Source organism: Sphingobacterium sp. UBA7038, from assembly GCF_002494055.1.
GTDB lineage: Bacteria > Bacteroidota > Bacteroidia > Sphingobacteriales > Sphingobacteriaceae > Sphingobacterium > Sphingobacterium multivorum.
The window spans coordinates 173,229-230,899 of sequence record NZ_DLAV01000013.1 but is presented as its reverse complement, the minus strand read 5'-3'; the positions used below and the strand labels follow the sequence as shown (position 1 = coordinate 230,899).

The window sequence follows — 57,671 nt, the reverse complement described above, 5'->3', positions numbered from 1 at the left end:
CCGTAAATTTTATCTCGGTAGACATTTTGAATTAAGAAGGAAAAAATTTTAAAGATTAAAGAATCTCTCCCCCTATGGCCTTATTAAACTCCATTTTTACTTGGTTCATGAAAAAAAGAATTCACCAGATTGAACTTTTCATGAAATACCCACACGATGTACAAGAAGAATGGTTTCAGAGTTTAATTGCCACTGCTGAAGCTACGGAATGGGGAAAAAAATACGATTATACAAGTATATTAACGCCCGAAATCTTCAAAGAACGTGTCCCTATACAGGACTATGATGATATTAAGGGCTACGTTGATCGCATGATAAAAGGCGAACAGAATATCTTGTGGCCTTCTGATATCAAATGGTTTGCCAAGTCCTCAGGCACCACATCTGACCGTAGCAAATTTATTCCCGTTAGTGAGGAAGCACTCGAAGAATGTCACTTCCAGGGCGGTAAAGATATGCTTACAATCTATTGTCATAATAGACCCGAAAACCGCGTATTTACGGGAAAATCTGTTGTTATTGGTGGTTCTTCACAAATCAACAATTTCAGTCCGGATTCCTACTACGGCGATCTTTCATCAATCCTCATCCGTAACCTTCCTTTTTGGGCAGAATTTAAGCGAACGCCCAATATGGAGGTTACTTTAAATCCAAACTTTGAAGAGAAAATTGAACAGATTGCCCAAATTACACTCAAAGAAAACGTAACGAGTCTAGCTGGCGTACCGACATGGAATATTGTTATGGCCAAACGTATTCTTGAAATTACAGGCAAAGACAACCTCTTGGAGGTATGGCCAAATCTAGAGTTTTATGGGCATGGCGGAGTGAGCTTCAAACCTTACCGCGAGCAATTCCAAAAATTGATCCCTTCTGACAATATGTATTATCTAGAGAATTATAATGCCTCAGAAGGATATTTTGGCCTACAAGATCAATCGGATTCGGAAGATCTTCTGCTTATGCTAGATTATGGTATTTATTACGAATTCTTACCTACTGAGCGAATGCACGAAGATAATCCGTCAACCTTACGTTTGGACCAGGTGGAGCTTGGCAAAAACTATGCATTGATCATTTCAACGAATGCTGGTTTGTGGCGTTATAAAATCGGAGATACCATCAAGTTTACATCATTATCCCCTTATCGTTTTCAGATCTCCGGACGTACCAAACAATACATTAACACCTTTGGCGAAGAGGTTATTGTTGACAACGCCGAACAGGCCCTGGCCGAAGCGAGCAAATTGACACAGGCACGTATAAAAGATTATACCGCTGGACCTGTCTATTTTAAAGATGCCGAAGCCGGAGCACATGAATGGGTGATAGAATTTGAACAACAACCCAATGATTTTAGGCGTTTTTGTGAAATATTGGATGCTAAACTCCGTGAAATCAATTCGGATTATGACGCCAAACGTTTTAAGAATATGGCCCTACGACCACCTATTGTACACAATGCGCCCGAAGATACGTTCTATAAATGGATGAAATCAAGAGGTAAGCTAGGTGGACAAAATAAGGTTCCAAGATTGAGCAATAGTCGCGAATATCTCGACCCGCTGTTGAAAATACTAGCCGAATAATACGGCGTACAAACTGAAATATTCCGCACATTAACCAAATAATAGGGGGTCTCCGGCTGGAGATTAGCCAAAATTTTTGGATTCCCTTATTTAGGCTAATCTCGTATTGCTGAATTTTGTTGTTTTAAAGAACCGCTGTGCGTTCGTCTAATTGGTAAGCTCAAGAAAGCTTAGACTATAATGGAGGTTTGTTAAGGTTTAATTGCCGTTTTATATAAAAAAACAAAAAAACCAAGGATAAAATTCATAGAAATACCTTTCTTCTGAACTTCAACTTCACCCTGTAACACTGAGCGATTGTCGCCTGATGTTACTTCACTACTTTTGTTAAGACTGTGCGTCAATTCCATATTAAGTTTATTTTTATGATAAGTGATTTTATAGCGTTACTGCGGACCAAAAAGCCCATCTATAGGACCGCATTCTTTATGGCCAAACTTTATGCCATAATATGAAATCACGACGTTAATTAATAAATACTTAACACATTTAATTATTAATACAGTCTAGCCGAGAAATATGAAGTAAAATTCTTCCATTTCAAAAAAAGTGTAGTAAAATAGGGAACAACTGTCCGAAATAAAAGGCATATCGAAGCGGGTAAATTATCCGGGTACAGGTGCAACTTATATTTCATTTTTTTCCTAACTTAGCCTAAGTAATTAAAAAATAAGATGAACGCGACAGAGAACTATTCAATTCGCGTAGAGCCAACTCAAAATTCAAGACTCTCGCAAGTAGATTTCGACAATCTAAAATTCGGAAAGATTTTATCCGACCACATGCTGGTCGCAAACTATGATGACGGTGAATGGAAAGATGTCAGCATCGTCCCTTATGGAGATATCAGTATTAGTCCTTCGATGTCCGCTTTACATTATGGTCAAGCGATCTTTGAAGGAATCAAGGCTTATAAATTTGCAGATGGAACAGTGAGTATCTTCCGTCCGGACAGAAACTGGGAAAGATTCAACAAATCTGCCGCACGTCTTCAAATGCCGGAGGTACCTGAGGAGATTTTTATGGATGGCCTAAGCAAACTATTGGACATCGACCGTAACTGGATCCCGGCAAAAGAAGGTTCATCATTGTACATCCGTCCTTTTATGTTCGCAACAGAAGCAGCATTAGGTGTACACCCTTCAAAGTCATACAAATTTATCATTATCACTGGCCCTGTAGGCGCATATTACAGCAAAGCAATCAGCTTAAAAGTTGAGACCTATTATACGCGTGCAGCAGAAGGTGGTGTTGGCTTTTCTAAAAATGCAGGTAACTATGCATTATCGCTTTACCCTACACAATTGGCCAATGATGAAGGTTATGACCAAATTATGTGGACAGATGCTTCTGAACATAAATATATTGAAGAAGCAGGTACGGCAAACCTTATTTTCCGCATTGGAGATACGATTATTACACCACATGGTGATACAATCTTACACGGTGTAACACGACGTACAATTATGGAATTGGCGGAGAAATGGGGTTATAAAGCCGAGCAGAGAAAGGTATCTATTCAAGAACTAATTGACGGTATTAAAGCCGGTACAGTAACTGAAGCTTTCGCAGCTGGTACTGCAGCCACAATTACGGATATCAGCCGTATCGGTTTTGAAGGAGAAGATTACCACTTGCCACCAGTAGAGGGCCGCGAGTTTTCAAATCGTGTTTTGAATTACCTCAACGACTTGCGCTATGGCAAAGTAGAAGATCCATTCGGATGGAACTATTTAGTAAAGTAGTTTCCAAAATGAAATAGAAAAGCCTTTGTTATTAATAACAAAGGCTTTTTTTATGGTCTATATACGTTATGCACGTTATGCACACCTTGAAAAGCGGTCTATAAACCTCGTTTGAACCTTTGCGGATAACGTCTAGTGTCTACTGCTAGATCCTTAGGAATGCTCTCCTGTCAGCTCCTTTTGAATAAAATCAATTATAGCGGCTGTCTCCTGGGACTGAAACCAATGCGTATTACCATATTTTTTAAACCATGTAATCTGTCGCTTGGCATAACGTCTCGAATTTTGTTTGATTTTCTCGGTCGCTTCCGTCAAAGACTGCTTGCAATCGAGATAATCAAACAACTCAGCGTAACCAACGGTGAGCAATGCAGGCTTCGTTCTGAAAGGAAGTAAAGCTTTCACTTCGTCCAGTAAGCCATTTTTCATCATCAAATCTACACGTAAATTGATCCTTTCATACAAGTTCGCCCGATCCATATTCAAGCCAATGGTAAGGATATCAAAAGGTCTTTTCTCGACATCTTTCTTATGGTAAAATGACATCGGTTTACCAGTCGCCTCAAAAACTTCAAGCGCCCGTACGACACGTTGCGGATTATCGATGTCTGCCGTTTCAAAATATGCAGGGTCGATACTTTTCAATCGATCTTTTAAGGCCTCCAATCCCAATACTGCAAGTTCATGATTAAGCCGCTCGCGCACTTCATCCCCCGCCTTGGGCAGATCATCCAATCCTTCGCACAGGGCCCGAACAAACAGGCCCGATCCACCTACCATAATGACGACATCATGCAATTGAAATAGTTCTTCTAGTTTCAGTAAGGCCTCACGTTCAAAATCGCCTGCAGAATAATCCTGCGTGATGGAGTGTGAATCAATGAAATAATGAGGAGCAGCAGCAAGTTCCGCTGGATCTGGTTTAGCCGTACCAATAGACATTTCCCGATAGAACTGACGAGAGTCAGCAGAAATTATCGCTGTTTTAAAATATTGCGCCAATGAAATAGCCATTGTAGTCTTACCAACAGCAGTTGGCCCCACAATGGCTATCAATGTTTTTTTATTTGCCATAATATAGCACTTCACAGGCTGAAAAGAACCTGTAAAGTCTTCTTAATTAATATTCGTCTTCGTAGCCGTTGGATTCTTCACGCTCTTCACCTTCTTCGCCCTCTTCCTCATCGTCACCATCGCTGTCGAAGCCATCCAATTCGTCTTCATCATCGACGCCATATTGCGTATCGTCTTCCTCCACATAATCGTCCTCTTCAACCGCATCTGACACGGGGAAATTAGCCGCAGTCATAGTTTTGGGAACCTGACCCATAGACTTAAACAGCGCCGGATAGTCTTTTCCATCCTCTTCCTTCAAGATCTTGATCAATTCAACCTGGAAATCATAAGGACGATCAAAATTGTAAACGTAGTAAAATTTCTGATGTGGATCATCAATAAACTTACTTAAACGGATATTCTCCATCAACAATACCTCAGCATCTTTTTTACGTTGTGTAGGCTTGAATGCAATCTCCGTTCCCTTTTTCCACTGATCATTGCTCACATAGAACGAGGAAGATGCATCCGCAGCATAACCTGTTGATTTATGGATTTCCTCATGCAGGTCTATAAATGTACTTTTAGAAGGCATGTCGATCTCACGATATACATCTTCATAATCCTCAAAAGTAACTCTAAATCTATAAATTGCCATCTCTGCTATTTTCTTCTTTTAACCCTCTAAAATTAATACTATATTTTAAGAATTGGAAATTTCCAATGGGATTTCTTGTTTGATCGTCAGGTTCATTTCCCCTGCTTTTTTCACCAAGAATTGATAAGCTTCTACTCTGGAATTTGGAATATCGCCCTCTAGAATAGCCTCACGAATCAAATTTTTCAGCTGGCCTACAGTACGCCCTGGCGCTAAGCCAAATAGGACCATGATATCCTCTCCACTGATCGGCGGCTGCCAGTTTCGAACCTTGTCCCGCTCTTCGACATCCTTCAATTTTTGTTTGACAAGTTCAAAATTCTGACGATATTTTTTCTTTTTAAACTCATTTTTTGTGGTCACATCCGCATGGCATAGCATCATAAGGGCTTCAATATCATCCCCCGCCTCAAACAAGAGACGACGTACAGCAGAATCCGTTACGATATCCTGCGCCAAGACAATAGGCCGAAGATGCAATTGTACCAGCTTCTGAACAAATTTCATTTTCTCATGGAGCGGCAGCTTCAATTCAGCAAAAAGCTTTGGTACCATACGTGCACCACGATCTTCGTGGCCATGAAACGTCCAGCCGAGCTTTTTATCGAAACGTTTTGTTGCCGGTTTGGCAATATCATGCATAATCGCTGCCCAACGTAACCAGAGATCTTCAGACAATTCGCATACATTATCCAACACTTCCAACGTATGGTAGAAATTATCTTTATGGCCTTTGCCATCAATGACATCAACTCCGTGTAAATTATACATGGCCGGAAAGATCAATTCCAGGAGACCGGTATCAAAAAGATATTTAAAACCGACTGACGGCTTAGGTGAGAGAATAATCTTATTGATTTCATCGATAATACGTTCTTTCGAGATAATCTTTATTCGCTCTTTGGTATCGCTAATCGCTTTGATCGCATCAATCGTGATTTTAAAATTTAGCTGTGTCGCAAAACGGATAGCCCGCATCATACGCAGTGGATCATCGGAAAACGTTTCTATCGGATCCAGAGGTGTTCGAATAACGCGCTGTTCAAGATCCTGCACGCCGTCAAATGGATCCACTAAAGTACCATAATCCGCTTTATTCAAAGAAAACGCCATCGCGTTGATCGTAAAATCACGTCGATTTTGATCATCGGATAAGGTACCGTCTTCCACAATAGGCTTACGTGAATTGGCACGATAAGATTCCCTTCGGGCACCGACAAACTCCACATTGAGTCCTTCATAAACCAACATTGCTGTACCAAAATTCTTATAGACAGCCACTTTAGTATGTAGCCTATCACCCAATAAAGTCGCAAATTCAATGCCGCTGCCGACGACAACAATATCCACATCATTCTTAAAAGGCCGCTTCATAATATAGTCGCGAACATACCCCCCAATGACATAACATTCTGTATTTGTTGTCTCGGCGAGTTCCTTAATGATTGAAAAGATTGGATGTTGTAAATTATCGTACATAGTCAAAACAGCAGGTAAAAAACCAAACAGTTTGCAAAAGTAACAATTTTTTTCCCTAATCCCTATCTTTGGACAACTTACGGAAAGCAAGTGGATTTTTAAGTAATTCGGCTTGTTCACGACGGCGTTTTACAATATGTAAAGCCGAGAAAATTGCCTCTACAAAAGAGCTTTCAGAAGCTAAGTTTTTTCCAGCAATATCATAGCCTGTACCATGATCTGGCGAAGTACGTACGATAGGTAAACCGGCTGTAAAGTTTACACCGGCACCTTTGGCAATATGCTTAAAAGGGATTAACCCCTGGTCATGGTACATCGCGAGTACCGCATCGAATTTCTCATAAGCACCTTTTGCGAAGAATCCATCGGCAGGATATGGACCAAAGCAGAAGATCCCCTGTTCGTTTGCTTTTTCTACGGTAGGTCTAATGATCTGATCATCTTCGGTGCCAATAATCCCATGATCGCCAGCATGTGGATTTAGTCCCAAAACTGCGATCTTAGGCTTTTCAATCCAAAAATCTTTCTTCAACGAGTCATTCATCAGGGCTAGCTTTTTAAGAATAGCTTCTTCGGTAATATTAGCCGCAACCTCATGCAGTGGAATATGACCTGTTACCACACCAATACGCAATTCATCACAAACCATAAACATCAATACATCATCAGCCTCTACTTTGGCCTGCAGGTATTCGGTATGGCCCGGAAATTGAAATCCCTCCTGTTGAATATTATGCTTATTAATTGGGGCAGTCACTAAAGCATCAATTTTGCCGGCTTTCAGGTCCTCAACAGCTTTCTCCAACGAAAGGAAGGCATATTTACCGCCAATTTCGTTTTCTTCACCCAACGAAATCTTGACGTCTTCCTGCCAGCAATTGATCATATTTGCTCTTTTAGAATGCGCCTGCTCAGCATCATTGATCACGTTAAAACTAAAATCATTTACACCGATCGCTTTACGGTGAAAAGAAGCAACCTTTGTATTTCCGTAAACCACTGGCGTAAAGAAATCGCACATACGCTGATCTACCAAAGATTTAATGATGACTTCAAGTCCAATGCCGTTAATATCGCCTACGGTAATTCCGATTTTTAATTTATCGCTCATTCTATTTAAATGCTTTGATTCAAAAATAGGGATTTTTTTCTTAGAATGACTTTTCACTTATTTATTTTTTACTTTTGCAACATGAGCACAGTAAGAGCAAAAAAACATTTAGGACAGCATTTCTTGAACGATAAAAATGCTGCACAAAAGATTGTGGAAGCATTGGATCCTAAATTGGGTTTTAGCCAAGTGCTTGAAGTAGGTCCAGGAATGGGTGTACTTTCTGATTTTCTCTTGCAAAAAGAGGAATATGAAACCTATTTGATCGATGTGGATGACGAATCCATTGCTTATTTGGACGATAAATATCCCCAATTGGGTAAGCGATTGATCCACGGTGATTTCCTAAACCTTGACTTTTCACAGTATTTTGGTGAGAAAATGGCTGTCATTGGCAATTTCCCTTACAACATCTCCTCCCAGATTCTCTTTAAAATTTTGGATGAACGCCAATGTGTCGTTCAAATGACGGGTATGTTCCAGAAAGAAGTAGCCGAACGTTGTACAGCTAAGGCTGGCAGCAAGGAATATGGTATCTTGAGTGTCTTTTTACAGGCCTATTATAAAGTAGAATACCTTTTTACTGTAAAAGCAGGAGCTTTTAATCCACCGCCAAAAGTATTGTCGGGCGTTATCCGCATGACGCGCAATGACCGTGAACAATTGAATTGTGATGAAAAACTATTTTGGCGTGTTGTTAAAGCGGGCTTCAATCAACGTCGTAAAACCCTCCGTAACTCACTTTCGGGCGTTGTTCCCAAAGATAAAATGTCTGACAATCCACTGTACGAGCTACGCGCAGAACGATTGACGGTAGATGATTTTGTCGGTTTAACAAACGAAATAGCAAACAGTCTTTAATATGCATTCGACGGACAGCACATTTATTATCGTAGGCGGAGGTATCGCTGGATTATGTGCTGCAATAGGGCTTGCAAAAGTAGGTATTGAAGCACATGTCTATGAAAGCGCCATTGAACTCAAAGGCATAGGTGCTGGATTCGGGCTCGCAGCCAACGCCATGCAAGCTTTGGAACATCTCGGATTGAAGGATGAAATCGTTCCGATTGGGCATTACCTTGCATCTTATAATGTCTTGGATCAAAAGGGAAATATTCTTGTTGAACCAGACACCAAGTCAATCAGTCAAAAATATCAACAGGACAATTTCGCTATCCATCGGGCAGATCTGCATCAGTTTCTCTTATCCAAAATCCCCAATGGACAAGTTCATCTCGGCAAACGTGCCGTTTCCTTTGAACGGGAGGGAGAAGATATTCAAGTTTATTTCGCAGACGGAAGCCATGTACGCGGCCAAGCCCTTTTGATTGCCGATGGTGTACACTCAGCACTACGACAACAACTCATACCGGGTTCGGCACCTCGCTATTCAGGCTATACCTGTTGGCGGGCCACCATCGATAATAGCAGTATACAGCTCAGTAAGGGGACAGAAACCTGGGGCAGCAAAGGCCGCTTTGGGATGACCCCACTTGTCAATAACCGCATCTATTGGTACGCATGCATCAATACTGAGGCACAAAATCCGGTCTTAAAAAACTGGAAAACAAAGGAGCTCCTCGAAAATTTTAAAGATTATCATGCCCCTATTCCAACGATTCTTTCGGAAACAAAGGATAGCGAGCTAATTGCAAATGACATCATTGACATCGAACCACTTCAGCAACTCGCTTTTGACAATATCCTATTATTGGGTGACGCTGGACATGCAACGACTCCCAACTTGGGCCAGGGAGCCTGTCAGGCTATTGAAGATGTTGCTGTTCTCGTGGATGAACTCCAGACCGCAGCTTCCGTTAGTTTGGCTTTTCAAGGATTCGAAAAAAGAAGATTGGATCGGGTAAATTACATCTGTAATACTTCCTGGAGGATAGGAAAAATCGCACAATGGGAGAATCCATTCCTGATAAGAATGCGAAATTTTGGCATGAAAATAATGCCTAACCGCATGAAACAACAACAATTAAACAAATTATTATCTGTAGATTTTATGCAGATCAACCATAATCATGACGCTGGGATCTAAATCATCGTACTACACCACAACAGTATTCACTGATCAGTCCCACATAAAAAAATAACTGAATGAAAACTACCATTTTGATCGTTGACGACATTCATGAAATCATGCTTGAGAAATTTGAACAGGCAGGAATCGCGTTCCATTATCAACCGGATATCAGTCGGGAAGCGGCTGAAAAAATTATCAGCAATTACTCGGGGATGGTTATCCGTTCCAAATTTCAGGTAGATAAGGCTTTTTTTGACCTGGCACCAAACCTCCGCTTTATCGCCCGTGCTGGTGCAGGTATGGACAATATAGACGATACAGTTGCTGCGCAAAGAGATGTGCTGTTAATTCCGGCCAATGAAGGCAATCGGGATGCTGTAGGTGAACATATGATCGGTATGTTGCTCAGTCTAATGAACAATCTGAATCGGGGTGACCAACAAATACGATCTGGCCAGTGGTTGCGTGAAGCCAATCGTGGATACGAACTTAAGGGACGTACTGTAGGCTTGATCGGCTATGGGCACAATGGTATGGCTATGGCAAAAAAACTATCCGGTTTTGATGTACAGGTGCTTGCCTATGATAAATATCGAATCGACTACGCCGATCAATATGCATCAGCAGCAGACATGGAAAAGATCTGCAAAGAAGCCGATGTGATCAGTTTCCATATCCCCTTAACGGATGAAACAAAGGGGATGATTGATGTGGATTATCTGGCTAAATTTGAAAAACCTATTTTCTTTTTACTGGGGGCACGAGGCGGTATTGTACAAGTACCCGCAGTGCTTAGCGGCCTTGATTCAGGTTCCATTATCGGAGCAGCATTCGATGTGTTGCCCGTAGAAAAATTCCCAAAACTCGCTGAACAGAACTGGTATGCAGATCTTATCCGTAGAGACAATGTGATCTTATCTCCACATGTTGCCGGATGGACATTCGAAAGTTATTATAAATTATCGGAAGTGGCTGCCGATAAGATCATCGCCTTTCTGACATCTTAATTTTTACAAAGAGCTATTTGCCAAAATCTCCAATCAATCTAGCAATATCCTCCTATCCATACACGCTTAGGAGGTTAAAGTAACCTATTGCTCTTGAAACGTATAAAAAATCAGGTTCCGGCACTAAAGATACCGATAACAACAACAATCAGAAACTGAACCACCAAGCTACCGTCAAGTAGATAAGCATAGTGATAATGATCTTTTGTTTTGAAAACGGCCAATTTTAGCAATGCAAATATGAGCACGTTGGTCAGAATCAATCCAATTTTAATAGGTATCGTATAAGGTACCGTCAAGATCAAAACACAATGGAGGCCCAACAGCCCATAAGTTAGATTTTTAGCTTTTTGTTCGCCCAGCATATTGGGCAAAGTCCGCAGGTGATAATAGGAATCCTGTTGGATATCCCGAATATCAAAAGGCAGGGTACAGATAACCAAAAATATGAACTTCAATCCGCAGAGCGCAATAAAAACCCACTGATCTATTTTGACACCGACGTTGGCCAGTTCCACATAGGGAAGCACCACACTGCTGCAGACCCAGACCAGGGCAATATGAAAAATCTTGGCCCCGGGTATCTGTCGAAGGCCCACTTTGCGGTCACGGAAGGTAAACAGGGGCATTCCGTATAATAGACTCAGGATTCCAATAAAACCCAAAAACAAAAAAGAGTACACATGAATATACCACAAGCAATAACCGAGCACAAGCAAAGCGATACCATTGTTTAACCACATGACCCATTCATGATTAAAGATCCAGCGTGTCCGCGGGAATTTTGATTCTTTTGGGTTCTTCGGTTTGGACCACCACAGGCTAAAATTATAAAGCAACAAAGTCGCTGTTCCTTCCACTAAAACAATATACCAATTGATAGGTCGTTCAAATATGATATAAGTCAGCGCGCATTGTGCCATGGCCGCCATGGCGATCAGCAGATTTGTATAGATTGTAATATAGAATAGCTTTCTTAGAAAAGACATCTTGGTAAATCTTGATGCAAGATAACAATCTTATAGATAAAAGTAGTTTAACATTATATTAAACATCAATTTTTTGATAAAATGGGCAAAAACCGCTAAATTGTACACCGAAATCGAAATATCAAAAACGATTTCGCAACGATAACAATATAAATTAAAATAATTCATAATAATCCTAATAACGATGAGCCTACAAATAAAATCATTTGAAGAATATCAAAGTGAATATAAGCGAAGTGTAGAACAACCTGAGGAGTTTTGGGCGAGCATTGCAGATCATTTTTTCTGGAAGAGAAAATGGAATAAAGTGCTGAGCTGGAACTTTGAGGAACCCAATGTCAAATGGTTTGAGGGTGCAAAATTAAATATTACAGAAAACTGTCTTGATCGCCATATTTATGCGAATGGTGATAAACCAGCCATCATCTGGGAACCTAACGATCCAAATGAAGCGCACCGCATTCTTTCCTATAAACAATTACTACAAAAGGTAGAGCAATTTGCCAACGTACTTAAAAATAATAACATCAAAAAAGGAGACCGGGTATGTATTTACTTACCGATGGTTCCTGAATTGGTTATCGCAGTATTGGCCTGTGCACGTATCGGTGCCATCCACTCGGTGGTATTTGGAGGCTTTTCAGCGCGTTCTATCGCGGATCGTATCGTCGATGCGGAATGCAAACTGATCGTTACTTCAGATGGTAGTTACCGCGGCAACAAAACCATTGGTTTAAAAAATATTGTGGACGATGCTTTAATGCAATGTGACACTGTTGAAAAAGTAATTGTCTTAACACGTACACGTACACCGGTATCGATGATCAAAGGACGTGACGTATGGTGGGAAGATGAGATCAAAAAAGTAGAAACACAAGGAAATCCAGCATGTCCAGCAGAAGAGATGGACGCGGAAGACAACTTATTCATCCTTTATACATCGGGATCCACAGGTAAGCCTAAAGGTGTAGTACACACCTGTGGTGGCTATATGGTGTATACAGGCTATACCTTTATGAATACGTTCCAGTATAAGCCAAACGATGTATTTTTCTGTACAGCAGATATTGGCTGGATTACAGGACACAGTTACATCGTCTATGGGCCGTTATCACAAGGAGCTACTTCTTTAATGTTTGAGGGTATTCCAACCTTCCCGGACGCGAGCCGTTATTGGGATATTGTAGATAAATTCAACGTCAATATTATCTATACTTCTCCCACAGCTATACGCTCATTAATGGCTTTTGGCGACGAATTTGTCGACAAAAACGATCTTTCCTCTTTGCGTGTTTTGGGGTCCGTAGGAGAACCAATCAACGAAGAAGCCTGGAACTGGTTTAACGAAAAAGTTAGTAAAAAGAACTGCCCTATTGTGGATACCTATTGGCAAACAGAGAATGGCGGTCACTTAATCACATCGCTTGCCGGCGTAACACCTGAAAAAGCAAGTTATGCGATGTTCCCGATGCCGGGCATTCAACCCGCTTTGATGGATGAGAATGGGAAAGAAATTGAAGGCAATGATGTCACAGGAAACCTATGTATCAAGTTCCCTTGGCCCGGTATGCTACGCACGACATGGGGGGATCATGACAGATGTCGTCAAACCTATTTCTCGACGTATAAGGATATGTATTTTACAGGCGACGGGTGTTTCCGTAGTCCGGAGGGTTATTATAAAATCACAGGCCGTGTAGATGATGTATTGAACGTTTCAGGTCACCGCATTGGTACAGCAGAAGTGGAAAATGCCATCAATATGCACGCTGACGTTGTTGAATCGGCCATTGTCGGATATCCGCACCCAGTAAAAGGCCAGGGTATCTATGCTTATGTCATTGCGAATCACCATACCGATGCAGAAGCCACCAGAAAGGATATCATGGAAACTGTTTCACGCATTATCGGTCCGATTGCGAAACCAGACATTATCCAGTTTGTGGATGACCTACCAAAGACACGCTCAGGAAAAATCATGCGCCGTATCTTACGCAAGATTGCCGAAGACGATATCGCCAATGTAGGTGATACTTCGACACTTCAAGATCCTGCTGTTGTGGAGGGTATCGTTAAAGGCGCTGCAGCTTTGAAAAAATAGTATATAAAGTATCTTTAAAAAAACAGCCTTCCAAATGGAAGACTGTTTTTATATTCCCCTCAAATTTAACCTTATCGGCAACGTATAGCCAACCCTTACAGGTTCACCACGGAGCATACCAGGTTTCCATTTTCTAAGTTTTTTGACGACTTGTATACCAGCAGCCCCTGTACCGAAACCCAAATCGTTCTTTATTTTCAAATCTTCTAATCGCCCTTGTTGATTTATAATGAACGCTATTTCTACAGTACCGCTTATACCATTCATCATGGCTTGTTTTGGATATTCGTAATTTCTTGCCACAAAATACATCATTTCTTTGGTACCTCCAGGGTATTCTGGCTGTGTTCTATAGGTAGTAGAGTCATATGAAATGACAGTGCCGTTTTCTTTTGTTTTAGTACCTGACAGCAATTTATCCTCCTTATAATGCTCGACAAAAGAATCAGGTCCCCTCTTTCCTCGCCACTCCCCCTCGCGCAAATTATTGACCAGCTGACCTTCTTCAGTTTCGTCCTGTTCATCTATACTAAAACGAATAAAACCATTTCCATTTTCTAACTTTTTATTGTTCAAAGAGTCATAATACACCACATAGATTGGCTTCTTTATCAGTAGTTTCTTTTTCTTCACTTCACTCGGATAGAATACAATCATCTTCAACTTACTATTCGGATAGAGATAAAAAGCAGAATCTATCAATTTACTCTCATCACTGAACTTCTCAAGACTCTTCAACGTACCATTTTCATAAAATTCATATTTTTTACCCAAAAATCTGAATGGCGGGTGTCCACTCTCGCTGATCGCATTAAGCTTTAGCGAGTCATTCCGCAGATAATACTCCTCGATTTGATAAACTTTATCCTTTCCCAACGCATCAATATGAATTTCTCTTAAAAAATAAGCCGAGTCTTGCTTCTTAGTCTCCTCCCCATCTTTCCTATGGTAAGTGGTAAAAGTAACTTGAGCAGAAAGGCTCAATCCGCACAGGTTCAATAGAAAAAAACAAATAAGTTTCGTCGAAAAGTCTAAATAATACTTCATAATAATTGTTAATACAGGGGTAATAATAACAAATATCTAGGATAGTTAAAAAATTAATCGGTTAAATAATGTTTATTTCTGTTATGGCCGGCACGGCTGCATACCATTAAGTTTTCCACAGGGTATTAATAACACTGTTGATAACTTAGAAAACCTACTCACCTTCATCCTCTCGAAGTCTGACAATTTCTTCCAATGCCTGAACATCGATCTGATCCTTTGGTCTATTGATTGCCTTTTTATTAGCGATGAGCTGGTTTATATATAACCTTTCATATCCGTCAGAATGTCCAAGCGAAGCCCATTATTCAAGTGAAAATCTGTCCATCCAACTACGAAAGGAATAGTTTCCAGCTGTGGAATATCACCAAGGTCAGATAGCCTGAATGCTTCCCTTAACCGTTTTCTATTATCCAATGAGTCTTTTATCCAAATATCTAAATCACCAGTAAACCTTTGAAAACCGTGCAAATTAGTTGCATACCCCCCAATCATAATGTACGCTACATTTGATTGCTCTAAATTCTGCCAAAACTCTAAAATTTCCTGATCAAAAATATCCATACACTATTTCTGATAAAAGGGTTTATGAATAATTTTTGCCTTTTTAAGCGTTTGTTGAATTTTATAGAGACGGGTAGTCATTTCAAATCGCTCCTTATAAGTACGATTAAGTCCGGCCCTCAATAAAGCAATTTCAGATTCGCTAAGAGATTGTGAAGTATGTTCTTTGTGACCATCCATTTCGGTTATACTTAGTTAAACAGATCTACTAACAAAGATACAACAAAAAAAGCCACATCATCCCGACGTGGCTAAAATAAACATATGAATTTAATTAAACAGTTTCTATTTATACGAGTTTACGGAGCTTGCAACCTTCCAGGTTCCCGATTCATTGATCAATGTCACCAAATCTGTTTTCGTGAAATCCTCAAACTTCATGGTGACACGTGCTACCATATAGTTTTCAGATTCCTCGAGTACTTCGGTACTTGTACTGCAGTTCAATTTTTCACCTTTTTGCTTTTTTAGGAACGAAATGACTTCCGAACGGCTATTGGTGCGTGCAGCTTTTCCCTGAAATTTTTGATTGAATTCGGATGCGAACAATTTTTCTACGCCCTGAGATGCACCTTCTGTCATTACCGACACATAGCTATCGATGGCCAAATCGGCTGTGGAAAGGTTCAATGCTTTGCCAGGGTCAGCTGCTGCCATTGCGAAAGTTGATAGTGTAATCAATGCTGCAGCTGCGAATGTCTTTACTAAAGTTTTCATAATACTTTATTTATATTGTTAGTTTTTTTATCTCTTTTCTTATTGTCGCAAGGAAGTTGATTTTGTTGCATCATTTCCTTTAAGATTCTGATTCAAAAGTAAGACAACGCAGCATCCCATTTTATTACATTTAGATCAACGGAATAAAAAAGTCGGTAAATGGAGGTAAAGGAGCGGTAATTGGATATCCGCTCCGGTAGGAAAAAACAAAGGTATGGGTTAACGTTACCTTTATAACTGGAAAGCAGCTAGAATAGTTGCAGGCGTACAATCAACTTCATTCAGCACATTGCACCGTCGGCCATTTTTATGAAGATATATGATCGTAAATCCAACCAGGATGGGGGTACCAACAAATTCCTTGCATGGAATGCTGATCGTCTTGGCCGAAATTGGATCCTGTCCATAGACGATATCAATTTCCCATTCTTCATCTTTTATCTCAGTGAACTCCCTTTCTTTGAAATTGAAAGAAAAGGCATGGAATTTAAAGGCGATAGCATTACAATCTTTGGGCAGCAGCAATGCTCGGTTAATGTCAAATATTGGAAATGATATTTCGATCTTGCTCTCCTCGGTTAGGTTAACCATTGGATCGATATTCAGCGCATCCTGCATATGGAAATTTTCGTTGAATTGGAAATTCACCAATCTGTCGAGCTTACAGTTGTTTAGGCAAAGTGTTCCCCTATCGTCATTGATATTTGTCTTCATTGCCCTATAAATCTGTCTATTCAAGCGATTGCCCATTTGTCCATCATGCAGTTCCTGATGCACTAAGCCAAAAGCCTGCCTAATTGCGGCGCCCGCGCGACTTGCCTGTCCAAAATCTTTACCAGCATTCTTCGTGTCGACGTTTTGTTTTACACGGTGTGGTTTACTTTGAATGTAGTTCTTTGTTCCTACCTTTCTGCTTACCAGTGGGCCAACCAGTCCACGGATATAGCCATTATCATTTATTCCCATACAATAAATATACCACCAAAACGACCCTATGTCAAGTATCTTGTTCATTTTTAAGGATTTCGGAAGCTGCAGCAAATAGCAATTATAAATTTGAAAATTTAGTGATACCTTTTTGGGGATTAGTTATAACCAATTCCCAACCACCTTCTAATTGCAAGCAAGATGCAAACAGGATGTCTGTACAGTGAAAGCACCCTTAAAAGGTGGACTCAACGTGGACTCACTGTGCACACAAGGTGGTTACAGTACGGAGTTGATCGCAAGTTGGTATGGAGTTGGTGTCAGGAAAATATAATTATTTGCGCCGAGCGGCTGTATTGAACTTTGAGAATAATGTAATCACAATAGAGCTTGATATAGCCCCCACGAACAAGGAATCGGGAATGGACGATTTCTCATCTAGGAAATAGTATACAGCAGCTGCTATTGAAAAGCAGACGATGAAGGACAATATTAAAACAAGTATAAATTTGGTTTTCATTAGTCAAGGGTTAATATAGTACAACTTAATATACAAAAAAATGCTGAACTTTACTGGAGAAGAAGCCTCAACTTGTTAGCTTAGGTAGGCTCAGCCACAAATTTTGATTTTACATACTAAAAGGGGGAAACGTTTTCCACATTGTTATTAACATCATGTGGAAAACTCAAAATCACCCATCATTTTCGTCCAACAACCATTTCGCAAAATCATCAATTTTATCTTTATTGATCACAAGCTGCTGTTCAAGTGGAAAATCTAATTGCAGTCTAAAGTTTTTATCGCCATTTACTTCATATCCTTTTATAACACTTCGGTGTACCAGTTCCCAGCGAGTGATCTGATAATATTCCTTCGTATCTAACCTCTCGACGAGGTATTTTAACGCATGGCTATCCTGAATAGGTGGATTTGCCGGATTACGTTCATAGATCGTATTCATCCCATTATTATTGCAGATTAAAACAATGTCCAAATCCATCAGTCGGATATCTTTGCCATCACGTATGGTTATGACCGGATTATCCTGTAAATTATTCTGTTTGATAGCTGCTATCTTTCCCTGCTTTTCGTCATTTATTAAAATCTCAACTTCCCCAATTCCAGCCATATATTCTCTATACAATGAAGCCAAACTATAGAACAATGTATAAATCAGTGATATACCCATGGAGAATGGCAATTGAAGAATATTTTGGGGAATCCGAAAAAGAGCGCGATCCGTTATTTGAAGATATAATCGGTCCATACATTCGAGATAGAAAATGGTCGGCAGATAGATAAATATGATCTGAATAAAGAAACGTTTTAGAAATTCGTTGCGCCAAGGTTGCTTTTGATCAAAATATGCTGTCGTCTGCATGGTCCACTCCACCATGACAGAAAGAAAAAAGATACTCCAAAGGAAATCGACATAGAAATTTGTGTTGGACAAGCAGTATTTGTAGATCTTCCATCCCGCACCGATACGATATCCGGCAGAAGCATTATAAAAAGAAAAAATAAGGATCCATATCGTTCTGGATCTCCAATGATTGATCGAGAGGTCCCAATCTCCATCTGTGCTTTCGGTACTTTTTACAGATTCCATAATTTATACAGTTTGGCTAATGGTTAACAGCTAATTAACACGATATACTATAATATCAAAAAAATGCTAAAAAATCAACTATTTAGATTTTTATTCAATTTGATTCATCATTTCTTACACGCTAATTATGAATATCAACCAATAAATATGGAAAAAGATCAAGCTTATATTTCTTTTGCTTTCAGACACTGAGATAAACAGCCGATGTCTTGCATAAATTTTCAAGGTAAGGACATCGCTATCAAAAGATGACGATAATAAATAATAACGAAATGGCGAGCGTACTGCTGTTACATCCACTCCATCTTTCCCGACGGGGGCGCTCCAGCGATCTTCAGTACGCTTGTGAAGGGTTTGGCGGGATCGCTGGAGCAATATAAAATAGGGACGCGGGTACAGCGACAAAGTGCAAAGCAAAACAGAGGGCAGGCCGCGCCAAGGTTGTGCCGCTGCGCAATAGGTTATGGATAGGTAAAATAAACGGAGATGAAAAGTCTACAAACAGCGAAAGAAACAATCAAACGACTTGGCCTACGCTTAGGGCCAGTGTTCCAGTCCTTATGGATCAGGCTGTTTGGGCGGTTTGTCGTTCCGTTTAGGTATAGTGCCGTTCCTGTGTTCAGGGAACTTTGCTCTACCCCTATCTGTCTATCCTTAGCCCTAAAGAGAGTTGCGGACAAGATGTGGTATCCGCGTAAGTTTGCACTATTCCCGATTATATTGGTCTCCCGGTTTCAAGGAAGTTGGCTGACCTCAACCTAGGATCCCTCGATCGCATGGCTGTGAGGCAAAACCGAAATGCAACAATAACTCATAAAATTATATAAACTTAAAAAGATGCATATGCGCACTTTAAAAATTAACTGGTTACGTACCGGTCTTGTATTATCTTTCTTTTTATTGATTGGAGCCTTTTGGGTAGTAAAGGCGATGGAGAAGAAAGATGTTAAAACAGCTTCTGAAAAAGAACTGATTGTATTTCATTACGCAAGTGAAGATACCAGCGAGGGAGCATTTGCTAATCCTGACAACTGGGAACCGGGGATTTCTCCATCGGCATGTGGTACAGGTACGACAAAACCTTGTCAAAAAACAGCTGTAGATGAGAATGATCTTGAGTCTATGCTTTCTGGAAAATCCAATCAAAATATATTGGATGATCCAACTTTTAGCAAGAGAGATTAACAAAATCTAATCTCTAATTAGGAATAGTATTGGGGTATATCGCCCCAGTACTATTCTCTTATTAAAGGACCTATCTGGGGTTCTGTTCCATCCCCGTCATTTCCAACACATCTTCAGGCAAAGCAATTGCATAGCGCTTATCATTTGGAAGTAGTACAAAGTCTTGACCACTGATTTTACGAGAAAGTGTTATTCCGGCACCATCTCTATTCAAGCGCTTGATATCCGACCAACGCAGCCCACGAAACACTAACTCTTTTCGCCTTTCATTCAAGATCGTACCAAGAGCTATGTTCGCATCAGTGAATACAAAGGGTTTAAAGGTATTTTTATCCCAGCGCTTTATCATCAACTGATTTAGTGTTTCAGCTGCTTTTTCAGGTTCTCCTAAACGAGCCTGACATTCAGCGACAATCAGCAACAGTTCGCTGGACGTGACCCCTGTAATAAGCCCCTGATGTCCCATATGTGTACCTTTAAAAAATACATCGCCTTTATCATCTAGCCTAAAATAGATATTTTTTCGAAGATCATCCGCTGCGTACAGCAGATAAAGATCTTTTTCTATCCGAGCTATATTTAGGTTAACGATATTGGAGGCATACATCCTTGTAAAAAAGACAACTTCCGCACTTGTCTGATTCGTAGCCGGTATCGGGAAACTTGCAGCGGCGGACAGATCATTAAAATCAATCAAATCACTATGGAGCTTCAGTGCCTGTTGCACATTAGCTAGAGCTTTCTCATACTCCCCCATTATTAAATAAGCCCGAGCCAACAAGCCATATGCGGCAGCCTTTGTCGGAAGCGCAGGAGAAGATTCAGCGATAGGTAACAAAGGTAGCGCCGCCTGTAAATCGGATAAAATTAAATCATAAGTCTGCTGTACAGTTGCTCTTTTTGAAGGTAAATTCATATCAGGATCAAGCCGCAATACCATACCCAAATCCTTATCGGCAGTTTTAGCATCATATGCGGGTGCCCATACCTGTACTCCATCCAAATAACGGGCTGCCCTAAAAACTAGTGCCTGCCCCCGGACTTCATTTGCCTCGCCACTAGACAGACCGTTGTCATCCAAGCCCTTAAGTATCGAATTGGACACATAAATACCTTTATAGCAATAATACCATTCATGGCCTCCACCAGATACTGCACGCGTCACATAATCGGGCTGCCAACTGTACAGACGTTTATCACTATCGTAATACAGCCCGTTATAGTCAGCATCTGTCAGACTAAAATCACAACTGCTAGTCTCTCCCAAAGAGAGATAATTGGAGTTTACTGTCGCCCAATCATTCAAAAGTGCCTTATAATCTGACACGGTCACAGGTATCCCTAAACTCTTATCTGATTTTTCTTCTAAAAATTTATTACAGCCCCCAAGGCAAAAAATAAGCAGGGGGAGAAATAAGACTTTATTCCATATTCTTTTCATAAACTTTTTCTTTAAATGCTTGTTTTTACCCCCACTGAATAGCTCCGCGGTACAATTGTCCGACCGCTTCCCAAGTTAAAATCCGGATCAATACCAGCTTTATTAGCCTTCCATAGTATACCAATATTTTGTATATTAATATAAATATGCAATCTTTTAAATCCTTTGAAAGTGGGGAGATCATACCCAAAATTGATATATTGCAATCGAATGTGATCACCTTTTTCGACTAGAACACTAGCCCCTTCATAAAATCGGTCTCTATTACTATTTGTGGTGTACGGATTAACGGGAATATCTGTAATTAATTCGTCTCCTGGGTTTTGCCATCGATACGCATAATCACTATGACCTCTTCCACTATTAAATAGATTGGTGTAATTAATGGAGGAACGTCGGAACCAATAGCCCAATTTGTAAGTAACGCCAATTTGAAAACTAAAATCTTTATACGAAACCGAATTTTGCAAATTACCAAACAGGGTCGGTATAGCCGATCCATGATAGTTCAGATCTTCCTCCTTAGTACCAGTCCCCGTAATCGCGGTATAATCCTTACTGACCTCACCGTTCAGATACCCTTGTGCTTCGCCAGTATTCGGATCTAGCCCCGCCCATTTATAACTATAGATCGCGTATACCGGTTTCCCCTTTATCCCCGAAATTGGAGGGGTCGCAACATTTACGTATTGCTGTGCCAACGTGCGTGATATCAGGTAATCGTCGATTACATCCTTATATTGGCTCATGTTCAAGGTACTATTCCATTTTAAATGGGTGTGGTCTATATTTTTTGTGGTCAGCTCTAAATCCCATCCCTGTCCATGCATGTTGGCCACATTTCGTTGCATCGAAGTATTTACACCTGTAGTCAAGTCGATCGGAGCTTGGCCAAACAAGTTGCGCCCCCATTTATGATAAAATTCCAATGCACCCACTACGCGATTATTCTTTGTTCTAAAATCAAGTGCGATATTGAGCATTTTACTCGTTTCCCACCTCAACAGGGGATTATAGAAATTCACAAATGCAGCTGAGGGATCACCTGTAAATACAGAAGGAGAAGAGAAAGCAATGGTATTTACAGCCACCATCGCCGGATCTATATTACCGCTGAAACCATAGGAAGTCCTGAGATTAAGATAAGATACTAAACCTGTGTTGAAGAATTTCTCATTGGAGATTTTCCATGCGGCACCTGCTGACCAAAAAGGATTCCATTGATCATTTGTTTTTAGGCCAAATAGATTAGATGCATCGCGGCGTATACTACCAGAAAGCGTATATCTGTTGTCAAAACTATACGCCGCATTGGCAAACTGAGAAACAAACCTTGTAACCGTTTCGCTCAGTGTCTGACTATTCGGAACATAGTCCATAGCACCAGTAATAACAGTCGGATAAGAGGTTTTATAATCTATATTTCCAAATGTTAAATTATCCGGATTGTATCCATAGAACCTGTTGTTGTTCGACTCTTGCCGAGCATCCCGCATTTCAGCACCAGCAATGGCGGTAATCATATGCTTACCAAAACTACGGTCAAAACTGAGCGTCCCACGTAGATTGCTCGCATGCATTAAGGACGCGCTTTTATCAAGTATTCCACCAACAGATATTATATATTCGACTTTATTGTTCTGAAGCTGTGTAAAGCGGTTCACATAATCACGTGCCATATAACTATATTGATCGGCAAAGCTTGTTCCCAAGCCGTGCGCTTGTTCATATTGATAATTTCCGGCTATTTTCAGCCCCTTGATAATTTCATAGTTTAGCTCGATGGTCCCTAATAAATCTGTCGCCGGACTTCTGCGTATCTGATGCTCCGAGTCCACCAATGGGTAATAACTCCAATCCAGTAGCCTACCATCCCCAAATGATTCAATAAAACTCTGCCTATAGTTTCGTGGAACCGTTAGAGCCTGACCATTTTGATCAGCAATACGCGTATATGGAAAAAGATTGGAGATATCATTATATCCATTGCGCCCAGACTTTGTATCTGTCTGTGTATAATACAGATTTGTGGCAACAGAAAATTGCTTACTAATCTCATAAGCTTGTTGAAACCGCAAATTGATACGCTCGTAACGATCACCCAGTGTTCCAATATTTCGATCATAGCCTACCGACGAAAGCCAAGAAAACTTTGCAGCTCCTCCCGACCCCGATAAAAAATACTGTTGTTTATAAGCTGGTTTATACACATAGCGATCCAACTGATCACGTACATCAACACCGCTCAATTCATTGATTTTAGACAGAGCTTCCCCCTCGGATATTTTTCCATTATCTGCCAGATCAAGCATATCGATTACAGGACTTAATAACGGTCTACTGGTCGAGCCGATTTTACTTTTATAAAATCCACGACTGTATAATTCCTGTTCTACATCTATAAAATCTGACGACGACATCTGAGGGATATAATAGAGGTCAGGTTTTGCATCCACGGTACTGTTGGCATTGATTTCAAAAGAGATGGGCCTATCTAACTTTCCCTTTTTCGTTGTGATCACAATCACACCATTTGCTGCCCTAGCTCCCCAAATACTGGATGCAGCAGCATCCTTCAGAATCGTTATATTTTCAACACTATTCGGATTTATATTACTGATATCACCGTCATATGGAAAATTGTCAACTACGATCAAAGGATCTTTAGGACCATTGATGGTGCTCAAGCCGCGGACTATGAGCTGAGGACTAGACTGACTTCGGCCAGCATCCATAACAAGACTATTTGCCACTACAGGTAACCTTGAAAGAATATCCGTACCCACCTGTTTGTTAAACAGTTCCTTTCCAACGGTTGAAAAAGAACCCGTAGCCCTTTCTTTCGGTATGGCCTGATATCCTGTCGATACAATAACCTCCTCGAGTTGTGTTGTCCGTGCTTTTAGTTTTACAATGAGCCTAGTAGTTGATGCGTCGAAGGCTACTGTGTGACTGGCATAACCAAGATGCTTAAGAACTAGCGTACCTTGGTGTGCTCTGGTATGAAATTCAAACTTTCCGTTCTTATCTGTTAAAACGCCACTATTAACGTGGCTCTCCTTAACAGATACGCCACTTATAGCCTGCCCTAGACTATCCAACACTGTTCCCTTTATCAAGACTTGTCCTTGTAGATGCGTTCCTAGAATCAACATACTACAAATTAGCATAATAGTTCTTACCATCTTATTTATCTAAAAATGGTGCTACATAATTCCTGTCCAATAGATTACGATAGGATACCGTCTGCAGTATACCATATTTATTGATCCAATAGTACATCGGATACCCACCCGGTTGAAGCAATTGATCCAAATAGCTACTTTCAATTATGGATGAAAATGATTCCAGTCCCAATCCCTGAATCCACTCATTTTTTAGAAAGCGATGGATACTTGAATAATTATTTTTTGTTTTTATACCATTCACCATAACCACTGTCAGTTCATCCTTATAAAGCTGTTTGTAATAGTTGATTTCTTTTTGATGCAGAAAACATGTATAACAGCCAATCATCCAAAAATCGAGCACCAATAGCTTTCCCTTATATTCTTGGAGATTTCTACGCACAGTATCCCCATTGATATAAAAGAGATGTTCTTTCGTCCAGAACTCTTCCGGGACTTTACGACCAACTTGTAACGGCACAATATCGGATTGTTTGGTTAACTGCCCATCGGCCCCGCTGTCCTTGCGGGGCGTCTGAGCTGATAAACTAAACATAGAAACTACTGCGATGCAACAGAGCATTACCCGACCAATACCTGCCGAATTTCTACATTTCATCGGATTTTCATCGGGGCGGCATCGGGTTTTAATCGGTATGGCCCGATGAAATCCCGATGAAAACTCGGAGCCAATAGCATAAAAGGCAGAAGTTGGGGCGAAGTTGGTCAGGCAAAAGACAGAAGAAAGTGGCCTTAACATTCGCTTGATTTGCACAGGCCTTGTTCTTAAGTAGTGCGTGGCAAGCACTTGAAATATATAGCTGATATAAAGCCTTAAGAAGGTTAATAATTTAAGGGTATTCATAATTTTGTTTGTTAGTGGTTATTTCGATAAACGACAGAAAAAATCAACGATTTTTTTGCTCATTTCCAGCTTCTTGGCTATACGCTCCTTGGCTTTTGCCGAGAGTTCGAGCTTAGAGAGAGCGATATGACGATAATTGGCGACACAGTATGCGATCAATACACGATACAGTTCCGTTGCGAACTCGTACATCTCTTCATCTATGTAAGACCAGTCTTTTTGCATTTCGTCATTCACATATGTACCCAATAGCTCCAAGATATTGTCAGATATTGTATCCAGTGCATATCTATTCCAAAACGTTTCGATCTCCTTTATAGGGTCGTAATCGGCCTTGTGAACATCATAAATCAAACGGTCAAAAGCAAATTGTAGCGCCAAAATCCTGTTCATATTTCAGTCTTGCAAACCGCAACCTAAAGCACATAGAGTCCCTTTCCGACCGAAATCAGTTTTTTACGGGGCCTGACTATGCTCAGGTTACATAAGTAAAAATTAATTCATTCTGGGAAGCCAGAGCGCGTTTGATTGAGGGGTCACAAAGGTATATATATTGGCATTACGCGTTCCATGGCAAGGGAAGACAAATCTTATTTGTCCAGACCATCCGAGCTACTCGGGGGCCGCAATGATGTTTTTTGATTGTTGCTTTTTGTTCATAACTCGTTTTTATGGTTAAACGAGTCTTGCTGGAAGGCAGCTAAATTAAAGAGGGGGCTGCATCCCGTGCTCCAAAAGATTCTCAGGCCTAAAGTTGCGCCGGGTGAACAGCAGCCCCACACTTCAATGAATTAAATGCAAAAATAGCACTTTTCATTGAAAGCGTGAGATATTTCTGCTGCCTTGCCACTTGGCCTGAGAATGGAGCTGCAAGACTTTTAAATATCTATATTTTCAATATTTTAATTAAAACTTATATCATATTCTAATTAACAAACTAATGAGACAAATATAAAAAACAACACAATAGTAAACAAATTTGTTGACCATTTTTTTTTCAATATGTCGATTTTAACTAAATGGATCAAAATCAAAAAGCATTTCGCACCAAATTAGGAAAACGTATTGAACAACTTCGAATTGAGAAAAAAATAGAACAGGGAGAGCTAGCTTCCATATTAAATAAAGATAAACAATTTATAAATCGTTATGAACGTCAGGGAGCAAACCCTACAGCATTTATTCTGGTCCAGATATCAGATGCACTTGGGGTGACCCCAAATGATCTTTTAGATTTCTCTAAGGTGGATAAGCCAAGTGATTAACGGAGAGGAAGACAAACTCCATTGAAATTACAAGTTCGACAATTCTTCAAAGACGTGGTAAAGACGCTATACCTCTACCCCTTTAATACTATATACGAAAGCTTTAGTCTTCCTCCTCCATATTTTCACTTCCCCTCTCAAAAGAATTTTGAGTGGTGGCGATAATCAATGATTCTGCAGTGCTGGGATTCAAATATTTGCTTATATATTTTACTCAGCCATCATAATTAGGTAACTGGTTATGATGGCTAAATAAAAAAAAAGCCACTCCCGAAAGAATGGCTACAAAAATATTTTATAAATAAAAAATTCTATTTCAGCTCCTCTACCTGTTCGATAGTCAGCCCTAAAGCCTTAGCAATATCTTCTACAGCTACACCAATTTTCTTAAATTCTAACGCTGATTTAAGCTTTTCAGCTTCAGCTTCGGCCCGCTCTTCCAATCTACCTTTTTCCATACCCCTTTTCAGCATACGCAATCGTAGCGTTATAAACACGTATTTGTTCTAAGTTTGATATGTATGACATCTTCTCTTTCGGCGTTAAATTTGCCAGTTCTCCTATAGCAAAACTAAGCTAAATATCAATACAAAAGAAATTGAAAGATGTCTCATCCAATTGTCTATGAAAGAACATTGATTGATCAAAGTTAAAAAACAGCTAGATTAGTTTCTGCATCTACATGTCCTAGTCTGCAAAAACTGACTACTTAATCCAGTAAAAATAGCTGTTACACAAATTTTTCAGATTAAATATATCGTTGATAAGCCCTTCTAATTTGTTAAACAAGCTTGACAATGTAGATCTTACATTTCAAACATAATTTTTCCGATCTGCGTAGTTATCAATATGAAATTTTACAATAGACAAATTGCTTCCTAAATACCAGATCGAAACACAATGTTTGTCGTTGGAAGATATGTAGGGAAAAAAGTACTGTTCGACTTGATTTAGACGCTCCAATGCGATCAATCATAATGGAACCTGCATTTAGCAATTAAAATCTGGTTTTCCTCGTATTTGTAGATCAGTCGGTGTTCTTCATCAATGCGGCGTGACCAGAATCCGGAATACTTATGTTTTAAGGGTTCGGGCTTACCCAACCCTTCGAATGGGGTCCTTGCGATATCTTTCAACAGTTCGTTGATCTTTTTCAGTTTCTTCTTATCTGTCTGTTGCCAGTACAGATAATCTTCCCAAGATTCATCCACGAAAACATACTTCATATTACTCCTCCGACAACTGCTTCTCAAACGATTTTCCAGCTTTCAACTTTTCAATCGCTGCATCAAGACGCAGTTCATTTGTTCGGGAAGATAATTCATGGTTTGTTGCCATCAAGGAATTATATTCTTCAAGCGACATAACAACAATACCCGAATCTTTACCTCGATTAATAATTAAGGTTTCAAAGTTTTTGGAAACCTTATCCAGATAGCGTTTTATGTCTTTCCGGAAATCAGATACACTAGCAATCAACATAACAAGTACTTTTATCTGTACAAAGATACGTACAAATTATTGACAAATTAAATTTCGTTACGCCATCTTGGAATTAGAAAGAAAAAAGCTATTCCCGAAAGAATGGCTCTGCAATATTTTGTTATCTCATTTCTCCAAAAACCAATTTCTTTATGGGTTACCTGTCGTCCCTCTACTTTTTGATCAATATCCCTTGTTATCAATTGAAGTCCTCCCTTGTCAAGAGCATAACGGTATTTGGAATTTGATTGTCCACCATCATATTTGAACTGAACATTGATAAAATTACCTTCCAATTCGAAGGTACCTCTTGATTCTTCAAGTGACTGGCCCGGGTCTTGAATATGATATTTTTCACCAATTGAGAAAACACTACCACGTTCAGGAGCTATAAATATCACACTATCTTTATCGAAGAAATGTATTTCCTTAACTAACGTAGGATAGAACCCTCGTTCAGACAGAAATTTATTCACATCTACAGTTTCCTCTACTAAGCCATTAACAGGATCGGTGTATTTCATATAAATACTTTTAATTTTCCAATCGCCCAAAAGTGGATTTAACTCGGCTTTTTCTTTCTTACATCCTAGAAAGAAAACAATCAGGGGAACAATAAACAATAATCTTTTCATTGTTTGTTTGGTTAAATACATTGTTTTCTAATTTACCAATAAATGCTTATGGTAAATACAAATAATTTAATTGGCGGATACAGTTAATTTGAACCAACAAAAGAACATTCAAACTTCACTAATTTCAGTTCCCTTCAAACTAATACGATCTAACAACAATCATCTAATAATAGACATAATTGGGGTCACTTCCTCTTCATAATCTAAGAAAGTGACCTCCAACTAATACGCTTTGAGATTGTCTAAATACAACTCGTCATTTCTATCCAACAGAGTACCCCAATATACTCCAATTAATAAAGACATTTAATTCACAGCTGTTAAGACGCCATTATTCCAATTATTTAAAACTAAGTTTCCCCATTCGGAACCTTGTCCGTAGTAGATTGTTCCTTCAAAATGTGAAAAAGTAGATGTTTCAAGGGCCAGTTCTGTCGGCAGAGGCTGCCCAGGTAAAGGGAACTCTAAATTTTCCTGTATTGGGCCTGATATACTTCCAACTAACTGCCCCGAAACTGAATTGACGGGAAGCATATAATATAATCCTCCCCCATTAGGTATAGAATAGGATATCCATCCTCCTTGAAACAATTGAGTATCTTTATCGAAATACAATTCCCCTGTTTTCCCCTCACTATCAAACGCGATCAAAATATCGTTAATAGAACCTGAACCAGGTGTTGTCTGGCCCTTCACACCGAAAAAGGTTCCTATTGCCAACATTAAAATTAAGATTACTTTTTTCATAAAAAAATTTTATTAAATGGTTAAAAAATGACGTTAAAAACGGTCATCGTCAACTTCTATTCTGATGACCGTTTCTAAAGATTATTATATAAACTAATTTCCTAGTTTACCATATAACATATTCAATGGATTAGAAGCTGATATTATTCCTGCAATAGGATAGACTATAGTCGCATTCTGACTTGAAACCCAGTCAATAAGAAATTCTCTTTCATCGCCCGTGCCAAACAAATTATCAACAGGTGCAACCTGAACCGCTCTAGTATTCCAATTATTTCCACCGTCAATACCAATTCTCTTTAATTTAAGTTTATTTCCATCTTGCGTATATTGATAACTAGCAGAAGCTACAAATGCTGATGCTCCCGAATTATATCCTATATAGAAAATTGCTGTCGTACTATTTGTAAATGCAAAATACATTGAAGTAATATTACGCCCAGAAGCTGTAAATAGCTCTCTTACTTTATTAAAAATATGAACATTCGCAGTAACGCCGGGAATTGCGTCTGAAGTAATTCTTTTATTTGCTTTGTTGTAGCCGAAAGTCGTTAGGATCGGTAGGATAGGGACATCGTTACTCTTAACTTCTGTTTGTTTGCCTTCTACATCAATTAATAATAACTTATTATCTTTTATAACTCCATTGATAAAATTAGAAGTTCCCACCTGCATGGCAATTGGAAAAGTGAATCCATATATGTCAAAACCAAATTTTCCTACAAGTGAATTTACTTCTCCATCACTACCCATAAATTCTGCACTAACTTTCTTAGAATTGTTATCAACGACAAAACTAATCTTGTTTTGAATACCATCGAGTTGGATATATGGAAATTTAATTGCAGAAATCAATGACGTATTATCTGATATTACTGAAGTATATGAGTTGATAAAAGTCTGTTCTTCATCTTCTGACAACCTAGTCAATACAAAATTATTTTTATATCGCTTTCCTTTCAAAAAAACGGAGTCCTGGCTCGAACGCACATACTCAAATTCTACATCACTCTGTAAACCATTGGCAGCAGTTGCTCCGAGCACTTTAGCACCAGGATCACTTAACAGTGAGATATAATTATACGTATCGAAAATCAATGAGGCATCCATCACCCATTTTGTTCTATACGTTGATGCTTTCATTGTTCCTGAGGTTGTACTGTTAATATCAGAAAGCATTTGTATTGTATTATCTTCATTAAACTTTACATAGAAAGAATATCCTCCTCCCAAAGAGGTAGTCAGTACACCTTTCCATCCGTTTACACCTGAGACCAGCTTATCCTGCAATTCAGCCAATCGTTCTCCTGCTCTTGCTTCGGGAGAAGCATCAAACAATTCCTGCACTTCAGTTTTTCTACAGGAAGTCAGTGCCCATACGGCTATAAATAATATTAAAAACCTTTTCATCATCTATTACTTATTAATAACACCAAAAACATAATTATCCGGGGCTCCTTTTACATAAAAACCACCAAAAGTCATAAAATCAGCAGCCTCCACATCGTGATGGATCCAGTCTACCACAAAGGTATTCGAGGTCAGATAATTCTGTAGTACGGTCACCCCCGCGCCTATCACCCCTGCATTCCCATAAACACCATCAGTTCCACGCTGAGCAACTTTAGTAAGCGTCATCTCGTTAGCAGCGTTGATTGCATAGGTATATGAATAATTAGCATAATAAGTGGTATTGGCAGTATTGGTGTATTGTACAACAAGCTCCATCTGATTTCCAGAAGAAAATTTGAATTCGATATTATCTAGTCTTCTATTCGCTCCTCCTACAGCTGCAATACCTGATTTAACGGCTTCATAAATACTGTTAAAGGCTGTAGATGTCTGGTATTTTGAATTGTATATAGCTAGAGGATCTACTTTTATACCTGAGACCAAGGTACCTTTACGCATCCAGTATCCCAACGAGAATGCGTCCTTCTCGTTATACTGATCTATCACCACCCGGGCAAACTCCTGTTGCAACGCTCTAAAATCGATATTGTAAAACTCCTTAAAGTAATCGACGACAAGTGCCTCTTTACGCTTTAATTTTGCGTACGCATCGGCACCGGAAGCTTTTGCATAATCGTCATAATACATTTGCCCTTCCACAATAAGATGCGCAACTACTTCAGCAAAATCCTCCGTATAGGCACTTCTGGCATATCGGGAAATAAAACCAAGCGATCTTGATATCGACTCCGGGTTAGTCGTCGTATTAGTCCAATCGGCCTCATAGTCTGCTTTGGTAACCTGCTCAAAAGACGGTGGTATAGCAATCATCTGGTTGATAATATGCGTAAATTCATGATGAATGGTTCGCATTTTTCTTCTGATATCAGACGAATTGTTAAAATCCAACTCGTTCAATTCATACAGGACAACCTTTCGTCCACCTTCCGCAGTTCCCAAAGTAATACTGCCATTTGTATTGTAAGATGGAGAGCCATAAAGTACAAACTGCTTCGGTGTATACGTTTTAATGAATGTCGGGCCTGCCACCTTTTCGTAAACCTTTATATAGGTATTTAAAATAGCCTCAGCAGTGGGCTTTACTCGGTCAAGTTCAATCGGCGATATATTTCTGGCAGGATCAGTTTCGTTCCTGTCAAAACGATAGACCAGTTCGATATTATAAGGATTGGTCAAACTCGATGTTATCCAATTATCCAACTCAGATTTGACCGGTGAATCAATATTATATTGTGCCAAATCCACATGCAACGTCTCGTCCTTCCGACAAGATTGAAAAGCTGGGATACATAAAATCGCACAAACTGTTTTTATTAAGATACTTTTCTTTTTCATAACTATTATCTAGGATTTAACTCAATACCAGCCAAAGTAGCTTGCTGTGGAATCTGAAACAGACGGTGGTTGTCTTCCGGCTTTAATTCAACATAAGTTTCCGTACCATCTGCCGCAATTAAATTGTGCTTCACAGTAATTTTATGGCGAAGGATATCCATCCAGCGAATACCTTCCAATAAAAACATTTTCTTTTTGATATCAAGTAAAGATGCAAGCATCGCACTTTTATCATCCTCCAGACCTGTGAAGGTTTTTGCTTTATCTAACGTCAATCCATTACTTGTAACATTGAAATTAACAATCCGGGAACGACCGATCACGTTTAAATCATTGATCGCATTAGTATAGTCACCTTTTTGGATATAGGCTTCAGCCCGGTTGGCCAGCGCTTCATCAGTCGTAAACAGTGGCATCATGATATACGGGTACCCAATCCCTGCGGCCACATTAGAGTAATGAAAATATTCTTTGTACTTATTGGGTGTATAGTGTGGGGCTCCCCAACTTCCTAGTCGGTTTCTAAATGCTGGACCGAAAGGTGTATTTCCCGCCCATTCATTTTTCTTTTGTTCTCCGAATCCATATAAACATTTTCCAAATCCACTATCCCGATGATAAGTAGAATAACAATTGGCCAACAATAAATTAAATGGCTTTTCAGCTTTTGTATATTCTTGACTATGTTCAGCATAGGACAAATTGTAAAGATTACCAGCATATTGTCTGATATTATCGTAAAAATTATTGTCCGGAAAAATTGCTGAGACATGTGTAATAACCTTATCCCAATCTCCTTTAAATAAATAGAAACGCGCGGCGAAAGCATGAGCAGCCTGTGGGTTAAAATGATATTTAGGAACTTGCCATACCCCGCCCGCCAACAATGGTAAACCTTCTTCCAAATCCTTTTCTATTTTAGCATATGTGGCAGCTACAGTTTCCCGTTCATATTGCCCCATAACAATCGTTTCAGGTTTCGTGACATAAGGAATTCCGGGGCTTTCATTATTACCATTGATCTCGTAAGCTTTTGAAAACAACGTTACCAGCATAAAATGTGAATATGCTCGAGCAACTAAAGCTTCTCCCTTATATTGATTGATCTTCTCAGGTTTAAAACCACCTTCTTCGATTGATTCCAATGCCTGATTTGCTGCAGCAATCGCCTCATAGCAACCGTTCCAGTATTGTACGGGCGTACTGTTTCCAGAACCATCGGGGTCCTTCCATAAATACAAATCAATCATAGGCTGATTCAAATGTGATCCTTGTCCTGGCCCCTTATCTTCGAAATTGTCCGTTGCAGATTCCGTAAAAAAATAGCTGTAGCCAGGATACGCCGAAACCAACAATTGAGCTACTTTGTCGACTGTATTAATTTCTGTTCGCATATCGGGATTTTCATCCAAAAACTTATTACACGAGCTAAATAATAGACATCCCATTGTCAACAAAAGGGCTCGTTTTATATAATGTTTGTTCTTTTTCATTTTTATCACTATTAAAATCCTAACTTAAGAGATATTGTGTATTGCTTAGGGATGGGCATTGCCACACCACCATTGTTGAAAAACTCCGGATCAGCACCGTTTAATTTTTTATCTGAGTACAGTAATGCGATATTATTACCTACCACAGATATCTGGGCACTTGAAAATTTGTATTTCGTTACAAAAGATTTAGGTAATGTATATGAAAATGACACATTTTTCAGACGAATAAAGTCACCTTTTGCCACATTTTCTGTTGAATAATTGTAGGCATTGTAAGGATAAACCGCATTTACATTCGCTCCGTTCTCATCTTTCACATCATTCGTTACTGTCAACGGATCGATTAGGGACGGAATATTGGTAATCTTTTCATCTCCGGGTATCATCCATCTGTTATACATATTTTTCGACATTGAGTACATGTCTGAGTAAGATGCCGAAAATGCGGGTTGCTTACGAACATAATTACCCGTCGCAAATGTAAATAGTGCTGATAAGCTGAAATTTTTGTATTCGAATCTATTATAAAAACCTCCTGTCAGCGTAGGATCTACTGGACCATGATAAGTCAGATAGTCCACTACTTCATCCTGTAATCTCACATAAGTAGTTTTTTTACCACTTGTTCCGATAAAAGTAGGATAGCCATATTGCGGATCTAAACCGTCGAATGTAATAGAGTACAATCCGCGTTGTGGGCCGCCAACCATCTGGCCTCCCTCTGCTCGAACCATATTCCATATATTCGGATTTACTTCTAAGCGTGTAATTTCGTTTTTGTTGTAGCCAAAATTAAAGGATGACCTCCAATTAAATCCATCTGTACGCTTTAAGATATTACCTGCTACTGTCAATTCGACACCGTGAGCCTTCATATCCGCGTAATTGGCATTCTTACGATACTGACCACCAATACCTGAAGTCAGAATCTGACCAATCAAATCAAATTGATTTCTTTTATACCAATCAAATGTAATATCAAGTTTATTGAATAGGGAAAGATCAGTTCCGATATTAAGTTCATACATTTTCTCCCACGTCAATTCAGAGTTCTTTAATCCAGAAATATAAACACCCGCTTCTTTTTCACTTTCATACGGACGATAGGTGATCTGATTGTAATAAACAGGGGCAGAGTTCGCAACATTACCCATACTTGCTGTTAACCCATAAGTACCGCGTATGGCTGCACCTGAAACAATATGGGATATATTCTCAAAAAACTTTTCCTGATCAATGTGCCATGCGCCTGACACGTTCCAAGTTGGTAACCAACGTGCAACATTCGATTTTCCCATTTTGTTTGATCCGTCATATCGTCCTGTGGCATTTACACTATACTTTCCTTTATATGAATAAGCGGCTCGTAACATAAATGCTGCAAATCGGTCATAATTATAATCCATACCGAAATAGGGATCTCCTCCTTCGATCATTTTCTTGAAATAACGGTAATTCGGATTGACCAGCCCACCGTTTTCATACTGATAACCAATCCCTTCGTAATTTGAATTTTGCCGATCCGTATATCGGACTTCCATAGATCCAAAGATATTTAAACGATGGATATCACTAAATGTATCATCATACTCTAGGTTCTGTCTGAAGTAATAATTTTTGATGTTATTAGTAGTGGTATTAAAAAAACCACCATCGGGAAGAACAACAACCGGTAAGCTATTGGGATCATCCGGATCCTTGTACAAATTAATATTTCCGTTGGCTATTGTCGCATCATAATCGGCTCGGAAAGCTTCCGCCATATTAGATCCTTCCAAAATATAATGCTGCCGTGTCGAATTAGCATACCTATAGGCTCCATCTGCGGAATAAGTCAATTGCGGGATAATTTTATATTTGATACCTCCCTGAACTTTCAAATCCAACATATTCAACTTTAAATAATTTTTCTCCAGTTCGTTGAAAATATTGAACGGCGCATAATTCCTAACAAAATATTCCAATTCTCCGTTTTCATCATAGGCCGTCATCATACGGCTTGTGTTTAAGGAATAGGAATAAGGATTAATATCGAAGTCTCTACTATAAGATCCATATACAGGATCGGATTGACGTGTCAATGTTCCGGGAGAACGTTGATCACGAATCGAACCAGTAACCAAAAATTCAGCGGATAATTTATCCGAGAACTTAAAATTATTACGAAAGTTGGCTGTATAACGACTAACGTTATCACCGAGCGTCATTCCATTATCCTTCATCAACGAAGTTGAAAAATAGGATTGGGCTTTCTCCGTCCCTGAATTTACGCTCACAGAATGTTCCTGCAATAATGAATTCTTGAATAACAAATCAAACCAATCTGTATTGGCATTTGCATATCGAGATAAAAAATTTAATCGATCTTCTTGCGTATTTTTTAATTTATAAGTATCTGTTAAGGGATCATAATCATATAACTGATTGTACATTTTATAAAAAACACCACCATCTTTACCTCTTGAAGAACCACTATGGGTATAATAGCCTTTGTTTTGAAGTTCCAAAATAACTGACATCTGATCTGCTGAATTCATAATGTCAAATTGGGAATAATTTGGTTTCAAATAAGTCGTAAAGTTTCCAGTGTAACTTACACGTGGCTGACCATCTGTATTTCGTCCCTTTTTGGTATTGACGACGATAACACCATTCATTGCTCGCGCCCCATACATAGCAGTCGCCGCAGCGTCCTTGAGTATTGTAAAATCCTGAATATCATCAGGGTTCAAGCCCGCCACCGAAGATCCTATCAATGTATTTGCATCACCTGTGGAAAGTGCCTCATTAGAAATATTGACTACATCTTCTAGAATAATGCCATCTACAACCCACAATGGTTTATTATCTCCTGAAAGAGATGTTGCTCCACGGACCCGCACTTTTGGAGCAGCTCCAAAAGTGCCGGAAACGTTTTGAACGGATACACCAGCCGCCTGTCCTTCTAGCATTCTAGTAATATCTGGCACACCGTTACGTTCGGCATCTTTCGCATTGATCTTTGATGTTGCACCAGTAAACAACTTACGGTCAATATTTTGATATCCCGTCGAAACGACATCAACGACATCTAACTGATTATCCAGAGGCTTTAATATAATAGGGACAATAGCACGTCCCTCTACAGCAATTTCACCTCCGGCATAACCTATATATCGGACAACCAAAGTAGAAGTTAAAGGAGCATTGATCTTAAAACGTCCTTGTTCATCCGTTTGGGTAGAAACAGATGTTCCTTTGACTGTTACTGTAGCCCCGCTCAACCCTTTTCCGTCTTTATCTTTGACCGTTCCATTGATGGACTGCTGTTGGACTTCTTCAGGAAGCGTTAAATTGACGTTCTTTGCATTACTGTTGACCGAAATGGTGTTAGCAATAATTTTGTATTCAATATTATTGCTTTTTAAGACAGCATTCAATGCTTCCTCAACGGATGCATCCTTAACGTTCACAGAAATCCGTGCTTTAGTATTCAGATTTTCACTATATAAAACACGTAGATGGGACTGCTTGGAGATGGCAGACAATGCTTCTTCAATACGTGCATTTTTCATATTCAACGTGACTTTTTGTGCTGCGCTCTTAGCGTGCACACCCGTCACAAATGCGAATAGAAGACATGTACTAATTTTCATAATACGTAATGGTTTGCAAAATCGTGGGTCTTGAGGGATCAAGGACCACCTTTTGCTAAGTGGTAAGTTATTCATACATTTACACTTTGTGGTTAATTGGGATTTAATTGTTCATTTTTAGATTTTAGGACCTGATGATCGCATCTTTTTCTGAACAGGGATGCTGCAACATTCCTGTTCTCTTTTTTAGGTCATTGCTTTTGATGTATTATTTTATCATAGGCGCGCTATTTTCTTTTTATAAATTGTTAGTCCTTAACTTTTGGTAGCAATAATCAATTTATTACCTTCTACTTCAAATTTTAGGTTACTGACATAGGATAACATCTCCAATACTTGAGACAATTTTACATCACGCTCAATACTTCCGGTATACTCTTTGTCCAGCTGCACATCACCTCGGAAGGTAACATCTAGATCATACCAACGTGATAATTGATGTGCTATATTCGTTATCGTTTCCTTTTTGAAATAAAATTCATTGTTGTGCCAAGCAAGATCATGGGCCAGATCTGCTTTTCCCTTAACTAAGTTGTCTTTAAAAGAAGAAGCATATTCACCAGGAAATAATTCCACCCGTTGATCATTTTGACGTACCTCCACTCTCCCCTCTGCTAAAGTTGTTCGAACATGATCCGAATAAGAATTAATATTAAAATGCGTTCCGAGCACTTTAATTTCATTACCTTTCGATTCCACAATGAAAGGTTGATCTGACTTGGGGGTAACTTCGAAATAGGCTTCTCCATCCAAAAAGACTCTACGTTCTTTCGGTGAAAACTGCGCAGGAAATTTCAATTGAGATAGCGCATTCACCCAAACTTTTGTTCCATCAGCCAAAGTCATCTTATAGAAACTTGCTTTTGGAACAATCAATGAGTTGTATTGCAATGGGATCGTTTGATCTATTTCCTTAACGATCAGCTCATTGCTATTTCCGATTAGATTATTGTTTTTAGTCAAGGTTTTAGTGGAATCACTATTCAAAGAGAGCCTGGAGCCATCAGCCAAGACTAATACTGCACCACTTGTTGCCGGAGCAATATCTTGCTTTTTTGAAACTATTACACTTTTATCACCCGAAAAGAATGAGGTAAAATCACCTTTCCATAATAGAAAACCACCTAACAAGAATACAATAGATGCTGCAATGCTTAAGGACCATTTCCGGAAAGATCTCGCGCTGTTGGATTCTTTACTTTTCAACCGCTCCCATGCTTGATTTACATCCAACTGCCGAATAACGGCTAAATCTTCTGCTATATTTTCCGCTTTTCGGAAGGACTCTAAAAGCTGCTTATTTTGTGAACTGGCATTGAGCCATTCATCAAGCTGCACTTGTTCCTCTGCTGTCAATTGACCACAAAGGAATTTCTGTATTAAATCAGTGATATGTCTTGTGTTTTCTTTCATCAATTACCATAAAGAAACTTAAGACGAAGAAAAGGGTGACAAGAATTTAAATATTTTTTAACAAAAATATAATAAGGGGTATAAACTCGGGATTCAAACGTTTGAGCAACATTTTCATGCCGCGTTGCTTTTGTGTTTTTACAGTATTGATACTAATTTGCAGCTCCCGTGTAATTTCAAGATTGGATAAACCTTCAAGATAACCAAGCCGAAAAACTTGTTGACAGGCGAAAGGCATTTCCTCAATAATTTTATATATTTCCTGAATGACCTCACTGTGAATCATATTCAATTCAAGCGCAGTATTATCTTCTTCGGTAAAACCTACAACATTCCAATATTTTTGACGGACCTTTTCATGACGGATATGATTATAACAAGCGAAACGCACAGAGCTATAGAGATAGTTCTTTATTGCAATCTCATTATCACTGACATGATCAGTATTTTTGAAATAAGCAATAAAAGAGTCTTGTACCAGATCTTCTGCTAGAGAAAGGTCACCAACAATCTTCCAAGCAAAATGGCAAAGTCCATTATAGTGTGTCTTAAACAATACTTCTTCTTTCTGCATAGTTAGATCTCTTCCACACTCTGATTCTATTATTTTTATAGATGAGATTATTTAGGGTAAAAAACACATCCAATTGAGGATGTTTAATAATTGTATCGTAAAAATGCTCTTTTTTTTTGTCAATCCCAAATAATAATTCTAAACCCGAATTTATTCATCTCCAAATTGCTAAACTAGTTTTGTTTTTTTTCCGACAAACAAAACAAAATTCCTGCTTTTATCATTTATAGAGAGAGAAAACGGTCAAAAACTAGCATTTTTTCGCTTTTTTTTACTATATTGTAAACTTTCAAAAAACCTTCATCGCCATATAAGCATTGGCAACAATGAAATGTAGAAGGTTAAAAATTAAAACAAAGACTACATGCTATTTACTGTTCTGTCAGGACTAATAACATCGAGCCTTATTGTTCCATTTGGTCGATTCCTAAAAACCAAATGGGGTTTTATTCTCGCATTCTTACCGGTACTTCTATTTCTATACTTTACGCAATATATTGTACCTATTGGTCAAGGCTCCTATTTCGTACAATCAACATCGTGGGTGCCCTCCTTAGGCATCAATCTGGATTTTAAATTAGATGGACTGTCGCTACTTTTCGCCTTATTGATTACTGGGATCGGATCCTGTATATTCTTTTATGCGAATGCCTATCTCAAAGGTCATCGGTATATCGATCGATTCTTTGGCTACCTCTGCCTTTTTATGTCGGCTATGCTGGGGCTTGTCCTGTCGGACAACATGTTATTATTGTTTATCTTCTGGGAACTGACCTCGATCAGCTCATTTTTTCTCATTGGATTTAACAATGACAAAAATGATTCACGCAAAAGCGCACTGACTGCACTATCCATTACTGGGTTGGGTGGTTTTTTTCTACTGGCAGGTTTTATTTTGCTGGGTAATATTGCTGGCACTTACCATATTACAGCACTCATCGGCAAAGTATCAATCATTCAGCAACATCCACTCTTTCCCCTGGTCTTTGGCCTCGTAGCACTTGGAGCGATTACGAAATCAGCACAATTCCCTTTCCATTTTTGGTTACCCGGTGCCATGAAGGCGCCAACACCTGTGTCGGCCTACTTACATTCGGCAACCATGGTAAAGGCAGGAATCTACCTTTTGGCCCGTTTTTCACCGATACTTGGGGGCAACCCGATCTGGATGTATTCCCTCATGGCCATTGGTGGCCTTACGATGCTTTATGCCGCATTCCATTCGATTTTCAGAACAGACCTCAAGGGAGTACTCGCTTATTCAACCATATCCGCCCTCGGTATTTTGGTTTTCTTATGGGGACTCGGTACCAAGGATGCCATTATCGCTGCAAGTGTCTTTATACTCGTACATGCGCTATATAAAGCCGCATTATTCTTGATTACGGGGATTATAGACCATGAAACCGGAACGCGGGATCTTACAATCTTGCGGGGGCTACGCAAGGTATTAATGCCTGTCGCTATCGCAGGTATCCTAGCGGCACTTTCCAGTGCCGGTATTCCACTTACATTTGGATTTATTGGAAAGGATCTGATTTACGAGGCAACACTACATGCCACACCCGATTTATTTCTCTATTTGACCGTCGCTGCAGTAGTAACAAATATACTCTTGGTCTCTGCTGGATTTATGGCCGGCATCAAACCTTTTGTGGGTAAGCTACCCGAGCAATTTAATACAATCCACCTGCCCTATAAAGCCATGTGGATCCCACCTCTACTTTTAGCTATATTAGGAGTTGTCTTTGGGTGCATCCCAGGACTTGTCGGCGAATGGATTGCTGGACCTACCGCAACAAGTATACTCGCAAAACCCGAAACATTTCACCTGAAAATCTGGCATGGCTTTAATTTAATCCTGCTACTAAGCGCTATTACAATTGCCGCTGGTACGTTGCTTTATTTCACAAACAGGCCCAGCGAGAAAAAATTGGCTTGGATTGCAAATTTCAATAAGATTTCTCCTGAATATATCATCCAATTATGTGCGCAGGAAATTGTTTTGTTCTCTACTTTCTTCACCAACAAAATGCACAACGGCTATTTGCGTTCGTATCTGTTGAAAATTATCTTATTTGCCGAATTATTGATCGCCTACCAGTTATACCTGGGCGGGCCACTCCATATCAAATGGGAAACCTTATCTCCAGTGAGTTTCTACGAAGTCACCACAGTCTGCATTTTGATCGGCGCCATTGTACTCACCATCCGCACCTCATCCCGTTTAACAGCCGTAGTAGCCACCAGTGTTGTAGGCTATGCCATATGTCTTATTTTCGTGTTTTACAGTGCCCCAGATCTAGCGATGACGCAATTCACCATTGATACACTCACGGTGGTACTCTTCGTATTGGTACTCTTTAAGCTCCCTTCTTTTCTGAATTTGGCCAACCGACGCACTATCATTCGCGACGCCGTGGTCGCTATCGTTTTTGGAATTTTGCTATCCATGGTCGCACTCCGTGTACTCCATGAACCAACAACAACTAATATCAGTGATTTCTATGGCGATTATGCTTATGTGCTTGCTAAAGGAAAAAATGTCGTCAATGTATTGCTTGTCGATTTCAGAGGTTTTGACACCATGTTTGAAATCGTCGTATTGAGTATTGCTGCATTAGGGGTATATAGCTTATTAAAATTACGTTTAAAATCCTCTGATAAAGAATAATGATAGATAAAGGTTATGCACAAATGAGCTAATAACTCCTTGCTAAATAGTAACAAATGAACAGTACAATATTACAGACCGCTACGCGGTATTTATTACCGATACTCTTACTTTTCTCGGTGTTCCTTCTACTCAGGGGGCATTATTACCCCGGCGGAGGTTTCGTTGGCGGCTTGGTTGCTTCGATTGCCTTTGTGCTGCATAGTTTTGCCTTTGGCCCTCAAAATACCATGAAACTGATTCAGTACAAACCTTTGTCACTTATCCCCATAGGATTGGGGATTTCGGCCATAAGCATGTTCTTACCGGCATTTTTTGGCTACCCCGTCATGACCGGGCTTTGGCTGGAAGAGAAAATCCCCGTTATCGGGATGATAGGAACCGCCTTATTTTTTGACCTTGGTGTATACTTTGTTGTCATAGGTGTCGTCCTGACGATTTTATTTACAATTGCTTTAACTACTGAAGAAGAATAATGGAACTGATACTCGTGTTATTGATCGGCATCCTTTATGCTGCCGGAATATACCTCATCTTGCGTCGAAGCATGGTGAAATTGTTGTTGGGGATTATGTTACTGGGCAATGGTACCAATATATTGATCTTCTTATTGGGAAACATTATTAAAGGTAAACCACCTATCATTGGACCCGATCTGAAGGTATTCACAGATATTTATGCGGACCCGATTCCGCAAGCACTTATTTTAACGGCCATCGTGATCAGCTTTGGCCTAACCTCCTTTGCCATCGTTTTACTCAAGCGTGTATATGCATTGCTGGGTACAGATGATCTGGATGATTTGAACACGCCTGAGGAAGAAGATATATGATAGACAACCACATTATTGCCACGATTATCGTGCATTTATTTATTGCTATTGTCCAACTGATGTTGTGGCGCAAATCCACTGCACAACGTTTTCTGAGCGTTGGCGGAAGCTTGCTCGCACTCATTCTTGCCTTTAAACTGTTCTTCAAAGTTTATGATGGCGGTATTTTGACCATGAATGCAGCCAATTGGAAAGCTCCTTTTGGGATCGTTTTTGTTGCCGATCTATTCAGCAGTACCCTTGTTCTCCTCACTTCTATCGCAGGTCTGGCGGTCTCTATCTTTTCCTGTGTCGGTGTGGGGCGCCAGCGCATACTCTATGGTTATTTCCCGATCTTTCACTTTTTGATGATGGGGCTCAATGGGGCTTTTCTAACCGGTGACATCTTCAATCTGTATGTATGGTTTGAAGTTATTATTATTTCCTCTTTTGTGCTGATGACTTTGGGGGGCAGAAAATCCCAATTGGAAGGTGCCGTAAAATATATGGCCATGAATATCCTGGCTTCCACATTTTTCTTAACAGGAATAGGTATACTTTATGGCATTTCAGGCTCGTTAAACATGGCCGACCTGGCCCTCCGTATTCCTAAAATACAAAATCAGGCTTTAGTAGAAATTACAGCAACATTTTTCCTGATCGGTTTTGGGATTAAATCCGCTGTATTTCCACTCTATTTCTGGTTACCGTCCTCTTACCATACGCCACCTTCGGCCGTAGCAGCGACATTTGGGGGCTTATTGACCAAGGTTGGGATTTACGCCTTGTTCCGGGTATTTTCCTTACTATTTATTCCCAATCATTTTACCAAGGAACTCCTTATCGTACTAGCCATATTGACAATTCTGACGGGCGCTTTTGGTGCATTGATCAAAACCAATATCCGGAGGTTGTTTTCCTATTTGATCGTTTGTCATATTGGTTTTATGATTGGCGGACTGGGCTTATATAGCAAATGGGCTTTATTGGGGGCAGTATTCTATCTGATCCATGATATCATGGTCAAAACGAATTTATTCCTCATAGCCGGTGTTATACGGCAACTCCGCGGCACCATGGATATGACTAAACTGGGCGGACTTTATGCCCAATACCCAAAGATTTCATTACTTTTTGCCATTGTTCTTTTTTCACTGGTGGGCATCCCGCCTCTCTCGGGATTCTGGCCTAAAATCTATCTATTCAAAGATGCCTTCCACTTAGAGAAGTATGCTTTCGCGGGAGCCCTGATTATTGGCAGCTTTATCACCTTGTTTGTCATCGCCAAAATGTGGGCGCAGGTATTCTGGAAAGATGCACCTGATCCGGAAATCATTGAGGACAAATTTGCGGGTATGATCGGCTATAAAAGAACAATGCTCATACTCCCTGTTGTTATTTTGGCATCTGCATCCCTGTATATCGGACTCAACGCCGAAGCGATTATCCATGTCGCGGATCAGATCGCTACACAATTATTGGACACATCACCTTACATAAACGCTGTATTAGGAGGGCAGAAATGATATGATCAAACAGTTTTTAATGAACCTCATGCTATCCTTTATCTGGGTCGCATTGACGGGATCGATGTATTACACCAACTTCCTTTTCGGCTTTATGTTGGGATTCGGTATCCTCTGGCTTATGAACAGGAATGAGGTGGACCAACGCTACTTTTATCGGGTCCCCAAAACATTGAGTTTTATTCTTTTTTTCCTGTGGGAAATGATTGTTGCCAATGTGCAGGTTGCCTACGACGTGATAACCCCCAAGTTTTTTATCAAACCTGCGATTGTCAAGTATCCCATGGATGCAAAAACCGATTTGGAAATTAACCTGCTTTCAACCTTTATCTCGTTGACACCCGGCACACTCATCCTCGACGTAAGTGAAGATAAAAAAACGCTCTTTATTCACGTCATGTACATGAAAAGCAAGGAACAGTTTGTTTCTACCCTTAAAAATAATGTTGAACGAAGACTTTTAGAACTCTTAAGATGACTTTAAATAGCTATTTTGATTATGTGATCCTTCCGATCTTGACTATCTCAGTCATACTGGCTTTTATTCGTCTGTATAAAGGACCCCAGATATTTGATCGTGTTATTGCCCTAGATCTCATTATCACCATCGGAATTGGCATTATTACCGTTTATAGTATACGAACTTCGCAGGAAGTGTTTTTAGACATTGCCATGATCTTGGCGCTTATCGCATTTCTTGGTACGATCGCATTTTCATTTTATTTAGAAAAACAAAGCAAAGATGATTGATATTACTTTAGCCATTCTCAGTACCATCGGGGCCTTGGCCATACTATTTGCGTCTATTGGCATCTTGCGGATGCCCGATTTTTATTTGCGTCTTTCGGTTACGGTAAAGGCGGCAACGCTGGGTGTGGGACTTTTACTTATCTGTGCGGCAATGACATTCCCGGATGTATCCGTAACGACCAAGGCTATAGCTATTGGATTTTTTCTGATCCTAACGGCTCCGGTTGCAGCACACATGATTGGAAGGGCTGCCTATATACAGCGGGTAAAAACATGGAAGGGAACCACCTTAAATGACCTTGAAAAGGAAGGTAAATTAGATTGTAGAAAAGAAGATTTTTAAGAAAAAACGCATACGGTTTTTCCTAAAAATCTTCTTTTCTTATTCGAACTTCTTTTCTGGATTAGAAGATAATGCAAACTGGTGCTGGTACAGCAATTTCTTTTCCAGTATCTGTCAACAAACCCGTTTTAGCATCCCGACTAAACAAAACAATGTTGTTGGTATATTGATTGGCGACCAAAAGATATTTCCCATCCGGAGAAAGGTTGAAATTACGCGGACCTTTACCTTTTACTGAAAGATTCGCTATTTTCTTCAATTCTCCATCCTTTTCTACCGAAAAAGTAGCTATCGTATTGGCATCGCCACGGTTGGTCGCATACAGGAATTTTCCATCAGCAGAGATCTTCATGTCAGCACCGCCGTTACTTCCTTTAAAACCTTCGGGGTTAATATCAAAAGTACTTTGATACATCCATGCATCGCCATCTTTCTTATACGATGCAATTTGACCGGTCATTTCCAATACGACATACAGGAATTTCTCTTTCTTATCAAATACAATATGTCTAGGACCGCCACCAGCAGGCGTAAAGATATCTTCTGATTCATCAGCAAGACTATAGGCATTTCCAGTTTTATTCACCGGATAAATAGAAATCTCATCCAAACCAAGATCTTGGACGTACAACTTATCCCCTTTATTGGAGAAAAAAGTAGAATGTACGTGTGGCTTTTCTTGGCGAACGGGGTCCACTCCCTTACCCTCGTGTTGTATTAATCGTGCTCTTTTGCTCAAAACACCATTACTTTCTAAATCAAACAGCGCTGCAGAGCCGCCTGTATAATTTGCTACAGCGAGCAAGCTACCCTTAGGATGTACTTCAACAAAACAAGGCGACTCCCCTCCGGAAGGAAGTGAGTTTAGAAAAGTTAAATGACCGTCCTTAAAAGAATAGGCAGAAACAGTCCCCTCTTGATTTGGAACCTCATTAACGGCATAAATAAAGTTATTATTTCGCGCTAAAAAGGATGGATCTTTACTTTCTTGCGTGCTCGACAAGGTTGTTTCACCAGTTTTAACATCAAAATTATAAATATAGATGCCCTTGCTCGCGGTTTTGCTCGTATATGTGCCCACAAACATGGGAATCTGTTGCGCAAAACTAGCAAGAGGTAAAATTGTCATCAAATAAATAAATGCTTTTTTCATTGAAATTATTTTATAAATGTAGCTACTCATTTGTTGAATGAGACCGTTACATCAAGTTTGTTTCTAAATTATACGGGCCCCTACTTAAATTCACCCATTCATCCTCCGTGTGAGGATCTAAAAACCCCGCTATTTTATAGGCGTAAATATCGTCAATAGACTTGTTAAATTTGGTTAAAACCGTCCTTTCTAATAGGCAAATGCGTATTTTAGCACATCAATTTTAACAATTCTAAAATCGCCCATTTAAAATATTGGGAATACAAAAATATTGTTAAATAAAAGTACGAATAATTCATATAATCTGATAATTTTGTGCTGTTGTTCAAAAAAGTATATATTGAACACAATTACTACGTATACCGCCGAAGGCAGCGTGAATGCTTGTGACAAAAAAATAAATGATGAACAAATAACCGAGTGAAACGAATTCATTTATACAAATGAAGATCACTCATAAATATCATAAATAATTTATACGGATGAAAAAAAACATTTATATATTGTTTTTATTGCTGTTTGCATCAATTCAGGCCAGTCTTGCGCAACGTCAAGTTATTGATCGCGTTGTAGCAACGGTTGGATCGGGCATTATCTTACAGTCCGACGTGGATATGCAATATTCTCAATGGTTAGCGCAAGGGAATAAACCTAATGAAAATTTTAAATGCGGCGTCCTTGAGCAGTTAATCATTCAGAAGCTGCTTTCCCAACAGGCAGTAATTGACTCTATAGATGTAACGGAAACCGAAGTTGACGATAACCTTAACTCCCGCCTACGTCATATGTCACAACAGGCAGGAGGGCAAGAACGTCTTGAAAAATTCCTCAACCGCTCTTTATTGCAATACAAAGAAGAAATGCGTTCAAGTGTTTTTGAGCAATTGAAAGCTAACAAAATGCAGCAAAACATTGTTCAAAAAGTAGACGTAACACCATTGGAAGTAAAGCGTTATTTTGAAGGCTTGAATAAAGACAGTCTGCCTTACTTCAATACCGAGGTAGAAATCGGTGAGATTGTGATGATGCCCAAATTGACAGATGCAGAAAAAAAAGAGCAGCGAGATAAGATTGAAGGTATCCGCAAGCAGATTGTAGATGGCTCAGACTTTGGTACAATGGCTCGTATATACTCGCAAGATCCCGGATCTGCCCCTTATGGTGGTGATTTAGGTTTCGGCACACGTGACAACTACGTAAAGGAATTCTCCGCGATGGCTTTTAAATTAAAACCGGGAGAAATTTCTCCAATTGTAGAATCCAAATTTGGCTTTCATATTATTCAGGTACTCGAACGACGGGGCGAAGAGGTGCATACACGCCATATCCTGATGAAGATCAATCCTGGTACTGCTGCGTTGGAAAGAACGAAAAATAAATTGGACAGTATCTATAAACTGGTTGTTGACAAAAAAATGGATTTCTATCACGCTGCTACAAATTATTCGGATGCAGAAGAAAGCAAATTCAATGGGGGTATGATCCTAAATCAAGAAGGCTCAAGCCGCACAACCGTAATTCCTATGGATGGCTTGGAAAAATCAGTATTTACAGCAATCGATCCCCTAAAACCAGGAGAATACTCCAAACCAGAGCAATTTACAGACAAAATGGGCGATGTTGGCTACCGTTTCAATTACTTGAAAACACGTATTCCGCCGCACAAAGCAAATTTGGACGAGGATTTCACCAAAATCAAAGAGGCTGCCAGACAAGATAAAATCAATCGCAATCTAAGTAAATGGTTCGATGATAAATCGAAAACAACATTTATCAATATCAGTGACGAGTTTGGTTCATGCGATGAATTGAAAAAATGGAAAAAACAATAAGTGTACAACACTTATCCTATAAAAAAGGGCTTGAATAGTATATATTCAAGCCCTTTTTTTATTTGGCAATCGTCATGCTATTTCTCAAACATCATCTCGATCAGAATATTCCAGTTCGCTTTCTTCACATCATCCTTCGCCAATTCGCTCAGTTGCCAGATACGAATATAATTATACTTCACCACCTTATCCTTTTGTCGTACCGTTGCAGTTCCTTTTGTATAGGCAAAATCGCCACTATACGAACGTTTTACTTCTTCCGGGACTGTTTCTATCGTCATCCGCTGTTTTTTGAGATAATCCATCATTGTGGCCTTTCCTTCCATCGGACTGGTCCAAGGGAACAAAAAGCGGACATCCTCGCTTAAAAACTCCTTATATGCGGTTGGGTTGTCGGCCTTCAGAACTGTTGACATCAATTTGTCTGTTTCCAGGACAATATCTTCACGCTGATTCAATCGCACTTTAGAGCGATGCTTCAGATACCACGAATCGGTAGGTTCGATATATTCAAGATCAAATTCCCCATCCTTTCCGTTGTTTTCAACTTCGGCCCGAATATCGACCAGCCACTTACCCTTTTTGTTGCGTTTCCAGACAGTCAAGTATTCTCCATGACGCAATCTTGCACCTACTTTCTGAAAGTCCATAGACCCCGAAGTCACACCAAATTCCTGACTTTTAGCAATCAACGCAAACGTAGGTTGCCAATTTAAAACATCGGGAATATTTGGTCTATTATTAAGATAGTTATAAGCATTTACTGCCGATGGGACATAAAACGTAGATTCCTTATCAATGATCGAAAGAAACGCTTGATGCGGTGTAGAGGCTTTAGCCAGTGCAGCAGCATCCTTATCGGCCTGCAATAGGCTTCCAACTTTCTCAGGTATCTGCGCATAAAGTGTTGTACCAGCAACACTCATGAATGCGACGACGGATAGCCTATTCCAAAAATTCATATGCAAATTGATCTTTCTTTTAAAGATTACATGGAATATCCATTGGTTTCCACGATAATGTGTTTTCCCAATAGGAATATTCCATTTTATTCCTCTTTTATAAATTCGATTTCTTATCTATCAAATCTTATTCCAAAGTGTTCCTTCTTTGCTATCTTTCAATTGAATTCCAATAGAATTAAGCTCATCACGAATACGGTCAGAGGTGACGAAGTCTTTATTTGCTTTGGCTTCATTACGTAGTTTAATGACCAGATTCATGACGTCATCGATATCATCGGATGCTGAAGTCTGATCGTTTCTAAGCCCTAGGATATCCTCAACAAATTCTTTCATGAATACTTGAAGACCTTCCAATCCCTCAGCTGTTACTTTCGCTTTACCATCATAAATCGAGTTGATGATACGTACTATTTCAAACAATTCGGCAATGAGTACAGGACTATTAAAATCGTCATCCATAGCTGCGTAACACTTGCGGCGGATTTCAGCTAAATTGAATGAATCAGCACCTTTCGACACCTTCAATTTGTCTAAAAGACTGATCGCAGTCATGAGTCTTTTATACCCTTTGTCGGCCGCATCCAAAGCCTCATTGGAGAAATCCAGCGTACTTCTATAATGTGCCTGCAACATAAAGAATCGTACGGCCATCGGCGAATAACCTCTATTCAATAAGGGATGATTTCCAGTAAATAGTTCGCCCGGTAAAAATCCATTTCCGGCAGATTTGGACATACGCGCACCATTTACAGTCAACATATTCGTGTGCATCCAATATTTGGCAGGGCTCGTATGGTTACATGCTTCTGATTGTGCAATTTCATTGGTATGATGTGTAGCTGCCAAATCCATTCCACCGCCATGAATATCAAACTGATCACCTAAGTACTTTCTGCTCATGGCCGAACATTCAATATGCCAACCTGGGAAGCCAACACTCCAAGGTGCAGGCCAACGCATAATCGTTTCAGGTTTTGCTTTGATCCATAAGGCAAAATCCAAACGTCCCTTTTTCTCATCCTGACCGCTCAATTCACGGGTATTATTGAGCATATCCTCCAATTTACGATTGGTCAATATCGTATAATCGTATGTTTCAACGTATTTTTCAACATCAAAATAGACTGTACCGTTGCGCTCATAGGCATAGCCATTCTCCATAATCTGTTCGATCATTTCAATCTGCTCGGAAATATGTCCTGTCGCAGTAGGCTCAATACTGGGCGGCAACGTATTGAAAAGACGCAATACGTCATGAAAACCTATCGTATACTTTTGAACAATTTCCATCGGTTCCAATTGTTCCAATTTTGCTTTTTTTGCAAATTTATCATCCCCTTCATCACGATCGCCTTCCAAGTGCCCCGCATCGGTAATATTGCGTACATAACGCACTTTATAACCAAGGTGACGCAAGTATCTAAAAATCAAATCAAAAGACACAAACGTCCGACAGTTCCCCAAATGCACATCACTGTAGACTGTGGGCCCACATACATACATACCAACAAGATTGGGATGAATAGGTTCGAATTTTTCTTTTGTTCGCGAAAGCGTATTGTATAAATAGAGATTATGGTCCATGTTTAATCGCTGCTTGGAAATCTATTTTTGTCTGAAATATATTTGAATTGGCACACCTGTAAAGTCAAAGTTCTCACGCAATTTGTTTTCAATAAAACGTTTGTACGGATCTTTGATGTATTGTGGCAGATTACAGAAGAATGCAAACATCGGTGTCCGTCCTGGCAACTGTGTTGCATATTTAATTTTGATATATTTACCCTTTAAGGATGGCGGTGGATAATTCTCGATAATATCCAACATCACTTCATTCAATTTGGAAGTAGGGATCTTTTTGGTTTTGTTGGCATATACCTTGTCGGCAACTTCCAACACCTTAAGAACACGTTGTTTTTCAGTTACGGAAGTAAAGATAATAGGCACATCTGTAAATGGTGCTATTTTCTCTTTGATGCGATCTTCAAAAGCCTTCATTGTTTTGTTGTCCTTTTCGATCAAATCCCACTTATTGACAACAATTACGATACCTTTACGGTTCTTCTCTGCCAGGTTGAAAATATTAACATCCTGCGCTTCTAATCCATCCTGTGCATCCAACATTAAAATCGTCACATCAGAATCTTCCAAGGCTTTGATGGTACGCATCACCGAATAAAACTCAATATCTTCATTTACTTTGGACTTACGACGAAGACCTGCAGTATCGATCAATAAAAAGTTATGTCCATATTGATTGTAATGTATACGGATTGAATCACGTGTTGTCCCTGCCATTGGCGTTACAATGTTGCGATCTTTACCGATCAAAGCATTTGTCAAAGAAGATTTACCTACATTCGGGCGGCCTACGATGGTATATTTAGGTAAGGATTCTTCTTCTTCCTCCTCCACTTCGAAATGAGAAACCACAGCATCCAACAGTTCACCTGTACCCGATCCTGTAGCTGACGAGATATTGAAGACCTCTCCTAAACCAAAGGCATAAAATTCTGCCGATTCATGATGCAATTTCGCGTGATCGACTTTATTGGCCACTACATACACAGGTTTGGAGCTTCTTCTCAGAATATCAGCGATTTCGTCATCCAAGTCGGTAATACCAGTTGTGACATCCACCATGAATATAACGACTGAAGCTTCTTCAATAGCGATATAAACCTGATCGCGAATAGCCTCTTCAAAGACATCATCCGAACCATGTACAAAACCACCTGTATCAATTACTGTAAATTTCTTTCCGATCCACTCGGCTGTTTCATAATGACGGTCGCGCGTCACCCCGCTAAAGTCATCAACAATCGCTTTTCTACTTTCTGTAAGACGATTGAATAAGGTAGATTTACCAACATTTGGACGACCAACAATTGCAACAATATTTGCCATATTTATTTTATTTGATCCACCCACTATCACAGCAGGCGGCACTTTTATGCTAAAAATATACTTAAGGGAACAAAGATACGGATTCGAAAGGGATTATCGCGACACAAAAACAAAAATGGCTTTACCGTGAAGTAAAGCCATTTATAGGGTTTAAATTATCAATATTCGCCTAGTTAGACGTTGGATTCTGAGTCAATTTGCCCGGATATGAATTGATCGCATCCTGAGGAATAAAATAAGTTACTCTAAAATCTGTTGGTAGAATATCTTCAAATTGTTTCTGTGGCCCCGGATATGTACGGTTTAACGGGTCTCCGTTACGGAACACATCGTAGCTGCGTTCAGCCTGATAAGCCAATTCCAACTGACGCTCTTTGTTAATCAGTTTGCTTGCACTGGCCGCATCAATTGAAGTATATCCACCATTGACAATAGATCGATTTCTGATGGTATTTAAATCATTTAGCGCTGCACCATAATTACCTAATTTTGCATTAGCCTCTGCGCGGTTTAAATAAATTTCACCCAAGCGGCTGATTACAGGGGAGTGCAGTTGAGACTCCTCACCTTCACGTGAGCATTTCACAATATAAAATTGTGGATAAGCCCGGTTCAAGGAAATATAGTAATCAATCATACCTGTATATGTTTTACCATCTGCATAGGCAATTTTATAGGTTTGTTGTGCAGCATTGACAGCAGTTAATGTATAGACATTATCACCATCTTTACAAGTCACGGTATTCCCGTTTATGGTAGCAGGAGCCTGTACATAGCTTAGCGTAACCGGATCGCCTGCATTTTTGGGTACATCTTGTTTGATAAATCGAAACACAGTTGAGTATTTGCCGGTCTTATCTTTGGAATAAGTAGGTTCAATAAAGGCCGCACGTGCATCGACAATCGTATAATGATCAGGTCTCCAGTCATTGCGACCTGTTTCATTTAATAAATCTATGTACTTGGCACTGGAATACATCTCGCCCCAGCCCATACCACCGATATTGGAGTACATACCACCAATACCATAATAGTGATCATCACCTGAAAATTCAGAAGCGACACGTTTCACCGCAAAGATCGTCTCTTTGTTATCTTCTGGTCTAAAGGTATTGTATTTCATGAATTGCTCACGAGCCAATAGGACATATTTACCTGAATTAATCACCTTGTCTGCGTATTCTACAGAAAGACGTGCATATTCTGCATTTGGATTTTTATACGTGCCGCTCATATACAGGTATATACGGGAAAGCATTGCTTGTGCCGCCCCCTTTGAAGCATACACTGCCCCCTTATCGATCTTCAATAAAGCTTCTGCTTTTTTCAGATCACTGATCGCTTGCGCATAAGTATCTTTTACAGACGCACGGTCTGGCAAGTTCAAATCATTGAATACATCTTCAGGTGTACCGTTGACAATTGGAACACCCAAGTTTGTCTCGGGACTTTGGTAATAAGGCTTCCCGAACGCACGGCAAAGGTAAAAATACATCATTCCACGGATGTAATAACATTCACCCAACTTATTATCCATCTCTTCACTTTGACCTTCAGCAAACATCTTAATGACGTTCGAAGATTGCGCGATAGCTTTATAACCGCTATCCCAGAAGTTCTGCAAACGGTAATTATTAGGTGTTCTCGCATAGGAGATAAATTCGTAAAACGCGTCTGTCGATGACCCGCGGATCATCATATTATCACCAGCGTATTCACCAAGACGGTGCATTGGGTCGGACCAAGCTTTTAACTGCGCATAAGTACCTGTTACCATGGCATCAGGATTACTCACAATATTCTCTTCGTCCATCGAAGTATAAGGAAGACGATCGATATCGCAGGAGGATACTGCCGATGCGATCAAAAGTCCGATTAATATCTTTTTCATTATTGATTTTCTAAACGTTAAAATTAAAATGTCACACTTGCGCCGAACATGTATTTACGAACCATTGGATATACAGAAACGCCTGTAGATCTGATCATTTGACCACCCCCGCCTTTACCATCTGGTTCAGTCAATGGAAGCTCCGGATCAACACCCGAGTAGTTTGTGATCGTAAACAAATTCTCTCCAGCTAAGAATACACGTAAATTTTTGATGTTATACTTTTTCAAATCGAAGTTGTAACCCAAAGTCAAGGATCTCATTTTTAAGAAATTGTTACTTTCCAAGAAGCGTGTTGACGGTGAATTACCTTTATCTTGGTTATCGTATCTTGCTATCGGATGAGTAGCAACATCACCGGGTTTTTCCCAGCGGCTCCAACCATCCTGTAACTTCATCTGATTACGATCGGTATAAGTTCCATCCGAGTCAAATTCTTGGCGCGAATAATTATACAACTTACCGCCCAAAGAGAACCCGAACACGGCATTTAGATCGAACTGCTTATAACTTAAGGCTGTACTGAAACCGCCAAAGAGATCTGCATTTCCTTTTCCTGCATTACGGAAAGTTGCATTGGAATAGTTCGACGTTGTAGTCCTCGTTTCATTGCCATTGGCATCTGTCTCGTATCTGTACCACATCGGCAAACCATTATCAACGTTGACACCAGCCCATTCTTTTAGATAATAGGTATCTACCGGATAACCAGGTTGAAGCAAACGTTGCGCCGATCCAGCTATCCCTGATCCGTCCCCTGCGATAATTGGTTTCGAAACAAGATTACCATTGGCATCTTTTGTCTCAAATAGCTCCGTCAATTTATTCACATTGTGACTTAAATTAACATCCAAACTCCAATGTACATTGTCATTGCGAACGATATCACCACCGATGGTCAATTCAATACCCCGGTTTTGCATCTTACCAATATTTTTCCAGATAGAAGTGACACCTGTCAGACCACTGATCGGCACTTGATAAAGCACATTATCAGTCTTCTTATCGTAATAATCAACATTAAGTCTTAGCCTATTCTTAAATAAGGCTGCATCCACACCAAATCCTGTTGTGTATGTTTTTTCCCAAGTCAGATCTTTATTACCGATTTGGCTAATTAATGCCCCTGGTATTCCATTATAGCTTGATGATGCTGATACCGAATAAAGGCTATATTGTGGATATAATGAGCTCGGTCTATTACCTACCGATCCATAAGCCGCCCGCAGTTTCAAATTATCTACCCAATCAGCCTTGAACCACTCTTCTTTATTGATATTCCAGCCACCACTAACGGAAAAGAAGTTTCCATATTTTGCATTGGTACCAAAATTGGATGCTCCATCACGACGGAAAGACACCTGTGCCAGATATTTATTATCGTATGCATAGTTTGCATTCGACAAGAATGACTGTACTGCCCATTCGGAAATTCCGCCTTTCGTACGTTCTGGCTTTGCAACAACATCCAATACCTCGAAACCATTTACAATACCCGTTCCGTAAGCATCTAAAGTTTTTGTCCAGTAGTCGTTAAATTCGTATGCAGCCAATCCATTCAGGCTATGTTTATCCCAGGTCTTGTTGAAACGCAAGATTTGGTTGGTATAACGACGCGCAAACTCCATGCGGTAATCCGTCACACGCCCAATTACACTTTCACCACTGTTTGATCGCGGATCTTGATAACCACTGTCAGAATACGTATTGTAGCGATAATTGTTGACAGAAGAGAAGGTCAACCAATCCGTTAATTTGACATCGAAATCTAAGTTACCCATAAATTCATAATTGGTATTGGCACTATGATTCCATTGCAAGTCATACAAGTAATTCGTGCTTGCATTATTGACCCAGCCACTATAACGGTGTGGCACTAAATTTCCATTTGCATCGTATGGACTATCCCAAGGTAGGTTTCCATACATGGCATTGACATCATATTGACGATCATCTACCGCACGTCTCGAACCGGCAATAGATGGCTTGATGGTCAACCAGTCAAAAGGCTTATAGTTGGTACGTAATCTAAAGTTATAACGATCGTAATCATACCCTTTTACAGCACCGGCTTCGTTGTAGTACCCTAAAGACAAATAAGACTGTAATTTATCATCTCCTCCCTGAATGGATAAATTGTGGTTTTGGACAAATCCGGTCTTCGTTGCCAGCTTCCACCAATCAAAATTGCTATTGCGCAAGTCCGAATTCCAACGTGGGAATTTGATATCAGCGGGATTCGAAAATGAAGCAAAGTAGTCATAAAGTTCAGCCCCGTCCATCATTTCCATGTGTCCATTGGAAAGTTGGTTGATACCCATTTTTGTAGAAAAGCTAATGCTTGTTTTGGAAGCCGAAGGATTTTTTGTTGTAACGACAACAACACCATTTGCACCCTGAGAACCATAAATAGATGTTGAGGCAGCATCTTTTAGGATAGTCAATGATTCAATGTCATCTGGATTGATATCACCTGGGCTTGAGCCGACGATAACACCATCAATAACCCACAACGGACTCGTCGTACCGCTTAGGGTTGCCTGACCACGAATCACAACACCACCATTTGACCCCGGTTTACCAGCCCCTGGTGCAACATATACACCGGCAGCCTTACCATTCAGCATATTCTCAACCGATGGCGTAGTGACATCACGTAATTTGTTTCCCTTAACAGCCTGAAGGGCACCAGTTAAACTTTCTTTTTTCTGTTGTGTTCCATACCCAACGACAACAACTTCCTGAAGTGCTTCACTATTGGACTCCAGATTGATGTTAACAACCGGTCCTGTCACCGTCACTTCCTGTGTTTTATAACCAACACTTGTAACGACCAGTACATCACCATTTTTAGCATCTATGGTAAACCGTCCATCTACTCCTGCCGATGTCGATTTAGCGCTCCCCTTAACACTAATGGTTGCACCAGCCAATGGGCCGTCTGTTGACTGCACTTTTCCATTCACTTTTTGTTGATAAACCGCGTCATTCAACAAAATATTGTTGTTTGGAAACGTAAGACCATTAGCATTAGCCGAGTTGTGTGTACTTGTAATGAGTAAAGCTAATGATAACAGACTCAACTTGTGATTGTCGAGAATCTTTGAAATCATAATATTTAATAGTTAGTTTAAAAATTGATTAGCGTGCTAATCAAAATTTAGGTACATGAATGCTAAAACTAAAAGATGATGACAGTATATCAAAATTTAGCAGCAACGAAATCGATTGCGCCAATTAAACAAACGATTGCATAAACACACATTTTACAGTACAATCCACTATCAAAAAATTAGAGCGATTAACTAACAGCAAAAGACAGTTTTTTAACAACCTCAGGACAGTCGACAATGAGAAATTTAGACGAGCAGGAAAAAGATAATCCTGAAAGACAGGTGGTATTATAGCGTGATTTAGGATACAAAAAAAAGCCAAGATATTCACCTCGGCTTTTTTCTTTTAGTAGCGGGGACC

At 39.7% G+C, this 57,671-nt stretch carries 51 protein-coding genes (1 of these 51 only partly in view); 19 read left to right on the top strand and 32 right to left on the bottom strand.

All coding sequences use genetic code 11. From position 1 onward, the window contains the following. Both lptB and B3H30_RS08030 read left to right on the top strand, forming a co-directional pair. Positions 1 to 52, top strand: the end of a protein-coding gene (gene lptB / locus B3H30_RS08035; protein WP_028072074.1) for an LPS export ABC transporter ATP-binding protein. It extends 683 nt beyond the left edge of the window; the window shows 52 of its 735 coding nt (coding positions 684-735); its start codon lies off the left edge, out of view; its stop codon occupies positions 50 to 52. 22 nt (positions 53 to 74) lie between these two features. Then, positions 75 to 1,589, top strand: coding sequence for a GH3 auxin-responsive promoter family protein (locus B3H30_RS08030; protein ID WP_286774683.1), 1,515 nt, complete (start codon positions 75 to 77; stop codon positions 1,587 to 1,589). Positions 1,590 to 1,780: 191 nt separating this feature from the next. Here B3H30_RS08030 and B3H30_RS08025 read toward each other — a convergent pair whose 3' ends face one another. Continuing rightward, entirely contained in the window at positions 1,781 to 1,939 is a 159-nt protein-coding gene (locus B3H30_RS08025) for a hypothetical protein (protein ID WP_157698580.1), read from the bottom strand. 324 nt (positions 1,940 to 2,263) lie between these two features. On the opposite strand from B3H30_RS08025, the gene B3H30_RS08020 reads away from it, so the two are divergent. Beyond that, entirely contained in the window at positions 2,264 to 3,334 is a 1,071-nt protein-coding gene (locus tag B3H30_RS08020; protein ID WP_286709639.1) for a branched-chain amino acid aminotransferase, read from the top strand. 153 nt (positions 3,335 to 3,487) lie between these two features. Here the strand turns inward: B3H30_RS08020 and miaA are convergent, their stop codons facing one another. The 4 genes from miaA to pdxA are packed head-to-tail and all read right to left on the bottom strand — an operon-like array spanning position 3,488 to position 7,638. After that, on the bottom strand, positions 3,488 to 4,408 hold the full coding sequence (miaA, locus tag B3H30_RS08015) for a tRNA (adenosine(37)-N6)-dimethylallyltransferase MiaA (protein ID WP_286774684.1): 921 nt from the start codon (positions 4,406 to 4,408) through the stop codon (positions 3,488 to 3,490). 46 nt (positions 4,409 to 4,454) lie between these two features. Next, positions 4,455 to 5,048, bottom strand: a complete 594-nt coding sequence (locus B3H30_RS08010; protein ID WP_088163027.1) for an IS1096 element passenger TnpR family protein — start codon at positions 5,046 to 5,048, stop codon at positions 4,455 to 4,457. 45 nt (positions 5,049 to 5,093) lie between these two features. Further along, a complete protein-coding gene (locus B3H30_RS08005) occupies positions 5,094 to 6,527 on the bottom strand; it encodes a CCA tRNA nucleotidyltransferase (protein ID WP_070560759.1) in 1,434 nt (477 codons plus the stop codon). A gap of 55 nt (positions 6,528 to 6,582) precedes the next feature. Beyond that, positions 6,583 to 7,638, bottom strand: coding sequence for a 4-hydroxythreonine-4-phosphate dehydrogenase PdxA (gene pdxA, locus B3H30_RS08000; protein ID WP_070560760.1), 1,056 nt, complete (start codon positions 7,636 to 7,638; stop codon positions 6,583 to 6,585). A gap of 81 nt (positions 7,639 to 7,719) precedes the next feature. Between pdxA and rsmA the strand changes: the two genes are divergently transcribed. From rsmA to B3H30_RS07985, 3 genes are read left to right on the top strand one after another with little or no spacing between them, the layout of a single operon-like run. Continuing rightward, complete coding sequence (gene rsmA, locus B3H30_RS07995; protein WP_286774685.1) at positions 7,720 to 8,499, top strand: 16S rRNA (adenine(1518)-N(6)/adenine(1519)-N(6))-dimethyltransferase RsmA; 780 nt, start codon at positions 7,720 to 7,722, stop codon at positions 8,497 to 8,499. Between the two features lies 1 nt (position 8,500). After that, entirely contained in the window at positions 8,501 to 9,685 is a 1,185-nt protein-coding gene (locus tag B3H30_RS07990) for an FAD-dependent monooxygenase (RefSeq protein ID WP_286774686.1), read from the top strand. 59 nt (positions 9,686 to 9,744) lie between these two features. After that, a complete protein-coding gene (locus B3H30_RS07985; RefSeq protein ID WP_088163029.1) occupies positions 9,745 to 10,677 on the top strand; it encodes an NAD(P)-dependent oxidoreductase in 933 nt (310 codons plus the stop codon). A 110-nt stretch (positions 10,678 to 10,787) separates the two neighbouring features. On the opposite strand, the gene B3H30_RS07980 is transcribed toward B3H30_RS07985, so the two are convergent. Beyond that, positions 10,788 to 11,666 (bottom strand): hypothetical protein, encoded by an 879-nt coding sequence (locus tag B3H30_RS07980; protein WP_286774687.1) that lies wholly within the window; start codon positions 11,664 to 11,666, stop codon positions 10,788 to 10,790. Positions 11,667 to 11,850: 184 nt separating this feature from the next. On the opposite strand from B3H30_RS07980, the gene acs reads away from it, so the two are divergent. After that, positions 11,851 to 13,767, top strand: a complete 1,917-nt coding sequence (gene acs, locus B3H30_RS07975; protein WP_286774688.1) for an acetate--CoA ligase — start codon at positions 11,851 to 11,853, stop codon at positions 13,765 to 13,767. A gap of 48 nt (positions 13,768 to 13,815) precedes the next feature. On the opposite strand, the gene B3H30_RS07970 is transcribed toward acs, so the two are convergent. The 5 genes from B3H30_RS07970 to B3H30_RS07950 form a co-directional block, all read right to left on the bottom strand. Next, a complete protein-coding gene (locus tag B3H30_RS07970; RefSeq protein ID WP_145329917.1) occupies positions 13,816 to 14,814 on the bottom strand; it encodes an energy transducer TonB in 999 nt (332 codons plus the stop codon). A 258-nt stretch (positions 14,815 to 15,072) separates the two neighbouring features. Next, positions 15,073 to 15,378, bottom strand: a complete 306-nt coding sequence (locus tag B3H30_RS07965; RefSeq protein WP_286774690.1) for a hypothetical protein — start codon at positions 15,376 to 15,378, stop codon at positions 15,073 to 15,075. Between the two features lie 285 nt (positions 15,379 to 15,663). Then, complete coding sequence (locus tag B3H30_RS07960) at positions 15,664 to 16,095, bottom strand: nuclear transport factor 2 family protein (protein WP_075994282.1); 432 nt, start codon at positions 16,093 to 16,095, stop codon at positions 15,664 to 15,666. Between the two features lie 231 nt (positions 16,096 to 16,326). Continuing rightward, on the bottom strand, positions 16,327 to 17,109 hold the full coding sequence (locus B3H30_RS07955) for a hypothetical protein (protein ID WP_286767781.1): 783 nt from the start codon (positions 17,107 to 17,109) through the stop codon (positions 16,327 to 16,329). 605 nt (positions 17,110 to 17,714) lie between these two features. After that, positions 17,715 to 18,632, bottom strand: coding sequence for a hypothetical protein (locus tag B3H30_RS07950; RefSeq protein WP_145329896.1), 918 nt, complete (start codon positions 18,630 to 18,632; stop codon positions 17,715 to 17,717). A 248-nt stretch (positions 18,633 to 18,880) separates the two neighbouring features. Between B3H30_RS07950 and B3H30_RS07945 the strand changes: the two genes are divergently transcribed. The 3 genes from B3H30_RS07945 to B3H30_RS07935 all read left to right on the top strand — a co-directional run bounded on the left by B3H30_RS07945 (position 18,881) and on the right by B3H30_RS07935 (position 19,817). Continuing rightward, positions 18,881 to 19,012: a hypothetical protein gene (locus tag B3H30_RS07945; protein ID WP_286833864.1), complete on the top strand. Its 132-nt coding sequence runs from the start codon at positions 18,881 to 18,883 to the stop codon at positions 19,010 to 19,012. A 106-nt stretch (positions 19,013 to 19,118) separates the two neighbouring features. Next, positions 19,119 to 19,394 (top strand): hypothetical protein, encoded by a 276-nt coding sequence (locus B3H30_RS07940; protein WP_286833863.1) that lies wholly within the window; start codon positions 19,119 to 19,121, stop codon positions 19,392 to 19,394. Between the two features lie 81 nt (positions 19,395 to 19,475). Then, positions 19,476 to 19,817: a hypothetical protein gene (locus B3H30_RS07935; protein WP_286774692.1), complete on the top strand. Its 342-nt coding sequence runs from the start codon at positions 19,476 to 19,478 to the stop codon at positions 19,815 to 19,817. A gap of 70 nt (positions 19,818 to 19,887) precedes the next feature. On the opposite strand, the gene B3H30_RS07930 is transcribed toward B3H30_RS07935, so the two are convergent. From B3H30_RS07930 to B3H30_RS07915, 4 genes are all read right to left on the bottom strand, one after another. Beyond that, on the bottom strand, positions 19,888 to 21,258 hold the full coding sequence (locus B3H30_RS07930; RefSeq protein ID WP_286833862.1) for a RagB/SusD family nutrient uptake outer membrane protein: 1,371 nt from the start codon (positions 21,256 to 21,258) through the stop codon (positions 19,888 to 19,890). Between the two features lie 11 nt (positions 21,259 to 21,269). Next, complete coding sequence (locus B3H30_RS07925; RefSeq protein ID WP_286833860.1) at positions 21,270 to 24,413, bottom strand: SusC/RagA family TonB-linked outer membrane protein; 3,144 nt, start codon at positions 24,411 to 24,413, stop codon at positions 21,270 to 21,272. Positions 24,414 to 24,444: 31 nt separating this feature from the next. Then, complete coding sequence (locus B3H30_RS07920; protein WP_286776683.1) at positions 24,445 to 25,200, bottom strand: TlpA family protein disulfide reductase; 756 nt, start codon at positions 25,198 to 25,200, stop codon at positions 24,445 to 24,447. Positions 25,201 to 25,308: 108 nt separating this feature from the next. After that, the gene (locus B3H30_RS07915; protein WP_145329882.1) at positions 25,309 to 25,683 is read right to left on the bottom strand and encodes a hypothetical protein; all 375 of its coding nucleotides are present in this window, start codon (positions 25,681 to 25,683) and stop codon (positions 25,309 to 25,311) included. A gap of 626 nt (positions 25,684 to 26,309) precedes the next feature. Between B3H30_RS07915 and B3H30_RS07910 the strand changes: the two genes are divergently transcribed. After that, a complete protein-coding gene (locus B3H30_RS07910) occupies positions 26,310 to 26,555 on the top strand; it encodes a helix-turn-helix domain-containing protein (protein WP_145329880.1) in 246 nt (81 codons plus the stop codon). Between the two features lie 311 nt (positions 26,556 to 26,866). Here the strand turns inward: B3H30_RS07910 and B3H30_RS07905 are convergent, their stop codons facing one another. From B3H30_RS07905 to B3H30_RS07855, 11 genes are all read right to left on the bottom strand, one after another. Then, positions 26,867 to 27,013: a hypothetical protein gene (locus tag B3H30_RS07905; protein WP_158638944.1), complete on the bottom strand. Its 147-nt coding sequence runs from the start codon at positions 27,011 to 27,013 to the stop codon at positions 26,867 to 26,869. A 510-nt stretch (positions 27,014 to 27,523) separates the two neighbouring features. Beyond that, positions 27,524 to 27,781, bottom strand: coding sequence for a Txe/YoeB family addiction module toxin (locus B3H30_RS07900; RefSeq protein ID WP_145329878.1), 258 nt, complete (start codon positions 27,779 to 27,781; stop codon positions 27,524 to 27,526). 1 nt (position 27,782) lies between these two features. Beyond that, positions 27,783 to 28,037, bottom strand: coding sequence for a type II toxin-antitoxin system Phd/YefM family antitoxin (locus B3H30_RS07895; protein WP_145329876.1), 255 nt, complete (start codon positions 28,035 to 28,037; stop codon positions 27,783 to 27,785). 47 nt (positions 28,038 to 28,084) lie between these two features. Continuing rightward, a complete protein-coding gene (locus B3H30_RS07890; RefSeq protein ID WP_145329874.1) occupies positions 28,085 to 28,672 on the bottom strand; it encodes a hypothetical protein in 588 nt (195 codons plus the stop codon). 306 nt (positions 28,673 to 28,978) lie between these two features. Next, a complete protein-coding gene (locus B3H30_RS07885; RefSeq protein ID WP_145329872.1) occupies positions 28,979 to 29,419 on the bottom strand; it encodes a hypothetical protein in 441 nt (146 codons plus the stop codon). Between the two features lie 93 nt (positions 29,420 to 29,512). After that, positions 29,513 to 30,832 (bottom strand): DUF4302 domain-containing protein, encoded by a 1,320-nt coding sequence (locus tag B3H30_RS07880; RefSeq protein WP_145329870.1) that lies wholly within the window; start codon positions 30,830 to 30,832, stop codon positions 29,513 to 29,515. 3 nt (positions 30,833 to 30,835) lie between these two features. Beyond that, entirely contained in the window at positions 30,836 to 32,227 is a 1,392-nt protein-coding gene (locus tag B3H30_RS07875; protein ID WP_145329868.1) for a substrate import-associated zinc metallohydrolase lipoprotein, read from the bottom strand. A gap of 5 nt (positions 32,228 to 32,232) precedes the next feature. Further along, positions 32,233 to 33,720, bottom strand: coding sequence for a RagB/SusD family nutrient uptake outer membrane protein (locus tag B3H30_RS07870; RefSeq protein ID WP_145329866.1), 1,488 nt, complete (start codon positions 33,718 to 33,720; stop codon positions 32,233 to 32,235). Between the two features lie 11 nt (positions 33,721 to 33,731). Further along, on the bottom strand, positions 33,732 to 37,358 hold the full coding sequence (locus B3H30_RS07865; protein ID WP_286774698.1) for a SusC/RagA family TonB-linked outer membrane protein: 3,627 nt from the start codon (positions 37,356 to 37,358) through the stop codon (positions 33,732 to 33,734). 255 nt (positions 37,359 to 37,613) lie between these two features. Then, positions 37,614 to 38,771, bottom strand: coding sequence for a FecR family protein (locus B3H30_RS07860; protein WP_070569142.1), 1,158 nt, complete (start codon positions 38,769 to 38,771; stop codon positions 37,614 to 37,616). 46 nt (positions 38,772 to 38,817) lie between these two features. Then, complete coding sequence (locus B3H30_RS07855; RefSeq protein WP_070569139.1) at positions 38,818 to 39,345, bottom strand: RNA polymerase sigma factor; 528 nt, start codon at positions 39,343 to 39,345, stop codon at positions 38,818 to 38,820. A 364-nt stretch (positions 39,346 to 39,709) separates the two neighbouring features. Between B3H30_RS07855 and B3H30_RS07850 the strand changes: the two genes are divergently transcribed. Genes B3H30_RS07850 through mnhG form a run of 7 tightly spaced genes read left to right on the top strand, consistent with a single transcriptional unit; the run spans position 39,710 to position 45,449 of the window. Next, positions 39,710 to 42,019 carry a putative monovalent cation/H+ antiporter subunit A gene (locus B3H30_RS07850; RefSeq protein ID WP_286774699.1) on the top strand — a complete coding sequence of 770 codons (2,310 nt, stop codon included), beginning with the start codon at positions 39,710 to 39,712 and terminating at the stop codon, positions 42,017 to 42,019. Positions 42,020 to 42,075: 56 nt separating this feature from the next. Continuing rightward, positions 42,076 to 42,495, top strand: coding sequence for a Na+/H+ antiporter subunit B (locus B3H30_RS07845; RefSeq protein ID WP_075994294.1), 420 nt, complete (start codon positions 42,076 to 42,078; stop codon positions 42,493 to 42,495). Next, positions 42,495 to 42,851: a Na+/H+ antiporter subunit C gene (locus B3H30_RS07840; protein ID WP_046671609.1), complete on the top strand. Its 357-nt coding sequence runs from the start codon at positions 42,495 to 42,497 to the stop codon at positions 42,849 to 42,851. The genes B3H30_RS07845 and B3H30_RS07840 overlap by 1 nt, the downstream gene beginning before the upstream one ends. After that, positions 42,848 to 44,356: a proton-conducting transporter membrane subunit gene (locus B3H30_RS07835; protein WP_088163048.1), complete on the top strand. Its 1,509-nt coding sequence runs from the start codon at positions 42,848 to 42,850 to the stop codon at positions 44,354 to 44,356. Before B3H30_RS07840 ends, B3H30_RS07835 begins: the two co-directional genes overlap by 4 nt. Position 44,357: 1 nt before the next feature. Then, positions 44,358 to 44,834: a Na+/H+ antiporter subunit E gene (locus tag B3H30_RS07830; protein ID WP_046671611.1), complete on the top strand. Its 477-nt coding sequence runs from the start codon at positions 44,358 to 44,360 to the stop codon at positions 44,832 to 44,834. Next, entirely contained in the window at positions 44,831 to 45,106 is a 276-nt protein-coding gene (locus B3H30_RS07825) for a monovalent cation/H+ antiporter complex subunit F (protein WP_046671612.1), read from the top strand. Before B3H30_RS07830 ends, B3H30_RS07825 begins: the two co-directional genes overlap by 4 nt. Continuing rightward, complete coding sequence (gene mnhG, locus B3H30_RS07820) at positions 45,099 to 45,449, top strand: monovalent cation/H(+) antiporter subunit G (RefSeq protein WP_046671613.1); 351 nt, start codon at positions 45,099 to 45,101, stop codon at positions 45,447 to 45,449. The genes B3H30_RS07825 and mnhG overlap by 8 nt, the downstream gene beginning before the upstream one ends. Before the next feature lie 61 nt (positions 45,450 to 45,510). Here mnhG and B3H30_RS07815 read toward each other — a convergent pair whose 3' ends face one another. Continuing rightward, a complete protein-coding gene (locus B3H30_RS07815; RefSeq protein WP_075994296.1) occupies positions 45,511 to 46,602 on the bottom strand; it encodes a lactonase family protein in 1,092 nt (363 codons plus the stop codon). A gap of 482 nt (positions 46,603 to 47,084) precedes the next feature. Here B3H30_RS07815 and B3H30_RS07810 point away from each other — a divergent pair, with 482 nt between their 5' ends. After that, positions 47,085 to 48,434 (top strand): peptidylprolyl isomerase, encoded by a 1,350-nt coding sequence (locus B3H30_RS07810; RefSeq protein ID WP_075994297.1) that lies wholly within the window; start codon positions 47,085 to 47,087, stop codon positions 48,432 to 48,434. A 77-nt stretch (positions 48,435 to 48,511) separates the two neighbouring features. Here B3H30_RS07810 and B3H30_RS07805 read toward each other — a convergent pair whose 3' ends face one another. The 5 genes from B3H30_RS07805 to B3H30_RS07785 form a co-directional block, all read right to left on the bottom strand. Next, positions 48,512 to 49,396, bottom strand: coding sequence for a DUF4440 domain-containing protein (locus B3H30_RS07805; protein ID WP_286767730.1), 885 nt, complete (start codon positions 49,394 to 49,396; stop codon positions 48,512 to 48,514). A gap of 120 nt (positions 49,397 to 49,516) precedes the next feature. Then, the gene (gene cysS / locus B3H30_RS07800; protein WP_075994298.1) at positions 49,517 to 50,983 is read right to left on the bottom strand and encodes a cysteine--tRNA ligase; all 1,467 of its coding nucleotides are present in this window, start codon (positions 50,981 to 50,983) and stop codon (positions 49,517 to 49,519) included. 21 nt (positions 50,984 to 51,004) lie between these two features. Continuing rightward, positions 51,005 to 52,306, bottom strand: coding sequence for a ribosome biogenesis GTPase Der (der, locus tag B3H30_RS07795; protein ID WP_070569188.1), 1,302 nt, complete (start codon positions 52,304 to 52,306; stop codon positions 51,005 to 51,007). Between the two features lie 169 nt (positions 52,307 to 52,475). Beyond that, positions 52,476 to 54,197: a RagB/SusD family nutrient uptake outer membrane protein gene (locus B3H30_RS07790; RefSeq protein WP_286777014.1), complete on the bottom strand. Its 1,722-nt coding sequence runs from the start codon at positions 54,195 to 54,197 to the stop codon at positions 52,476 to 52,478. Between the two features lie 23 nt (positions 54,198 to 54,220). Beyond that, positions 54,221 to 57,310, bottom strand: a complete 3,090-nt coding sequence (locus B3H30_RS07785) for a SusC/RagA family TonB-linked outer membrane protein (protein WP_286774702.1) — start codon at positions 57,308 to 57,310, stop codon at positions 54,221 to 54,223. Positions 57,311 to 57,671: the final 361 nt, after the last annotated feature.

What these genes read in the sequence shown, in the direction of transcription:
- B3H30_RS08030 (WP_286774683.1), top strand. Translation starts at nt 75, where the DNA reads ATGGCCTTATTAAACTCCATTTTTACTTGGTTCATGAAAAAAAGAATT.
- B3H30_RS08025 (WP_157698580.1), bottom strand. Translation starts at nt 1,939, where the DNA reads ATGGAATTGACGCACAGTCTTAACAAAAGTAGTGAAGTAACATCAGGC.
- B3H30_RS08020 (WP_286709639.1), top strand. Translation starts at nt 2,264, where the DNA reads ATGAACGCGACAGAGAACTATTCAATTCGCGTAGAGCCAACTCAAAAT.
- miaA (WP_286774684.1), bottom strand. Translation starts at nt 4,408, where the DNA reads ATGGCAAATAAAAAAACATTGATAGCCATTGTGGGGCCAACTGCTGTT.
- B3H30_RS08010 (WP_088163027.1), bottom strand. Translation starts at nt 5,048, where the DNA reads ATGGCAATTTATAGATTTAGAGTTACTTTTGAGGATTATGAAGATGTA.
- B3H30_RS08005 (WP_070560759.1), bottom strand. Translation starts at nt 6,527, where the DNA reads ATGTACGATAATTTACAACATCCAATCTTTTCAATCATTAAGGAACTC.
- pdxA (WP_070560760.1), bottom strand. Translation starts at nt 7,638, where the DNA reads ATGAGCGATAAATTAAAAATCGGAATTACCGTAGGCGATATTAACGGC.
- rsmA (WP_286774685.1), top strand. Translation starts at nt 7,720, where the DNA reads ATGAGCACAGTAAGAGCAAAAAAACATTTAGGACAGCATTTCTTGAAC.
- B3H30_RS07990 (WP_286774686.1), top strand. Translation starts at nt 8,501, where the DNA reads ATGCATTCGACGGACAGCACATTTATTATCGTAGGCGGAGGTATCGCT.
- B3H30_RS07985 (WP_088163029.1), top strand. Translation starts at nt 9,745, where the DNA reads ATGAAAACTACCATTTTGATCGTTGACGACATTCATGAAATCATGCTT.
- B3H30_RS07980 (WP_286774687.1), bottom strand. Translation starts at nt 11,666, where the DNA reads ATGTCTTTTCTAAGAAAGCTATTCTATATTACAATCTATACAAATCTG.
- acs (WP_286774688.1), top strand. Translation starts at nt 11,851, where the DNA reads ATGAGCCTACAAATAAAATCATTTGAAGAATATCAAAGTGAATATAAG.
- B3H30_RS07970 (WP_145329917.1), bottom strand. Translation starts at nt 14,814, where the DNA reads ATGAAGTATTATTTAGACTTTTCGACGAAACTTATTTGTTTTTTTCTA.
- B3H30_RS07965 (WP_286774690.1), bottom strand. Translation starts at nt 15,378, where the DNA reads ATGGATATTTTTGATCAGGAAATTTTAGAGTTTTGGCAGAATTTAGAG.
- B3H30_RS07960 (WP_075994282.1), bottom strand. Translation starts at nt 16,095, where the DNA reads ATGAAAACTTTAGTAAAGACATTCGCAGCTGCAGCATTGATTACACTA.
- B3H30_RS07955 (WP_286767781.1), bottom strand. Translation starts at nt 17,109, where the DNA reads ATGAACAAGATACTTGACATAGGGTCGTTTTGGTGGTATATTTATTGT.
- B3H30_RS07950 (WP_145329896.1), bottom strand. Translation starts at nt 18,632, where the DNA reads ATGGAATCTGTAAAAAGTACCGAAAGCACAGATGGAGATTGGGACCTC.
- B3H30_RS07945 (WP_286833864.1), top strand. Translation starts at nt 18,881, where the DNA reads ATGACGATAATAAATAATAACGAAATGGCGAGCGTACTGCTGTTACAT.
- B3H30_RS07940 (WP_286833863.1), top strand. Translation starts at nt 19,119, where the DNA reads ATGAAAAGTCTACAAACAGCGAAAGAAACAATCAAACGACTTGGCCTA.
- B3H30_RS07935 (WP_286774692.1), top strand. Translation starts at nt 19,476, where the DNA reads ATGCGCACTTTAAAAATTAACTGGTTACGTACCGGTCTTGTATTATCT.
- B3H30_RS07930 (WP_286833862.1), bottom strand. Translation starts at nt 21,258, where the DNA reads ATGAAAAGAATATGGAATAAAGTCTTATTTCTCCCCCTGCTTATTTTT.
- B3H30_RS07925 (WP_286833860.1), bottom strand. Translation starts at nt 24,413, where the DNA reads ATGTTGATTCTAGGAACGCATCTACAAGGACAAGTCTTGATAAAGGGA.
- B3H30_RS07915 (WP_145329882.1), bottom strand. Translation starts at nt 25,683, where the DNA reads ATGAACAGGATTTTGGCGCTACAATTTGCTTTTGACCGTTTGATTTAT.
- B3H30_RS07910 (WP_145329880.1), top strand. Translation starts at nt 26,310, where the DNA reads ATGGATCAAAATCAAAAAGCATTTCGCACCAAATTAGGAAAACGTATT.
- B3H30_RS07905 (WP_158638944.1), bottom strand. Translation starts at nt 27,013, where the DNA reads ATGGAAAAAGGTAGATTGGAAGAGCGGGCCGAAGCTGAAGCTGAAAAG.
- B3H30_RS07900 (WP_145329878.1), bottom strand. Translation starts at nt 27,781, where the DNA reads ATGAAGTATGTTTTCGTGGATGAATCTTGGGAAGATTATCTGTACTGG.
- B3H30_RS07895 (WP_145329876.1), bottom strand. Translation starts at nt 28,037, where the DNA reads ATGTTGATTGCTAGTGTATCTGATTTCCGGAAAGACATAAAACGCTAT.
- B3H30_RS07890 (WP_145329874.1), bottom strand. Translation starts at nt 28,672, where the DNA reads ATGAAAAGATTATTGTTTATTGTTCCCCTGATTGTTTTCTTTCTAGGA.
- B3H30_RS07885 (WP_145329872.1), bottom strand. Translation starts at nt 29,419, where the DNA reads ATGAAAAAAGTAATCTTAATTTTAATGTTGGCAATAGGAACCTTTTTC.
- B3H30_RS07880 (WP_145329870.1), bottom strand. Translation starts at nt 30,832, where the DNA reads ATGATGAAAAGGTTTTTAATATTATTTATAGCCGTATGGGCACTGACT.
- B3H30_RS07875 (WP_145329868.1), bottom strand. Translation starts at nt 32,227, where the DNA reads ATGAAAAAGAAAAGTATCTTAATAAAAACAGTTTGTGCGATTTTATGT.
- B3H30_RS07870 (WP_145329866.1), bottom strand. Translation starts at nt 33,720, where the DNA reads ATGAAAAAGAACAAACATTATATAAAACGAGCCCTTTTGTTGACAATG.
- B3H30_RS07865 (WP_286774698.1), bottom strand. Translation starts at nt 37,358, where the DNA reads ATGAAAATTAGTACATGTCTTCTATTCGCATTTGTGACGGGTGTGCAC.
- B3H30_RS07860 (WP_070569142.1), bottom strand. Translation starts at nt 38,771, where the DNA reads ATGAAAGAAAACACAAGACATATCACTGATTTAATACAGAAATTCCTT.
- B3H30_RS07855 (WP_070569139.1), bottom strand. Translation starts at nt 39,345, where the DNA reads ATGCAGAAAGAAGAAGTATTGTTTAAGACACACTATAATGGACTTTGC.
- B3H30_RS07850 (WP_286774699.1), top strand. Translation starts at nt 39,710, where the DNA reads ATGCTATTTACTGTTCTGTCAGGACTAATAACATCGAGCCTTATTGTT.
- B3H30_RS07845 (WP_075994294.1), top strand. Translation starts at nt 42,076, where the DNA reads ATGAACAGTACAATATTACAGACCGCTACGCGGTATTTATTACCGATA.
- B3H30_RS07840 (WP_046671609.1), top strand. Translation starts at nt 42,495, where the DNA reads ATGGAACTGATACTCGTGTTATTGATCGGCATCCTTTATGCTGCCGGA.
- B3H30_RS07835 (WP_088163048.1), top strand. Translation starts at nt 42,848, where the DNA reads ATGATAGACAACCACATTATTGCCACGATTATCGTGCATTTATTTATT.
- B3H30_RS07830 (WP_046671611.1), top strand. Translation starts at nt 44,358, where the DNA reads ATGATCAAACAGTTTTTAATGAACCTCATGCTATCCTTTATCTGGGTC.
- B3H30_RS07825 (WP_046671612.1), top strand. Translation starts at nt 44,831, where the DNA reads ATGACTTTAAATAGCTATTTTGATTATGTGATCCTTCCGATCTTGACT.
- mnhG (WP_046671613.1), top strand. Translation starts at nt 45,099, where the DNA reads ATGATTGATATTACTTTAGCCATTCTCAGTACCATCGGGGCCTTGGCC.
- B3H30_RS07815 (WP_075994296.1), bottom strand. Translation starts at nt 46,602, where the DNA reads ATGAAAAAAGCATTTATTTATTTGATGACAATTTTACCTCTTGCTAGT.
- B3H30_RS07810 (WP_075994297.1), top strand. Translation starts at nt 47,085, where the DNA reads ATGAAAAAAAACATTTATATATTGTTTTTATTGCTGTTTGCATCAATT.
- B3H30_RS07805 (WP_286767730.1), bottom strand. Translation starts at nt 49,396, where the DNA reads ATGAATTTTTGGAATAGGCTATCCGTCGTCGCATTCATGAGTGTTGCT.
- cysS (WP_075994298.1), bottom strand. Translation starts at nt 50,983, where the DNA reads ATGGACCATAATCTCTATTTATACAATACGCTTTCGCGAACAAAAGAA.
- der (WP_070569188.1), bottom strand. Translation starts at nt 52,306, where the DNA reads ATGGCAAATATTGTTGCAATTGTTGGTCGTCCAAATGTTGGTAAATCT.
- B3H30_RS07790 (WP_286777014.1), bottom strand. Translation starts at nt 54,197, where the DNA reads ATGAAAAAGATATTAATCGGACTTTTGATCGCATCGGCAGTATCCTCC.
- B3H30_RS07785 (WP_286774702.1), bottom strand. Translation starts at nt 57,310, where the DNA reads ATGATTTCAAAGATTCTCGACAATCACAAGTTGAGTCTGTTATCATTA.